Source organism: Paraburkholderia sp. BCC1885 (genome assembly GCF_900996235.1).
In the GTDB taxonomy this organism is placed as follows: Bacteria; Pseudomonadota; Gammaproteobacteria; order Burkholderiales; family Burkholderiaceae; genus Paraburkholderia.
In genome coordinates, this window is record NZ_CAAJGM010000209.1 from 1 (window position 1) to 55868 (window position 55868).

At 61.9% G+C, this 55868-nt stretch carries 53 protein-coding genes and 3 pseudogenes (1 of these 56 running past the window's edge); 28 read left to right on the forward strand and 28 right to left on the reverse strand.

Annotation, left to right across the window (positions count from 1 at the left end; genetic code table 11):
- Window positions 1-467 precede the first annotated feature (467 nt).
- Complete coding sequence (locus tag FQ755_RS22225) at window positions 468-797, reverse strand: helix-turn-helix domain-containing protein (protein ID WP_144157128.1); 330 nt, start codon at window positions 795-797, stop codon at window positions 468-470.
- A gap of 41 nt (window positions 798-838) precedes the next feature.
- Between FQ755_RS22225 and FQ755_RS22230 the strand changes: the two genes are divergently transcribed.
- From FQ755_RS22230 to FQ755_RS22240, 3 genes are read left to right on the forward strand one after another with little or no spacing between them, the layout of a single operon-like run.
- The gene (locus tag FQ755_RS22230; protein ID WP_144157130.1) at window positions 839-1120 is read left to right on the forward strand and encodes a DUF4031 domain-containing protein; all 282 of its coding nucleotides are present in this window, start codon (window positions 839-841) and stop codon (window positions 1118-1120) included.
- Between the two features lie 31 nt (window positions 1121-1151).
- The gene (locus FQ755_RS22235; RefSeq protein WP_222105768.1) at window positions 1152-2456 is read left to right on the forward strand and encodes a nucleoside triphosphate pyrophosphohydrolase family protein; all 1305 of its coding nucleotides are present in this window, start codon (window positions 1152-1154) and stop codon (window positions 2454-2456) included.
- Window positions 2453-3124 (forward strand): uracil-DNA glycosylase, encoded by a 672-nt coding sequence (locus tag FQ755_RS22240; protein WP_144157132.1) that lies wholly within the window; start codon window positions 2453-2455, stop codon window positions 3122-3124. Before FQ755_RS22235 ends, FQ755_RS22240 begins: the two co-directional genes overlap by 4 nt.
- A 15-nt stretch (window positions 3125-3139) precedes the next feature.
- Here FQ755_RS22240 and FQ755_RS22245 read toward each other — a convergent pair whose 3' ends face one another.
- From FQ755_RS22245 to FQ755_RS22275, 8 genes and pseudogenes are all read right to left on the reverse strand, one after another.
- Window positions 3140-3961 (reverse strand): hypothetical protein, encoded by an 822-nt coding sequence (locus FQ755_RS22245; protein WP_144157134.1) that lies wholly within the window; start codon window positions 3959-3961, stop codon window positions 3140-3142.
- Between the two features lie 2 nt (window positions 3962-3963).
- Window positions 3964-4599 (reverse strand): C1 family peptidase, encoded by a 636-nt coding sequence (locus FQ755_RS22250; protein WP_144157136.1) that lies wholly within the window; start codon window positions 4597-4599, stop codon window positions 3964-3966.
- Window positions 4599-5675, reverse strand: coding sequence for an ImmA/IrrE family metallo-endopeptidase (locus tag FQ755_RS22255; RefSeq protein WP_144157138.1), 1077 nt, complete (start codon window positions 5673-5675; stop codon window positions 4599-4601). Before FQ755_RS22255 ends, FQ755_RS22250 begins: the two co-directional genes overlap by 1 nt.
- Window positions 5672-6040, reverse strand: a complete 369-nt coding sequence (locus tag FQ755_RS22260) for a helix-turn-helix domain-containing protein (protein WP_144157140.1) — start codon at window positions 6038-6040, stop codon at window positions 5672-5674. Before FQ755_RS22260 ends, FQ755_RS22255 begins: the two co-directional genes overlap by 4 nt.
- Window positions 6037-6360 (reverse strand): hypothetical protein, encoded by a 324-nt coding sequence (locus FQ755_RS22265; protein WP_144157142.1) that lies wholly within the window; start codon window positions 6358-6360, stop codon window positions 6037-6039. Before FQ755_RS22265 ends, FQ755_RS22260 begins: the two co-directional genes overlap by 4 nt.
- 103 nt (window positions 6361-6463) lie before the next feature.
- Window positions 6464-6565 (reverse strand): annotated as a pseudogene (locus FQ755_RS38760) (hypothetical protein); the annotation flags it as partial.
- A gap of 97 nt (window positions 6566-6662) precedes the next feature.
- Window positions 6663-7562: a LysR family transcriptional regulator gene (locus FQ755_RS22270; RefSeq protein WP_144157144.1), complete on the reverse strand. Its 900-nt coding sequence runs from the start codon at window positions 7560-7562 to the stop codon at window positions 6663-6665.
- Window positions 7563-7649: 87 nt separating this feature from the next.
- The gene (locus FQ755_RS22275) at window positions 7650-8348 is read right to left on the reverse strand and encodes a gamma-glutamylcyclotransferase (protein ID WP_260858789.1); all 699 of its coding nucleotides are present in this window, start codon (window positions 8346-8348) and stop codon (window positions 7650-7652) included.
- A gap of 279 nt (window positions 8349-8627) precedes the next feature.
- Between FQ755_RS22275 and FQ755_RS38765 the strand changes: the two genes are divergently transcribed.
- Together FQ755_RS38765 and FQ755_RS22285 are read left to right on the forward strand one after the other, a co-directional pair.
- Entirely contained in the window at window positions 8628-9056 is a 429-nt protein-coding gene (locus FQ755_RS38765) for an ArsR/SmtB family transcription factor (protein WP_409937535.1), read from the forward strand.
- An 83-nt stretch (window positions 9057-9139) separates the two neighbouring features.
- The gene (locus FQ755_RS22285) at window positions 9140-9625 is read left to right on the forward strand and encodes a chlorite dismutase family protein (protein ID WP_260858790.1); all 486 of its coding nucleotides are present in this window, start codon (window positions 9140-9142) and stop codon (window positions 9623-9625) included.
- A gap of 49 nt (window positions 9626-9674) precedes the next feature.
- Here FQ755_RS22285 and FQ755_RS22290 read toward each other — a convergent pair whose 3' ends face one another.
- On the reverse strand, window positions 9675-10238 hold the full coding sequence (locus FQ755_RS22290; RefSeq protein WP_144157146.1) for a carboxymuconolactone decarboxylase family protein: 564 nt from the start codon (window positions 10236-10238) through the stop codon (window positions 9675-9677).
- Window positions 10239-10351: 113 nt separating this feature from the next.
- Between FQ755_RS22290 and FQ755_RS22295 the strand changes: the two genes are divergently transcribed.
- Both FQ755_RS22295 and FQ755_RS22300 read left to right on the forward strand, forming a co-directional pair.
- The gene (locus FQ755_RS22295) at window positions 10352-11263 is read left to right on the forward strand and encodes an SDR family NAD(P)-dependent oxidoreductase (RefSeq protein WP_260858791.1); all 912 of its coding nucleotides are present in this window, start codon (window positions 10352-10354) and stop codon (window positions 11261-11263) included.
- Between the two features lie 91 nt (window positions 11264-11354).
- Window positions 11355-12548, forward strand: coding sequence for an MFS transporter (locus FQ755_RS22300; RefSeq protein WP_260858792.1), 1194 nt, complete (start codon window positions 11355-11357; stop codon window positions 12546-12548).
- Between the two features lie 588 nt (window positions 12549-13136).
- Here FQ755_RS22300 and FQ755_RS22310 read toward each other — a convergent pair.
- A pseudogene (locus FQ755_RS22310) lies at window positions 13137-14080 on the reverse strand (LysR family transcriptional regulator).
- Between the two features lie 167 nt (window positions 14081-14247).
- On the opposite strand from FQ755_RS22310, the gene FQ755_RS22315 reads away from it, so the two are divergent.
- From FQ755_RS22315 to FQ755_RS22325, 3 genes and pseudogenes are all read left to right on the forward strand, one after another.
- Entirely contained in the window at window positions 14248-15831 is a 1584-nt protein-coding gene (locus tag FQ755_RS22315; protein ID WP_144157148.1) for an MFS transporter, read from the forward strand.
- A 91-nt stretch (window positions 15832-15922) separates the two neighbouring features.
- Window positions 15923-16227: pseudogene (locus FQ755_RS22320) on the forward strand (tyrosine-type recombinase/integrase); the annotation flags it as partial.
- A gap of 152 nt (window positions 16228-16379) precedes the next feature.
- Window positions 16380-16646: a hypothetical protein gene (locus FQ755_RS22325; RefSeq protein WP_144157150.1), complete on the forward strand. Its 267-nt coding sequence runs from the start codon at window positions 16380-16382 to the stop codon at window positions 16644-16646.
- 134 nt (window positions 16647-16780) lie between these two features.
- Here FQ755_RS22325 and FQ755_RS22330 read toward each other — a convergent pair whose 3' ends face one another.
- A complete protein-coding gene (locus FQ755_RS22330) occupies window positions 16781-17632 on the reverse strand; it encodes a helix-turn-helix transcriptional regulator (protein WP_144157152.1) in 852 nt (283 codons plus the stop codon).
- Window positions 17633-18055: 423 nt separating this feature from the next.
- Here FQ755_RS22330 and FQ755_RS22335 point away from each other — a divergent pair, with 423 nt between their 5' ends.
- The 4 genes from FQ755_RS22335 to lpdA are packed head-to-tail and all read left to right on the forward strand — an operon-like array spanning window position 18056 to window position 23199.
- Window positions 18056-19288, forward strand: a complete 1233-nt coding sequence (locus tag FQ755_RS22335; RefSeq protein ID WP_144157154.1) for a 3-methyl-2-oxobutanoate dehydrogenase (2-methylpropanoyl-transferring) subunit alpha — start codon at window positions 18056-18058, stop codon at window positions 19286-19288.
- Between the two features lie 2 nt (window positions 19289-19290).
- Window positions 19291-20343: an alpha-ketoacid dehydrogenase subunit beta gene (locus FQ755_RS22340; RefSeq protein ID WP_144157156.1), complete on the forward strand. Its 1053-nt coding sequence runs from the start codon at window positions 19291-19293 to the stop codon at window positions 20341-20343.
- Between the two features lies 1 nt (window position 20344).
- Window positions 20345-21769 (forward strand): dihydrolipoamide acetyltransferase family protein, encoded by a 1425-nt coding sequence (locus FQ755_RS22345; RefSeq protein ID WP_144157158.1) that lies wholly within the window; start codon window positions 20345-20347, stop codon window positions 21767-21769.
- A gap of 2 nt (window positions 21770-21771) precedes the next feature.
- Window positions 21772-23199, forward strand: coding sequence for a dihydrolipoyl dehydrogenase (gene lpdA, locus FQ755_RS22350; RefSeq protein WP_144157160.1), 1428 nt, complete (start codon window positions 21772-21774; stop codon window positions 23197-23199).
- Between the two features lie 44 nt (window positions 23200-23243).
- On the opposite strand, the gene FQ755_RS22355 is transcribed toward lpdA, so the two are convergent.
- Window positions 23244-24191 (reverse strand): HAD family hydrolase, encoded by a 948-nt coding sequence (locus FQ755_RS22355; protein ID WP_260858793.1) that lies wholly within the window; start codon window positions 24189-24191, stop codon window positions 23244-23246.
- Between FQ755_RS22355 and FQ755_RS38250 the strand changes: the two genes are divergently transcribed.
- From FQ755_RS38250 to FQ755_RS22380, 6 genes are all read left to right on the forward strand, one after another.
- Window positions 24172-24417, forward strand: a complete 246-nt coding sequence (locus FQ755_RS38250) for a hypothetical protein (RefSeq protein WP_260858794.1) — start codon at window positions 24172-24174, stop codon at window positions 24415-24417. The two genes, FQ755_RS22355 and FQ755_RS38250, sit on opposite strands and share 20 nt — an antisense overlap.
- 532 nt (window positions 24418-24949) lie before the next feature.
- Complete coding sequence (locus FQ755_RS22360) at window positions 24950-25738, forward strand: hypothetical protein (protein ID WP_144157164.1); 789 nt, start codon at window positions 24950-24952, stop codon at window positions 25736-25738.
- 25 nt (window positions 25739-25763) lie between these two features.
- A complete protein-coding gene (locus tag FQ755_RS22365; RefSeq protein ID WP_260858795.1) occupies window positions 25764-27179 on the forward strand; it encodes a DUF1254 domain-containing protein in 1416 nt (471 codons plus the stop codon).
- Window positions 27180-27207: 28 nt separating this feature from the next.
- The gene (locus FQ755_RS22370) at window positions 27208-28680 is read left to right on the forward strand and encodes a DUF1254 domain-containing protein (protein WP_144157166.1); all 1473 of its coding nucleotides are present in this window, start codon (window positions 27208-27210) and stop codon (window positions 28678-28680) included.
- A 63-nt stretch (window positions 28681-28743) separates the two neighbouring features.
- Window positions 28744-29715 carry a transporter gene (locus FQ755_RS22375; protein WP_144157167.1) on the forward strand — a complete coding sequence of 324 codons (972 nt, stop codon included), beginning with the start codon at window positions 28744-28746 and terminating at the stop codon, window positions 29713-29715.
- 86 nt (window positions 29716-29801) lie between these two features.
- Complete coding sequence (locus FQ755_RS22380; RefSeq protein ID WP_222105770.1) at window positions 29802-30473, forward strand: acetyltransferase; 672 nt, start codon at window positions 29802-29804, stop codon at window positions 30471-30473.
- On the opposite strand, the gene FQ755_RS22385 is transcribed toward FQ755_RS22380, so the two are convergent.
- The gene (locus FQ755_RS22385; RefSeq protein ID WP_144157168.1) at window positions 30413-31603 is read right to left on the reverse strand and encodes a DegT/DnrJ/EryC1/StrS family aminotransferase; all 1191 of its coding nucleotides are present in this window, start codon (window positions 31601-31603) and stop codon (window positions 30413-30415) included. The genes FQ755_RS22380 and FQ755_RS22385 overlap by 61 nt on opposite strands.
- Before the next feature lie 166 nt (window positions 31604-31769).
- Here FQ755_RS22385 and FQ755_RS22390 point away from each other — a divergent pair, with 166 nt between their 5' ends.
- Both FQ755_RS22390 and FQ755_RS22395 read left to right on the forward strand, forming a co-directional pair.
- Window positions 31770-33434, forward strand: coding sequence for a hypothetical protein (locus tag FQ755_RS22390; protein WP_144157169.1), 1665 nt, complete (start codon window positions 31770-31772; stop codon window positions 33432-33434).
- A gap of 61 nt (window positions 33435-33495) precedes the next feature.
- Complete coding sequence (locus FQ755_RS22395) at window positions 33496-34053, forward strand: dTDP-4-dehydrorhamnose 3,5-epimerase family protein (RefSeq protein ID WP_144157170.1); 558 nt, start codon at window positions 33496-33498, stop codon at window positions 34051-34053.
- Between the two features lie 22 nt (window positions 34054-34075).
- On the opposite strand, the gene FQ755_RS22400 is transcribed toward FQ755_RS22395, so the two are convergent.
- From FQ755_RS22400 to FQ755_RS22440, 9 genes are all read right to left on the reverse strand, one after another.
- The gene (locus FQ755_RS22400) at window positions 34076-35299 is read right to left on the reverse strand and encodes a class I SAM-dependent methyltransferase (RefSeq protein ID WP_144157172.1); all 1224 of its coding nucleotides are present in this window, start codon (window positions 35297-35299) and stop codon (window positions 34076-34078) included.
- A gap of 17 nt (window positions 35300-35316) precedes the next feature.
- Window positions 35317-36435, reverse strand: a complete 1119-nt coding sequence (rfbG, locus tag FQ755_RS22405; RefSeq protein WP_313957468.1) for a CDP-glucose 4,6-dehydratase — start codon at window positions 36433-36435, stop codon at window positions 35317-35319.
- A complete protein-coding gene (rfbF, locus tag FQ755_RS22410) occupies window positions 36420-37196 on the reverse strand; it encodes a glucose-1-phosphate cytidylyltransferase (RefSeq protein ID WP_144157174.1) in 777 nt (258 codons plus the stop codon). The genes rfbG and rfbF overlap by 16 nt, the downstream gene beginning before the upstream one ends.
- Window positions 37197-37270: 74 nt before the next feature.
- Entirely contained in the window at window positions 37271-38041 is a 771-nt protein-coding gene (locus FQ755_RS22415; RefSeq protein ID WP_144157176.1) for a cephalosporin hydroxylase family protein, read from the reverse strand.
- A gap of 143 nt (window positions 38042-38184) precedes the next feature.
- The gene (locus FQ755_RS22420; RefSeq protein ID WP_144157178.1) at window positions 38185-38871 is read right to left on the reverse strand and encodes a glycosyltransferase family 2 protein; all 687 of its coding nucleotides are present in this window, start codon (window positions 38869-38871) and stop codon (window positions 38185-38187) included.
- A 20-nt stretch (window positions 38872-38891) separates the two neighbouring features.
- Window positions 38892-42056 (reverse strand): tetratricopeptide repeat protein, encoded by a 3165-nt coding sequence (locus FQ755_RS22425; RefSeq protein WP_144157180.1) that lies wholly within the window; start codon window positions 42054-42056, stop codon window positions 38892-38894.
- A gap of 355 nt (window positions 42057-42411) precedes the next feature.
- A complete protein-coding gene (locus tag FQ755_RS22430; RefSeq protein WP_144157182.1) occupies window positions 42412-42732 on the reverse strand; it encodes a flagellar protein FliT in 321 nt (106 codons plus the stop codon).
- Window positions 42733-42745: 13 nt separating this feature from the next.
- Window positions 42746-44359 (reverse strand): flagellar filament capping protein FliD, encoded by a 1614-nt coding sequence (gene fliD, locus FQ755_RS22435; protein ID WP_144157184.1) that lies wholly within the window; start codon window positions 44357-44359, stop codon window positions 42746-42748.
- Between the two features lie 188 nt (window positions 44360-44547).
- Window positions 44548-45999, reverse strand: coding sequence for a flagellin (locus tag FQ755_RS22440; protein WP_144157186.1), 1452 nt, complete (start codon window positions 45997-45999; stop codon window positions 44548-44550).
- 280 nt (window positions 46000-46279) lie between these two features.
- On the opposite strand from FQ755_RS22440, the gene FQ755_RS22445 reads away from it, so the two are divergent.
- Entirely contained in the window at window positions 46280-47236 is a 957-nt protein-coding gene (locus FQ755_RS22445; RefSeq protein WP_144157187.1) for an aldo/keto reductase, read from the forward strand.
- A 302-nt stretch (window positions 47237-47538) separates the two neighbouring features.
- A complete protein-coding gene (gene rpsU / locus FQ755_RS22450; protein WP_074262890.1) occupies window positions 47539-47751 on the forward strand; it encodes a 30S ribosomal protein S21 in 213 nt (70 codons plus the stop codon).
- Window positions 47752-47995: 244 nt separating this feature from the next.
- Here the strand turns inward: rpsU and FQ755_RS22455 are convergent, their stop codons facing one another.
- Together FQ755_RS22455 and FQ755_RS22460 are read right to left on the reverse strand one after the other, a co-directional pair.
- Window positions 47996-48421, reverse strand: coding sequence for a hypothetical protein (locus FQ755_RS22455; RefSeq protein WP_144157248.1), 426 nt, complete (start codon window positions 48419-48421; stop codon window positions 47996-47998).
- Window positions 48422-48720: 299 nt separating this feature from the next.
- The gene (locus FQ755_RS22460) at window positions 48721-49317 is read right to left on the reverse strand and encodes a DNA-3-methyladenine glycosylase I (protein ID WP_144157189.1); all 597 of its coding nucleotides are present in this window, start codon (window positions 49315-49317) and stop codon (window positions 48721-48723) included.
- 158 nt (window positions 49318-49475) lie between these two features.
- Here FQ755_RS22460 and FQ755_RS22465 point away from each other — a divergent pair, with 158 nt between their 5' ends.
- Together FQ755_RS22465 and FQ755_RS22470 are read left to right on the forward strand one after the other, a co-directional pair.
- The gene (locus FQ755_RS22465; protein ID WP_144157191.1) at window positions 49476-50369 is read left to right on the forward strand and encodes a BadF/BadG/BcrA/BcrD ATPase family protein; all 894 of its coding nucleotides are present in this window, start codon (window positions 49476-49478) and stop codon (window positions 50367-50369) included.
- A 178-nt stretch (window positions 50370-50547) separates the two neighbouring features.
- Window positions 50548-51369 (forward strand): Cof-type HAD-IIB family hydrolase, encoded by an 822-nt coding sequence (locus tag FQ755_RS22470; RefSeq protein ID WP_144157193.1) that lies wholly within the window; start codon window positions 50548-50550, stop codon window positions 51367-51369.
- A gap of 87 nt (window positions 51370-51456) precedes the next feature.
- Here FQ755_RS22470 and FQ755_RS22475 read toward each other — a convergent pair whose 3' ends face one another.
- Window positions 51457-52200: a histidine phosphatase family protein gene (locus FQ755_RS22475; RefSeq protein ID WP_144157195.1), complete on the reverse strand. Its 744-nt coding sequence runs from the start codon at window positions 52198-52200 to the stop codon at window positions 51457-51459.
- Between the two features lie 136 nt (window positions 52201-52336).
- Window positions 52337-53080, reverse strand: coding sequence for an aquaporin Z (gene aqpZ / locus FQ755_RS22480; protein ID WP_144157197.1), 744 nt, complete (start codon window positions 53078-53080; stop codon window positions 52337-52339).
- 305 nt (window positions 53081-53385) lie between these two features.
- Here aqpZ and FQ755_RS22485 point away from each other — a divergent pair, with 305 nt between their 5' ends.
- Window positions 53386-53688, forward strand: coding sequence for an H-NS family nucleoid-associated regulatory protein (locus FQ755_RS22485; RefSeq protein ID WP_144157199.1), 303 nt, complete (start codon window positions 53386-53388; stop codon window positions 53686-53688).
- A 235-nt stretch (window positions 53689-53923) separates the two neighbouring features.
- On the opposite strand, the gene FQ755_RS22490 is transcribed toward FQ755_RS22485, so the two are convergent.
- Window positions 53924-54988, reverse strand: a complete 1065-nt coding sequence (locus FQ755_RS22490) for a glycosyltransferase family 4 protein (RefSeq protein WP_144157201.1) — start codon at window positions 54986-54988, stop codon at window positions 53924-53926.
- Window positions 54989-55695: 707 nt separating this feature from the next.
- On the opposite strand from FQ755_RS22490, the gene flhD reads away from it, so the two are divergent.
- Window positions 55696-55868 carry the 5' portion of a flagellar transcriptional regulator FlhD gene (gene flhD, locus FQ755_RS22495; RefSeq protein WP_144157249.1) on the forward strand. 148 nt of this gene lie beyond the right edge of the window, so only the first 173 of its 321 coding nucleotides appear in the window; the start codon lies at window positions 55696-55698; its stop codon lies beyond the right edge, outside the window.

Here is a 55868-nt window from a genome sequence, read left to right on the forward strand (position 1 = left end):
GCACGCCGGTCATGAAGACCAGGCCGAATGCGAGCAGATATTCAAAAGGGGAAGGATAGGTAGGCATCACGGCTCCCGGGGAGGATTCGCCAGCACGGCATTGCGCGGGCGGAGTGGGCAGGCTGTTGCCGTGCTCGGGGCAGTGATATAGGTCTATCTTTCGTTTGAATCGGGATCGTTTGCATGCCTCCTATAGCTTCCGTCTCAGTCGACCTGAAGCGGCCCTTCGCAAACCCGAACAGCTTGCCCGAAACCAGACGTTCGGGCGCGCCCGAGTGAGTCGATTCCGCTGCGTAGCCGGCGACGTGAACGAACTAGTCTAGCTACATGCTGCGGACGACTCACACTGTGAGCCGGGGCGCTGAAACGACTGCTCCTTGGGAAGCGAGCAGCCGATTTCTCCCATTGCTCGAATCTCTCAGGAAGTGGATCGCGCGTGGGCGAAATCTTGCCGTGCTTGCACGGCGTCACATTAGCCGCTCGAGCGCGTCGACGAACGCGGTAGCTGCCTCGGCATGACGATTGGAGCGCTTGATGATCGCCGCGAACCGCTCGACAACCCCTTGGGGCTCCGAGGGCGAACTAACGGCCTCAAGCTTTTGCAAAGCTGCAAGCAACTTTTGCAAATTGCCGCTATCCCTTTTCATCTGGCCGTTTTCGAAGCGCGATAGTTGGCCGACGTTCACGGAAGTGATCTCGGCGATTTCCGTAAGCGTCTTTCCGAGGGATTTTCGCCGCTCACGAAGCTCTGCGCCAAGCGCCTTCGGATCGGCGACAGGCTTGCGTCGCTGTTTCATTTTGCATATAATTATGCAAATAAGTTTGCGAGAAAGCAAGTATGGCCATCTACGTTGACGACGAGCTGATTCCCTGGCGCGGTAAGCTCTGGTGCCACTTGGTAGCCGACACCCTTCCGGAACTGCATGCCTTCGCGCACCGATTGGGACTTCGCCAAGCCTGGTTCCAGGCGAAGTCTGCTTATCCACACTACGACGTGACGGTCAGCGTACGTGACCGCGCATTGGCCATGGGCGCTAGCATGGGCGATCGTCAGACCATCATCACGTGTGCAAAGCTCCTCAAACACGAGCTAAGATCAGAAGAACAGGCTGCGTCTTAGTCCTGACACCGATGTGGGGCGGGGACAACGTATGAAGAATTCTGGAAGCGCAGGCAACAGCCAGCCGCCGATGTCATTGCAGGCGTATCAGGCTCGAGCGGACGAGGCCAATCAGTTCAAAGGTAAGCCTGATGCGCTCAGCCAGCTGAGGTTTGGTCTCTTCGGCGAGGTGGGCGGCCTGCTCGCTGCAGTGAAGAAGTCGTATCGCGACTTCGGCATGGCCCAGCAGGCGGTCGTCAAGGAAGAACTCGGTGACTGCTTTTGGTACTTGACCGAGGTCTCTGTCGAGTATGGGCACGCGCTGCCCGAGGTCGGAGCGGCGGGACTGATCGAATTGCAACGCCGGTTCAGCGTCTCCAGTCCGCCGTCAATGAGGCAACTCACGTTCTTGCCGTTCGATGGCGTCCACGCAATGTGCCATGAGCAGCTCCCCGCGCTCGACCGCACCAAACAGTTGTCCGACCTCGGCAGCCACGTCGGACAACTCATGAGCATCACCGGCACGCCGGATCTCGTGAGTTCGACGCCCTTGGCGTTGCTCGCCGAACTCTTGGCCGACCTAGTGACCGTAGCGTGGATGTTCGACCTACGATTCGCCGATGTGGTCAGTGCCAATCTTGCGAAATTCGAATCCCGTTGGCCACAGGGGCGCGCACAGTACACCGCCCCGTTTGACAGTACGTCGCCCCCCCATGAGCGATTCGAGCGCAAATTTGATGTGAATTTCATTGAGCGCTTCTATCACGAGGGCCAAGAAAATGAGCGGCCGTACGTCATTCAGCAAATACGAGGGGTCAACATTGGCGACCGCCTGACGGACAACCGCACAGAGCCCGACGGCTACCGATTTCACGATGTATTCCACCTTGCCTACATCGCGCATCTGGGGTGGTCGCCGGTCATCCGGGCCTTGTTAAAACTTAAGCGCAAGAGCGATCCGAAGCTTGATGAGAATGAGGACGGCGCCAGGGCCGCAATCATCGAAGAAGGTATCGCGACATGGATCTTCAATCACGCCGACCATCGTGATTTCTATGAGAACACCGAGGTCGGCAAGCTCGAATACGGCTTGCTCAAGCAGGTGCAAGACATGGTCGAAGGCTACGAAGTCGCGGCCTGCCCGCTTTGGCAATGGGAGCAGGCCATCCTCGAGGGTTTCAAGGTTTTCCGACAATTGCGCGACGCCGGCAGTGGCATCGTCACCGTCGACATGGACGCGCATTCCATCACCTTCACCCCTCTCGAATTGCCGCCTGAGGCCGTCCTGCCGCCGAAGCCGCGTCGACCAAGGGAGATCGGTGCTACTTTGCCTCTCAAACCAGAGACGAGATCATGACTCCACGAGCATTCGTCGCCGCACTCGCGGACGTCCAATTACACGATGTCTTTAATCCCTATCGCGACCATTGTGACGTACACGATCTAGCCAATGCGCCTGCGATGCGACGCAAGAATCTGCGCGACTATCTCGCTGCCGTCGAGAGTCTGGGCACGGACACGATCTGGATGGGCCGCGACCTCGGGTACCGGGGCGGCCGGCGCACCGGTTTAGCACTCACAGATGAAGCGCGACTGCCAATGTTTGCGGCGTACTATCCAGGGGTCGTGCCGAGCAAGGCCACGAAAGGTCCATCGGTTGCCGAACGTACCGCAGCCGAGATCTGGGCGGTGCTTGCACGCCTGGAGCGACCGCCGCTGCTTTGGAACGTATTCCCGTTCCATCCGCACGATCCGGACGATCCGATGACTAACAGGCGGTTTGCTGCACGCGAACTATCGGAGGTCACCGATCTCAACCGAACGCTCATCACTTGGCTGGGCATTCGACGCATTGTGTGCATCGGGCAAGATGCCACGGCGTATGCGGCGACCTTCGGTGTCGAAGTGGAGTGTGTCCGCCATCCCAGCTACGGAGGCGTCACCGAGTTCCGGCAAGGCATGCAACGCATCTATGGCAACGAAATGAAGCCGGTTGAGGCTTCACCGCAAGTCGCGCTGTTTTGAGGGCTTGCCGAAACGTCACGCGTTTATGACGGCGTTCGTCGCCTCTACGCCGCCCCATTCGATCACATCGAGTTCCGCGTGCGTCGACAGGCAGCTGAGCGTTCCCACCTCGAGACCGCTCTCCTTCGCGACGAAGGACAGGAGTTGCCCCAAGCCGATTAGGTTGCCGAGCGCTCGTGCGCAGTAGTGATGCGCACGGTAAATCGCAGTCAGGTCGACAGCGTGGCCCTCGCCGCGGGGCACGCGTTTGAAGCTCAGATGCGAGAGGCAAGGAAGGCCTAGCCACTCCCGCATGTCGAAGGCCGGGTCGTATGTCGGTACATCCCCGCCAGCGTCAGTCTGAAGCTGCAGGTCTTCCTCGGGGTCAGCCACGCTCAACTCATACGTTGCAACGAACGAGACCTTCTTTCCATCCTTCCGCTGAGGCTGGCCTTCGGCGGCCAGCTTGTTCACCAGGTAATCGAGGGGATTAATCGTCGTGCCGGGCTCTCTGCCCGGCCGTTCGATCATCCGATGCGCGTAAGTACCCCAGGTGTTGGCCTTCTGTCCCCGCTTGAGCATCTCCTTGTACTTCTCGTAGTACCCCGGGCGTCCATACTGCTGGTACATCGCGACCGGAAAGATGGTCCCCGCGACGGTCCGCAGGGTTAGATTCTTATGGGCTAGCGCCTGATCGACCCTGACCATCACTGCGTGGTCGTCCTCGGTCAGATCCAGAGGATGGGTGATCTCTAGCAGCAGGTTTTTCGCATGCCGTCCTCGCTGCGCGTTCAGATGACGTGCAGCGGCCAGCCAGGTGGGAACAATGCGTTCGTGGGTGTGGAACAGCGTAGCCATGGTTAGATCAGGAAGCCTTCAACGAGGAGGATGTCAAGGAGCGCCATGGGCATCCAGGCGTGACCCGCGAGGCCCCACGATGCTCCCCAGGAATTGCGCAAGAGCACGTGGCCTTCACCGGTGTCGGAGCTGATGCCCACTCCAACACCAACGACGGCATGGTACTGATCTGGAAGGACAAAAGGATCGAAATCAATGACGCCGTCCTTAGGGGCCGTGAGCGCTTGGCAAACTTGGACGACCAGGCCGACGGGTTTTCCACCGGTCAAGTGCGTTACCACTTCTGCTGCCGTCATGTCTTGCCGACGCGCTGACGGGGAAGCGTACAGCTCGAACTCACCCGTCGGCTCGGCGAGAGGTGTGTCGTGACTGTCCTGCTGGTAAGGATAGAGCGTCTCGAGCGGCTGGCCCGGAGCGCAAATCGCGCCGAGGACATGGTCCATCTGGAAGCCGCGGCCCGGCTGCCAGTCACCAGACAGCTTTGCGGCGTAATGGCAGAGGAACTCAGCGCTCAGATGCGCGATGCCCTTGGCTGCGGCATTAAGGTCAGATCCAGCGAAGACCAGGCAGGTGGGTCGCTGCCCCTGGTCCCGAGCGATGCCTATGCTGGCTGAGAGATCGATTTGAGTCGTGATCATCAGGCGCGCTGCGTCCTCGCCAATCGCCGATCACGCTCGGGCTGGGGCAAGCCGTCCTCGAGCCGTTCGAACTCCGCGAACAAGCTGAGTTGATGGATGGCGGCCTGCTCCGGATGCCACGGTGCACGTTCGCTGAGCGAAATCGTTCTCTTCCTCGACTCCAACGTCGGTACAACCTCACTGTCATTGCCGTCGCCAGGAGATAGCAACTCGAGAGAGGTCGTCAGCTCGTAGCGCAGCGTCGAACCGTCACCGCCAACGGTGATTTCTGCCCCACGGCGCGGAGGCACGTGGCGCGCGTCGCGCACAAATGGTTTGAGCAAGAAACCCTCGCTTTGGGCTTCGTCGACTGACCAGAGGCGCCCCGCGCCGGCGTGGTTGGGCAGGTCGAAAACCATTTGGTCGCCCAGACCCGGCTCAAGGACGCGGTCCCGGTCCGCGTCCGTCAGCATCCAGACGTCGCTTCGAGAGTTGTTGGGAGCAGTGCCTCCGAGGATGTCGCGCTTGAGCGTGATCGGCTGGACCTCGACGATCCCGAGCGCCTCCGAGACGGTCAAGTGGCCTAGACGATTGAGCGACCACACCATGGCCTTGTAGCTCATGCCCAGTCGCAACGACATCTGATAGACGACGGACGGATTGCGCAAGCTGTCGCGGCCCCAGCGTTGGCGGCGCATCGTCTGCGCAACCAGCCAAGAAGGTGCCAGCAGGGCGTACGCGAATTGATTCGCGGTGCGCTCAACAAGTGCTGCATTCTTTGAGACGTCAACCGTCGTATCGGCGGTGCTTTCGTGCCCGAGCGCGAAATGGCCGAGTTCGTGGGCGCAAGTCATGTGCACTAGGCCGCGCGGACGGTCCCAATTGACGATGATTCCAGGTGTTCCGTCCTCCAGCAGAAATCCGCCGAGCAGGAGTTCGAATTTCCGATACATGACAACGACGTCCGAGGCTGACGCAATGTGCTCGGCGTCGATCCGGGTGTAGCCCGCTTCGATGCGTTTTTTGGCTTCGAATTCCTCGAGAACTTCGGCCGCTCGGCGCGCCGCGGCCATCAGGGCGTCGTCGTCGGCCTTCATGGCGCGCGCCTCTTGGATTTCGGCGAGTTCTTCAGAAATGCCGCAAAGCGGGCAAGCTCGTCCATGTCGCTGTCAGACATGCCCTTTGTTGCGCGCGCAAGGAAAGCAACGCGTGTATCGTCGGCGGGAGCGTTTCCCGTCAACAAGTAGTCCACGGTTCTGCCGTACAGCTCGCTCAGCTTGTTTAACTCGAACGCCTCGACTTTTCGGGTGCCGGATTCAATATGACCTACAGCTGGCCGGGAAACCGAGAGCGCGAACGCCACCTCTTCCTGCGAGAGGCCGACGTACTCCCGAGCTTCCCTCAGACGCCGGCCCAGCTGCATTCGGTCTGGCTCCTCGGGGCCGCCAGTTACGCGGCTCATGACTTCGACTTCTTGGCTACATAGGCCAGTGCAGTCGCGCCAAGCTTGTTGACGAATTCATCCTTCGTCTTGTAGCCGCCAGCCTGAATGATGGAATTTGGTAGCTTCATCCCGGTGATCTTGTCCAAGGTCACTAATACCTCGACCGCGATCATGGATTCGACTGGGCCGACGAGCTCATCTACTGTGGTCGCCGCTCCGTCTTCCGCGGGAATCGCGTGCTCCTCCCAAAAATCTTCCAATGCGGCCTTGATCTTATCTGCCAGTTCACTCATCTCGGCCTCCAATAAATCGACATTCAATGTACGAAAATCGTACATCAAGAATCCAGCGGGCGCAAGCGATCGACGACGTGCAGTTACACTGCGGACGTTCGGTGCCCAGAACCACATGCGTTGGAAACAACTTTCAGCGCATCGAACGACGCGGCCCCTGGTCGGTCGCCAGCCAGAAATCGACTTCCGTGCTGGCGCTGGTATCGCGCCATTGGCGCGTGAGGAGGAAGCCTTGTTGAAGCTCGGTCAAACCGAAATCCAGATGTATACGTTCCGGGGGTTATTGTGCATCGAATAGACCATCCGACCTCGTCGCCGTTTTTCTTGGCGGTGAGAATGTCGTGCGGTTATAGGCTTGACCCAAGCCCTTTGATAATCGCCTCCGTAAAAGCGACGAATGCACGCGCCTTGGCGCTTACCATCTTTCCTGAGGGATAGACGGCCCACATTGACATCGAGGGCAGGTTCCAGTCGGTGAGGGCAGCGGTGAGCTGTCCGTTGGCCAGTTCATGGGCAAACATCCACTCGGATGAAATGGATAGACCCAAACCGGAGAGCACGGCTGCGCGGACGCCTTCACCCGAGGAAATGCGCAGGCGTCCAGCGACCGTCGCAGTGACTTCGGACGCGCCGCGCTGAAACAGCCAGGTATGGGTACTGCCACGATGGTCGAAAACGATGGCCTGATGATTGGCGAGGTCGGCGGGAGTCAGGGGTTCAGGGTTTCGCGAGAAATATTCCGGGGTGCCGACAACGAGGCGCTTGCATTCACCGAGTTTCCTCGCCGTCATGCTGGAATCGCTCAAATCGCCGGTGCGCAGCGCGACATCTACCCCCTCTTCCTGAAGATCGACACGACGGTCGTCCAGGATCATGTCGAGTTCGATGTTCGGATGCACATCCAGGAACGAGTCGATTACTGGCACGAGATGCAGGCGTGCGAACGTCACGGGCGCACAAATACGCAGGCGACCGGAGAGATCCGAGCTATTGGCGCTTACGGATAGTTCCGCGGCATCCGCGTCCTGAATGACCTGTTTGATACGTTCATAGAACTGCAGACCGGCGTCCGTCGGCGTCAGTCCACGGCTGGAGCGTAGTAACAGGCGCGTGCCGAGTCGCTGTTCCAGCACGGCGACAGTCTTGGATACGGCGGGTTGGCCGATGCCGAGTTTTCTTGCCGCCGCGGAGAACGATCCTGTCTCCACCACGCTGGCAAAGGTTTCCATGGCCGTCAGACGATCCATTTTGCTCCTCGATGTCGGTCAGTACACATTTGCCGGGTGTTCCGGGTACGCCACGACGGATAAAGGCGGCGAATCAGTCCGGAGAGTCTAAGGTAGCGATCGTGCGCTGTCAGCATGGCTCGAATTCCTGTCAGGTTGCAGTACCTGGGCAAGTGCGGTGACGTATGCATCCTGAAGCGCATGCAGACGCAACGCGGTATCGAGCTTTAGTACGTATTCCGAGTTTGAACCGAGCGGTCCGCTTGCGCCGAGAATAGCGCTGGCAACCGTGGCAACGGACGTGTCGATACGGTGCTGCGGGTGATCCGGATTCGCGATGAAGACGAGCGCCATGATGGATTGATCATTATCGAGCCGGACCGGCTGCCACATCGGGATGTACGCGCCAGTCGGCATTTCCCGATACCAGACGAGTCGCAACTCATGCTCATGCATGGCATCCGCAAGCCGAAACACGATGCCTTGCGTCGTGCCTCCAGGTTCCAGTGCAAGCATTCTTCCCGGAGCCGCAGGGGTCGCGCGTCCCGCAACGGTCTCAATACAGAAACTGCGGCTGAATCCCGGCAATGTAGCGCGCGAAGTCTGCGTGTAGTTGATCAGGGGGTTCCAGATCAGGGAGCCATATCCAAACAACCAGATATCCGAACCGACTGGGCGGACACGCAAAGTTTGCTGCAGGGACCGCTCGATCTGTTCCGAACTCCAGCGGAGATTGGCCGGAAGCGATTCGAACAGGTCGAGGTATCGTCCGGAGGCGAGCGAGCTTCTGTTCAGTATGGTGGTCATCGGGAAGTTGCACCGCACTGATCGCTGAACGTTTTGCGCATACGGGATTCGGTAAGTAATGTGACTTGAGCCACGACTCTACGTGTTCATCCACAGGTCAGCTACGTCGCAGAATACATACGCTGTATTCCGCTTGGGCATGACGGTGCAACCGAATGAATTCCGGGCGCTGCGACCGGATATTCCGGCGGGGAATGTGGAGTATTCCTGACGAGGTAATGCCGTCCGGTTCTACCCGCGTATACAGTGGCGGAGCGTGACTGGATACGCACGTCATTCATGCTGAAAATCTCGGGAGACAACTGGACGATGCCTGCGGACACGATCAATATCGACGCGATTCTGAAGGCACTGACTCATCCATTCAGACGGCAGGTACTGATATGGCTTGCCGATCCCGAAGCCTATTTTCCCGTGCGGGATCACTTGTCCTCGGCCGGTGTTCCGGCTGGGATCATCGGCATGCGTAGCGGCTTGTCGCAATCGACGGTCTCAGTGCATCTGGCTCAGCTCGAACAAGCGAGATTGGTCGTTACGAAACGACTCGGGCAGTGGGTGCTGCTGTCCCGAAACGAGTCAGTGATCCATGATTTTGCCGACTGGGTCGACGCCACAGTCGCAGATGGAATCGAACGGCATCGCTTGCGGTCACGATCGATCACGCAGCGTCGACAGTCTCGTGCCGCCAAGCGTAATCTGGGTACATGATGGAGACGATAGTGGAGCAACGTTTATCGATATTCGTTGAGGACCCGGCGGGTCCCTGGCATGTTGTGGCACAGCACGCGATCGTGGGGGATCCATTGCCCGCGATCGAAGGGCTGGGCGTTTACGCACAACCGAATCCGCACGTGCAGGACGCGGGTCGCTGGATGCTGCGTGGCATCGCGAGCAACGAACGCTACGCTACGCGTGACGAGAAGACGCGCCTTGTAGCAGCACAGGAAGGGTTGGGGCGACCGGAATCGACCCGCGCGGTGCTGATTCCAATCCGGAAGAATGCCCAATGGTGGGCGCTCACACAAGACGAACGCCGGGCGATTTTTGAGGCGCGTTCGAGCCATATCTCGACTGGACTTCGCTATCTGCCCGCGGTTGCGAGAAAGCTCTATCACTGTCGCGACCTGTCGGATACCGAGCCATTCGACTTTCTTACATGGTTCGAATTCGCACCCGAAGACGAACCGCATTTCGACAATCTGCTTGCAGAGTTGCGAGCGTCAGCCGAATGGGACTACGTTGGACGTGAGGTAGAAATCCGGCTAACGCGGCGCTAGGGGTGCTCTGACAGATTCCGCCCTTGCAGGGCGGAATGCCGTTCGACGATCAGGCCTTGGCGACGGGCTTTTTCCACTCGTTGCCGGCCATGAAGCCGTCGTTCTGCGTATGAGCGATGTGGTTGGTGTAGTTGCTGATCGTCTTGGTCGCGACGCCAAGCACGACTTCAAGCGCGTTGCGGCGCGTGTAGCCGGCGGCCAGGAACGCATCCGTGTCTTGATCCGAGACCCAGCCACGATTGCGCACGATCTTGGTCGTGAAGCTGTGAAGCGCTTCGAGCTTGGCGTCGGGGATTGCCTGGCCGGCACGAACGGCGTTGATGACGGCCTCGTCGATTTTGAACATCTTCGAAAGCGTCGTATGACCAGCCATGCAGTACCGGCATTCGTTTTCGAAGCTGACCGTCAGATAGACCAGTTGTTGTTCCGTGGCCGAGAACGTGGTTTTTGCGAACAGATCCCAGAGCGCGCCGTATGCTGCCAGCAGCTCCGGCGATTCAGCCATGTTGCCGGACAGGTTCGGAATAAAGCCGAAGTTCTTCTTTACGTCTTCGAGTGCTGCCTTCGATGCTTCCGGTGCGTTTTCAGCGGTGTATGTCGTGAAGTGAGTCATGTGTAGCTCCTTGAGTTTCCCGTGCCGGATGACGTCGGGTTGGAGCGCATGATCCATTGCCAAAGCGCCGCGCGGTAGCGGGTAGGTCGGCATACAGACTATTCTCTGGCGGAATGCTCGAACAGGTTCTTCCTCCTATTCTTGGCGGGAATGCGGACTATTCCTTTCTCACGGCTACTGGCCTGGTCTCGACTTCGGTAGCGTACCGGTCTATGCCGATAAGGCGCCACCGAAAGTCAACGAAGGAAGATTCTGCAATGGAAAAAGCTCTGGAAAACAAATTGGCGCTCGTAACTGGGGCATCGCGCGGAATGGGGGCGGCGATGGCCATCCGTCTGGCCAGCCTGGGCGCTTCGGTCATCGTCAACTATGCCGCGAGTCCGGCGCGTGCTGAAGCGGTTGTCGACGAGATTCGTCGTGCAGGTGGAAAGGCGGAAGCGGTCAAGGCTGATCTCAGTACGCTGGAAGGCGTGACTGATCTCGCCAATGCTGTCGATTCTGTTTTCGGCGGCGCGTTTGCCGGCCGGCTCGATATCCTGATCAACAATGCCGGTACGGTCGAATTCGGCCCGTTCCTGGAGTCGTCGGATGCATCCTACGACAAGCATTTCAATCTCAATGTCCGCGGTCCGATCGAGCTGACGAAGAAGCTCGCTCCGCGCATGGTCAAGGCGGGTTGGGGGCGCATCATCAACATCAGCTCTGCATTCGGTGAGGCTGCGCCAATGGCCGGCGTCACGATGTATGTCGCAACCAAGTTTGCTTTGCACGGCTTCACGCGCGGTCTGTCGAGAGAGCTTGGGCCGCACGGCGTGACGGTCAACGGTATCCAGCCCGGACCGATTGCAACTGAGCTTGCGCCTCAACCCGGCACGCCAGGATACGACGCGAACAAGGCGCTCACCAGTGTCGGCCGTTACGGCAAGGTCGAGGAAATTGCGGCTGCCGCAGCGTTCCTGTGCAGTCCGGAGGCCTCCTTCGTCAACGGCGAGAATCTGACGGTCGACGGCGGCTGGAACGCCTGATCCGCAAGCGTACGGAGGCTCGGGAGCGGGTATTCCGTACGCCGCTACATTGAGCCATCCGCACGACAAAAAAGATCAACAAGGCCTTGCCATGATGGAACGGGTATCAGGTATTTGCGCAGACGCGCTGGATCGCAGCGATCGCATGCCCTGGTCGGCATTGCTTGCCCTTGCGACGGCTGCGTTCGTCACCATTCTGACCGAAGCGCTGCCGGCGGGTGTATTGTCGCAGATTGCCGCCAGCCTGCGGGTTTCCGAATCGCTGGCCGGACAGTTCGTGACGTTCTATGCACTGGGTTGCGTGGTTGCCACCATTCCGCTGGCCCAGGCTGTCCGCCGCTACCGGCAGCGGAGCGTGATACTCGTCGCTATCGCGGGTTTTGCCATCGTGAACGCGGCCACCGCCTTGTCCGACTCTTATCCCTTGACGCTGATTGCCCGTTTTCTCGCCGGTGCCATATCCGGTCTGCTCTGGGCCCAAGTCGCCGGTCAGGCCAGCCGTATCTCTCCCGCGCATCTGCGGGGGCGTGCGATCTCGATTGCCATGCTGGGTATCCCGGCAGCCTTGTCGTTCGGCATTCCGGCGGGGACATTGATCAGTCTGTCGATCGGCTGGCGCGCGACGTTCGGCATCATGAGCGGCGTCTCCTTGCTGCTCATCGGATGGGTGGTGTTCGCCGTTCCGGATCTGCCGCGCGACGAGAGCGTCAAGCATTCGCCGATCTGCAAGGTCATCGGTATAGCCGGGTTTCGTTCGGTTCTTGGCGCGATGGTGTGCTTTGTGCTGGCACATAACGTCCTTTATACCTACATCGCGCCGTTTGTCGCGCCTTCGGGGCTTGCCTCGAATGTCGACGTGGTATTGCTACTATTCGGCGCGGCTGCGCTGGTTGGCATGTTCGCGACCGGCGCGCTGATCGATCGATTTCTCCGGGGACTGACGCTCGCGAGCATTACGCTGTTTTTTGTCGCCACCGTTGCGCTGACAATCTGGAGTACACACCCGACGGTCGTCTATTTCGCGACGGTCGTCTGGGGACTGGCATTTGGCGGTGCTCCGGCGCTCTATCAGACCGCATCGGCGCATGTCAGCGGAGATGACGCGGACGTGGCGCAGTCGATCGTAGTGACGACGTGGAACGCGGCTATTGCAGCTGCAGGAATTCTCGGCGGGCTGATGCTCGATTACCTTGGTGTCGCCGCATTTGCGTGGCCGCTCGCTGGATTGCTGTTTCTGGCATTTGTCGCTGTATTCAGGGCAAGGAAGCGTGGCTTCCCGGGCTAGGGTCATCCTGACTGTCTATGGCGGGCTTCCATTTTCAGGCGCAATCACATGTCGATGCCGCTGAATTGTGTAGCCAATATGCGAATTTGGCGAGGAGGGTCTTGCTTCGCATCGTAAGGTCTAACGTGTCTGAGGGTAGCGGCGCTTCTGATGGGATCCGATGGCGCCTTCATCGGCAGCGACTTTCCAATGGACGGGGGTGTTATCGCTTCGCCCCTGGTTTGGATCGCTGGCACCGCAGTAGAAATCAGTGGGCGGGTCTTACGTCGAAAGTGGCTACAGGCCCGCGATCCCAGACGGCCGAGTTGGGTCCGTTCGGGCCGATCATCGTCGACCGGGTTCGGCCAGAAAGGGGTCATTCGAGATCTAGCCGGCAACCTCCGTTCGCGCGTAGGCTACCGTAGATCGCATTAAAAGCGTCACGATTGCGTCATTAAATGTGTCACCACGCATCTGGCCGCCGACCCGGAGCCAGGGACAATAACTGCCTGGCAACGGCGTGGCTGTGAAGAAGGCCCCGTGGAGGAAAATCATGCCCGCGCGAAGCACAGGAACGGTCGATTGAAGATGGGTCGGCGTTAGTTTGGGCTACCGAGAGGCCCACCGGCGTGGGATGCCGGCCAAGCCCACCGATGCCGACGTGGCATCCAGGCGTTCGGCGAGGTAATCGACGAATACCCGCAGCTTGGGCAGCATATGCCGATTCGTCGGCAAAGCGCGCGGAATACACCCTCCACGGTCGCTGACGATTCCAACACCATGCGCAACTGCCCCCCTAGCAAGGCATCTCGCGCCACGAAGTCCGGCACATAAGCGATCCCTAGTCCTTGGATCGCCGCCGACAGAACAGCTTCAGCATTGTTCAGGACGAGTGGGGTCGCAGAGCCTCCCCCCTGAAGAGGCGAGACGCCGTCGATCAGCCATTCCTGCAACTTGCCGCTCGACTGGTACTTGAATCGCAGGCAAACATGATTTGGGTTGGCGATATCATCGGCGCACAACGGCACGCCATGCCGCGCGAAGTATTCGGGCGATGCGCATACGACGAACCGATAAGGCCCGAGGAGCTTGGTTTTGAGCCGCGAATCGGCCAGATATCCCCCGCGAATGACGACATCGAAGCCTTCTTCGATGACATCGACAAGTCGATCGTTGAAATCCAAATCGAGCTCGACTTCAGGATAGAGCGTGCGAAATTGCGGAATGATCGGTAGCAGTAAGCGATAGCCGATCGCTGGCATGCTCACTCGTAAGCGGCCGCGCGGCGCAATAGTCGCTTTCGATAATTGCGCCTCGGCGTCTTGAATTTCCTGGAGCGCATAGCGACATCGCTCAAAAAAAACCGTCCCTTCTTCGGTCAGGTTGATTTGGCGCGTGCTTCGATAAAAGAGCCGCACACCGAGAGTTTCTTCAAGTCTCGCAACGCTTTTTCCGACGGCCGACGCGGAAATCCCGAGCGCACGCGCAGCGGTGACGAAACTGCGGGCTTCCGCGGCACGGACGAAGGCGACGAGTCCACTGAGCGATTCCATAAAGATGGCCGATTAAGGAATATTTTTCCGGATAGACCGGAATGCGGACTCATTTAAACACAATCGCTTGCCATTTAATATGCCCTCCAACTTGGAGGTCGCTGCGGACAATCGTGCCGACCGCTGCAAACAATGGCAAAACGCAAACTTCGTTCGAGGATTTGGGAATGCGCAACCCAGTTGTAGAAATAAATACTGCAGCCGAGAGGATGTTGATCTTGGCTGCCGTCTGTCTTGCCGGACTATCAATGCCCGTCAGCTTCACCGGGCCGGCCGTCGCGCTGCCAGAGATTGCGCGCGCCTTGGGCGGGTCACCACTCGCGTTGAACTGGGTGACCAATGCCTTCATGCTGGCCTTTGGCAGTTGCCTACTCGTTGCCGGAACCTGTGCTGACCGCTTCGGGAGAAGGCGAGTCTTTCTCTGCGGTACCGTCGGCTTCGCGCTCTCATCGATCATTGCAACACGTGCTTCGAGCATGCTCGCCCTTGACCTGCTGCGCGCGCTGCAAGGCATAGCGAGCGCGACGGCGCTATCGGCCGGCGCCGCCGCTCTCGCGCAAGAGTTCGAAGGTGACGCTCGCACGCGAGCCTTCAGCGTGCTCGGCACGATCTTCGGTGTTGGCCTCGCGTTCGGTCCGATCATCGCGGGTACGCTGATCGCGCACTTCGGCTGGGGCTCGGTGTTCTGGAGCGTCACCGTCATCACACTGATCGCGTTTTCCTTCGGGGCAAAGTGCATTCGCGAGACGCGTGATCCTGGTGCCACGAGCCTCGATCTGCCGGGCGCCGCCACCTTCACGTGCGGCTTGACTCTGTTTACCTACGCGGTGCTGCGCGTACCCGACAGCGGCTGGACCGGCCCGCTCGTGCTGGGCCTGCTCGCTGCATCGGCTGTCATGACGGCGGCGTTCGTTTTTGTCGAAAGTCGAGCGCGCCGCCCAATGCTCGATTTATCACTGTTCCGCTACCCGCGCTTTATCGGAGTGCAGTTTCTCGCAGCCGCTCCGGCCTATTCGTACGTCGTGCTGCTCGTGCTGCTACCGGTTCGCTTCATTGGCATCGAAGGATATGGTCCCGTTGCCGCGGGACAAATGATGTTCGCGCTTTCGGCACCGATGCTCATAATTCCGGTGTTCGCCGGCTATCTCACACGTTGGCTCACAGCTGGCGTAATTTCGGGCGCTGGTCTGCTGTTGTGCGCGTGCGGCCAGCTCTGGCTCGCGCAATGTGCGCCCGGACAGCCGATCGCGCATATGTTGATGGCGATGTTGTTGATCGGCATAGGTGTGAGCTTCCCGTGGGGTTTGATGGACGGCCTCGCTGTCAGCGTCGTTCCCAAAGAGCGCGCCGGTATGGCGACGGGCATCTTCAATACGACACGTGTGGCTGGCGAGGGCATCGCACTTGCCATCGTTTCGGCGCTGCTCGCAAGTTTCATCGAGACGAACCTGCGTGGGGCCGCGTTTGCGGGTGTGGACGCGCAGACTTTAGTCGGGGCGGCCAACCGACTTGTGATGGGCGACCAGCTGACGGCATCGACAATGCTGGCGCATGCTACGACTGCCGAGCTTGTCACGCTTTACGGCGCCGCGTTCCGTTCATTGCTTTACGTCTTGGCGGGCATCACCGTTCTGTCAGCCTTGATGGTATTTGGCTTCCTTAGTCATTCGAAGCTGCCCCATCTGGAGGAGCAAGCGCCGCGCATTGAGCCGGAATTACCGCCTGTTCGATCGGGCACCTTGGTTCAGTGAATATATCCTCTGCCATTTCGGAAACCGCCTGCGCGCAGCGTATTGGCGAATTCGAGCGGAGAATTTACCCCTATGGAGTTGATCCTGTATGCCGCTGATCGGCCACCTTCACGCGTCCGATGGGATCACCGCGCCGCGCCTGAGGGAAATTGTGCGCCGGTTCTTCAATACAGCCGCCGATACCATCGATGCCGACCATGCATCGCTCGCGCGTAAGCTACGTCGCGCGCCGCCGCACTGGATGCGTCATACGCATGCCACGCATGCGCTCGCCGATGGCGCCACGCTGACAACCGTGCGCGACAACCTGCGGCACGCGTCGATCACCACTACTTCGATCTACCAGGATCACGACGAAGTCAGCGTACACGGCAGATCGAGCGCGTCTCCGTGTGACGATCATCGGCATGACCTCACACAAACGGTCGCCATCGTGGTGAACGCGTCTTCAGTATTGCTCATCTAATGCCGCCGGAAATAACCCCGTATCGAGACTCGTCAGTGGGACCGCCGCGCCTACGGCGGGCGCCTGGTTCCGGGGCGACGAAGTGCACAACAAGTTTCCATTCCAGGGCGGCGCTCTGGGCTGGAAATGCATTACCTCGGGCACACCGGGAGTATGGAAAGTGGCCGGCCAGGCCGGCGTGTGGCGTGGCCTGAGCAGCTCACGGCCGAACGCCGCGACGATGGGTGTAGCAAACGACATCGACTGGGCCGGGACGATGTACTTCGATACCACTCTGCTGGCCGCCGGCAAGCCGATCTGGTGGAGCGGGGCGTCGTGGGTCGATGCAAACGGTACCGCCGTCCAGTGACACTTCCCGACGGCGCCACGGCGCGACAGCGCGGCGACCGGGATCAGGCAAGCCATTTATAAAACCGCGCGTGTCACCGCCCCGCCGCTTATCCAGAGTTGAAAATGCCTGAGATCGCTTCGGTCTCAGGCGCCTCACCCCACCGCCGCCGCGCTAGCCACCAACCGCTCAATCGCTCTCTCATCCCCGTCCGTGACCGGCGAAAACACCACCATACTCAACCCCTCCGCGCCACTAACCGCAAACGCCGAATACTCCAAGGTAATCACCCCGGCATCCGGGTGCCGAAAATGTTTCACCCCGCCCCAAAAACTGCTGACTTCGTTCTCGGCATAAAGCCGTCGAAACTCCGCGCTGCTCTCGAGCAATTCAGCCGCAAGCGCATCCGCCTCCGGATCCCCACCCGCCCGCGCGACGTCAATCCGAAACACGCCCACCGCCAGCCGGGCACTCTCCTCCCAATTCTCCTGCGACCCGCGCGCGCCCTTATTGCCGAACAAAAGCCGCAGCACATTCCGCTCGCGCACCGGCAACGCCGCGTAATCAGTCAGCACAGCCGCCGCCGCCGCGTTCCACGCCACCACATCCCAGCTCGGCGTTTTCACAATCGCAGGACTCGTCCGCAGCCCATCCAGCACGCGCTGCAAAGCCGGCGTCACCTGCGCGGCCGCCGCAGGGTGAAGCGGCGGCGGCCGCTGCTGCGCGAGCAAAAACAGCATCTCGCGGCCGGCGGCATCGAGTTCCAGCGCAGGAACCAGCCGCTCCAGCACCTCGTCAGAAGGCGGTCCGCCGCGTCCCTGTTCCAGCCACGTGTACCAGGCGACGCTGACGTTCGCGCGCATCGCCACTTCCTCGCGTCTGAGACCGGGTGTGCGCCGCCGTCCCTGAACATCCGCACCTGGCTGCAGACGCGAGCGGCGATCGCGCAAAAAGCTGCCTAGCGAAGCAACGGGATCGGGACGATCGGTGAGGGTATGGGTTGTCATGATGGCGTATGCCTCCAGCGAGGACGGCCCGAAGGTTGGCGGAAAAATGTGTTCGAAATGAGCTTATCACGCGCGGTGGAGGCGCCTGTCTGCAGCCTGATGCGCCGCACCAGCCGCACCGCTTCGCGACCCAGCTAGACGCATGCACCGCATCCCGTCGCATCGCACAAAAAGCCGCCTGGCGCAAAGCGCGTAAGGGAGGGAGCCCATATGCGCATACGTAAGCGCTAACAAAACCCCAAGTGGCAAACCCGCTCACCCCATTTGAGCGCATCGAACATCGAACCGCACCGGCAGATTGCCTAAACTCTAAAGAGAAAGAAACCGGCGCGCGCTACAACGTGCGCCGGCTTTGGCGCCCACCCGGCTACCCCGGTGAGCGACCTATCAGCGTGAGACACAATCAAGCGTGGAGACAACACAATGAGCTTGCATGAGCCACTGCGTCTGCATGTGCCGGAGCCCACCGGGCGCCCAGGCTGCAGAACCGACTTTTCCTATCTTCGACTTTCCCCCGCCGGCTCGGTGCGCAAACCGCCCATCGACGTCAGCGCCATCGACACCAGCGATCTCGCCCACACGCTCATCAGCGTCCTCGACGATCAAGGCCGCGCTGTCGGTCCCTGGGCTCCCGATCTCACCGACGAGCAACTGCTGGCCGGCATGCGTGCCATGCTCAAGACGCGCATCTTCGATGCCCGCATGCTGATCGCCCAGCGCCAGAAAAAGATCTCCTTTTACATGCAAAGCCTCGGCGAAGAGGCGATCGGCGCGGCCCAGGCCATGGCCTTGCGGCGCGACGACATGTGTTTTCCGACCTATCGTCAGCAGAGCATCCTGATGGCGCGCGAGGTGCCGCTCGTCGGCATGATGTGTCAGTTGATGTCCAACGAGGCCGATCCGCTCAAAGGCCGTCAATTGCCGGTGATGTATTCCGATCGCGAGGCCGGCTTCTTCTCGATCTCCGGCAACCTCGCCACGCAGTTCATCCAGGCGGTGGGCTGGGCGATGGCCTCGGCGATCAAGGGCGACACGAAGATCGCTTCCGCATGGATCGGCGACGGCGCGACGGCCGAGTCCGATTTCCACACGGCGCTCACCTTCGCGCACGTCTACCGCGCGCCGGTGATCCTCAACGTGGTCAACAACCAGTGGGCGATCTCGACCTTCCAGGCCATCGCAGGCGGCGAGGGCGCGACCTTCGCCGGACGCGGCGTCGGCTGCGGCATTGCCTCGCTGCGCGTCGACGGTAACGATTATCTCGCCGTGTACGCGGCTTCGTGCTGGGCGGCGCAACGTGCGCGCCGCAACCTGGGGCCGACGCTGATCGAATGGGTCACCTATCGCGCCGGCGCGCATTCGACCTCGGACGATCCATCGAAATACCGCCCGGGCGACGACTGGACCGACTTCCCGCTCGGCGATCCGATTGCACGCTTCAGGAAGCATCTCAACGCGAAGGGCATCTGGTCGGATCGTCAGCATGACGAAATGATTGCCGAACTCGAAGCCGAAATCGTCGCGGCGCAGAAAGCGGCCGAGCAATTCGGCACGCTGAACGACGAACGTATTCCGAGCGCGGCCAGCATGTTTGACGATGTCTACAAGGACATGCCGGAACACCTGCGTCGTCAGCGTCAAGAACTGGGAGTGTGAGCATGGCGGAATTCGATCCTATCCACGAAACGGACACGGCCACGCGGCCGATGACGATGATCCAGGCGCTGCGCTCGGCCATGGACGTGATGCTCGGGCGCGACGACAACGTCGTCGTGTTCGGTCAGGACGTGGGCTATTTCGGCGGCGTGTTTCGCTGCACCGAAGGCCTGCAGGCGAAATACGGCACTTCGCGCGTGTTCGATGCGCCGATCTCCGAAGGCGGCATCGTCGGCGCGGCGGTCGGCATGGGGGCTTACGGCCTGCGTCCCGTCTGCGAGATCCAGTTTGCCGACTACTTCTATCCGGCGTCGGATCAGATCGTCTCGGAAGGGGCGCGTCTGCGTTATCGATCGGCAGGTCAATTCATCGCACCCCTAACGATTCGCATGCCCTGCGGCGGCGGTATCTACGGCGGCCAGACTCACAGCCAAAGTCCTGAGGCGATGTTCACGCAAGTCTGCGGCCTGCGCACGGTGATGCCGTCGAATCCCTACGACGCCAAAGGGCTCTTGATCGCCTCCATCGAGAACGACGATCCGGTGATTTTTCTTGAGCCCAAGCGTCTCTACAACGGACCGTTCGACGGTCATCACGAACGGCCGGTCACGTCGTGGGCGAAGCATGCGTCGAATGCGGTGCCGGAGGGCTATTACACGGTGCCGCTCGATTCGGCTGCGGTTGTGCGTCCTGGCAATGCGGTGACGGTGCTCACCTACGGCACGACGGTTCACGTGTCGCTCGCGGCGGCGGAAGAAACCGGCGTCGATGCCGAAGTGATCGATCTGCGCACGCTCTGGCCGCTCGATCTCGACACCATCGTGAAGTCGGTACGCAAGACGCGCCGCTGCGTGGTCGTCCACGAGGCGACGCGCACGTGCGGCTACGGCGCGGAGTTGATAGCGCTCGTGCAGGAGCACTGTTTTTATCACCTGGAAGCGCCGGTCGAACGCGTCACCGGCTGGGACACGCCGTATCCGCATGCGCAGGAATGGGCCTATTTCCCCGGCCCGCGCCGGGTTGGGGAAGCACTACGTCGTGTGATGGAGGCCTGAAATGGGTGTGCATGTGATCAAGATGCCGGATATCGGCGAAGGCATTGCAGAGGTGGAGTTGGGCGCCTGGCATGTGGAGGTGGGCCAACTCGTCAAGGAAGACGGGCCGCTCGCGGATGTCATGACGGACAAGGCGGCGGTCGAGATTCCGTCGCCGGTCGCGGGCAAGGTGATTGCTCTCGGCGGCAAGGTGGGAGAGGTGTTGGCGGTGGGCAGCGAGCTGATCCGGCTGGAGGTGGAGGGAGAGGGGAATGTCAGGACAGGTGCGTCGGCGCAGGCCGCTGCCGGCGCGGTGAACGGCAAGCACGGCGCTAGCGAGGCCACCCATGGCACGCATGCGGCCAATGGCGCGAACGCAACGCGCGGCGCTGCGGCGGCGAGCGGCTCCGTCGTCGCTCTGCACTCGCGCGAAGCGGACCCTGAGTCTGCTGCCGAAGTTGCTTCGCGTAACTCGCACACGACGTCTGCATCCGCTAAAACCGCCGCGTCTTCGCCGCCGCATGCTGTAGCCGCTCATCCCGCTGCGCTCATCCGCCAACCGGACGAGCGCCCGCTCGCCTCGCCCGCAGTCCGCCAACGCGCCTGGGACATGGGTGTCGAACTGCGCTTCGTCCATGGTACGGGCGAAGCAGGCCGCGTCACCCACGCTGATCTGGATGCCTATGCGCAGACGCGCGGCGCCGTCTCTGCCACGACGACGCAAGCCCGCTCCGGCTACGTCGAACTGCACGACGAAACCGCGGTCCCGGTGATCGGCGTGCGCCGCGCGATCGCCCGCAAGATGCAGGAGGCGAAGCGGCGCATTCCGCATTTCAGCTATGTCGAAGAGATCGACGTCACCGAACTCGAAGATCTGCGCGCGCAACTTAATAAGCGCTGGGCCGATGCGCGTGGCCGTCTGACGATGCTGCCGCTGCTGATCCGCGCCATGGTGATCGCGCTGCGCGATTTCCCGCAGATCAATGCGCGTTTCGACGATGAAGCCGGCGTGGTCACGCGTTACGGCGCGGTGCACGTCGGCGTCGCCACCCAGACGGACGCGGGGCTCACCGTGCCGGTGCTGCGTCACGCCGAAGCGCGCGATGTCTGGTCGATCGCCGCCGAAATCGCGCGCCTCGCCGAAGCGGTGCGCGGCGGTAAAGCCAGTCGCGACGAACTGACGGGCTCGACCATCACGATCTCGAGCCTCGGCGCGCTGGGTGGGATCGTCTCGACGCCGGTCATCAATCATCCGGAGGTGGGCATTGTGGGCGTCAACCGGATGGTGGAGCGTCCCATGATCCGCCAGGGCGCCGTGGTGGCGCGCAAGATGATGAACCTGTCGTCGTCGTTCGATCATCGGGTGGTCGACGGTATGGATGCCGCCGAATTCATCCAGTCGGTTCGAGTGCTGCTGGAGCAGCCCGCGCTGCTTTTCGTGGAGTGAGCATGAGCCAGATCGAACATACCCGTCTGCTGGTGATCGGCGGCGGGCCGGGCGGTTATGTCGCCGCCATTCGTGCCGGGCAACTCGGCATTCCGACCGTGCTGGTCGAGCGCGAGCAGTTGGGTGGCACCTGTCTGAACATCGGCTGCATTCCGTCGAAGGCGTTGATTCACGCCGCCGAGGAGTTCGACAAAACTATTCAGTATGCCGAAGCATCGCCACTGGGCATTCGCGTGCATGCGCCGGCCATCGATATCGAACGCACGGTGGCCTGGAAAGACGGCATCGTGCAAAAGCTCACGCGCGGTGTGGGGGCGCTTCTGAAGAAGCATGGTGTCAAGGTGGTGAGGGGCGAGGCCAGGGTGATCGACGGCAAGACCGTGGAAGTCAGCGCGACCACCGGCGGTGAAGGCCCAGGCGAAGGCCAAGGCGAGCGCGTGCGCATCCAGTGCGAGCACCTGCTGCTGGCGGCCGGTTCCGAACCTACCGCGTTGCCGTCGATGCCGTTCGGCGGCAAGGTGGTGTCGTCGACGGAAGCCTTGTCGCCGAAGAGCCTGCCGAAGCGTCTCGTGGTGGTCGGCGCGGGCTATATCGGTCTGGAGTTGGGCACGGTGTATCGCAAGCTGGGCGTCGAGGTCACCGTCGTCGAAGCACAGGAGCGCATCCTGCCGGCTTACGACGCCGAACTGGCCAAACCGGTGGCGGATGCGCTGGCGAAGAGAGGCGTATCGATGCTGCTGGGACACAAGGTGCTGGGGCTCAGCGCGGACGGCGAGGCGGTGCGCGTGCAAGGCCGCGACGGCAGCGAGACGGCTTTGCCGGCCGATCAGGTGCTGGTAGCGGTCGGCCGGCGTCCGCGTACCCAGGGCTGGGGCCTCGAAACTCTGCAACTGGATCGCAACGGCGCCGCATTGCGTATCGACGATCAATGCCGCACGTCGATGCGCGACGTGTGGGCAATCGGCGATCTGGCGGGCGAACCGATGCTCGCGCACCGGGCGATGGCGCAAGGCGAGATGGTCGCGGAGTTGATCGCCGGCAAAACGCGCCGCTTCGTGCCGGCGGCGATTCCCGCTGTGTGCTTCACCGATCCCGAAATCGTCACCGCGGGGCTGTCGCCGGCGGACGCCGAAGCCGCGGACCTCGATTGCATCAGCGCCTCATTCCCTTTCGCCGCGAACGGCCGCGCGATGACGCTCGAAGCGACCGATGGCTTCGTGCGCGTCGTGGCGCGGCGCGACAACCATCTGATCGTCGGCTGGCAGGCGGTGGGGCGCGGCGTATCGGAACTGGCTGCGGCGTTTGCGCAATCGATGGAGATGGGCGCGCGTCTGGAGGACATCGCCGGCACCATTCATGCGCATCCGACGCTGTGCGAGGCGGTGCAGGAAGCGGCGCTGCGTGCCTTGGGACACGCGTTGCATATCTGACGGTGTCGGTCACCGCTGCGTTGAACGCCTCTCCACCAGGCCAGTTATTTTGCAGCCGACGCCGCAGTCGCCGCCGTTCCGTCCGCGTCGCCCTTAAATACGGTGTGCCAATCGTCCTTCACGTCGACGATCAGCCAGCCCTTCACGTTGGCCTCTTCCAGGCCCTTGTCCAGTTTGCCGCTGCGCGCCGTGCGGTCGTAGGCGTATTCGCGCTGCGCGTCCGTGTGATGCACGAGGGCCGCGAAGCGCGGGCCGTCGCCGGAGGTGGTCCATTCGAGCATCGGCAGGTCGCTGTCCGCGCTGCCGAACGCCATCAACGGCCGCTTGCCGATCACCGCCTGGATGGTCTGCGGCTTGGTGGCGCCGTCGTTGAGCGTGTCGATCTGCGCGGTGCGCGTGAGCGACGCCGTACCGTTCACGAGCCCATACTGATAGCGGATCGTGCTGCCGATTACCTCGTCGGGCGGCACGCCGTACATACGCTGCGAAATCTCGCGCATGAACTCGACGCTCTCCGGCGCCACGATGTAGGTCCTGAAGCCATTCGCGCGCAGATAGGCGAGCAACTCGACCATCGGCTGATACGCGAGACTCGTGTACGGCCGGTTGAAACGCGGATCGCTCGCGGTCTCGAACCAGTCGTGCACGGCTGAGGCGAAGCTGTCCGTCGTCATGCCCGCGTGGCTCACGGCTAGCAGTTTCAGCGCGCCGGCGTCGCCGCTATTGGCGACGCTTTTGAGATTACCGCGCAGAATCGAGCGGAACGGTTCCTGCCGTTTCCATTCCGGATGATGCGGCGCGAGCGTCTTCACCCGCTGCAGCGTGAAGACGAGCTGCACGGGCGCGGGTTGCTCGACCCATAGCGTGCCATCCAGATTGAACACTGCAATGCGCTCGGCGCGCGGCACGAAGTCTTTCGATTCGGGTGTGGTGACGCGCGTGACGAAATCGACAATCGAGCGCTCGGCGGGCGTGTCGTTCCACGACGCCATGGTCGAATTGCCGGACGGCGCGCGAGCCGGACGTGCGGCCTGCGACGTGCCGCTCGCGTGGGGTGTGCTGGTGCAGGCGCAGAGAGCGATAACGGTCAAGCCGATCCAGCATCTGCGCATCGAGCAAATCATGAAAGCCTCATTGGTGTGTGATGTCGTGCGGCATTGGCTTCTCCAGCGTGCCAATTCGCGCTTACTAGATATCACATTTGGGGCGTTCGCTTAATGGTTTATGACGCATGCCGTGGCAGGCGGACGAGGTGCGAACAAAACGAGGATGACCCATACAGAGGCCGCTCCATGAGAAAAACCTGCCGCGCCCGACGTGCCTGGTTATTGAAGGCGATTTTGTTTACTTATTTGCATCAATTGCCTCAAATCGCCGCCGCCATTTCATAATCAGATTTATTTCAGAGGATTTGCGCGCAATAAACCTTGAGATTGTCTCAACTCTACTGCGTTACAAATTTATCTCTGTGATGATTGAAAACGTTTGCTAGTATTTTTCGACGAGGACAGTGATTTTATGCGGCGCATCCGGCCCTCGCCCGACGAGGTTTGACGCGCGTAGCGCCTTTCCGGGCGGCAGTTTGATCCCTGTTGCGGATTTCCCAGCGATTTATTAGTGGCAGCGGCCTGTCCAGAGTCGGGCGAGCGTTAAACGGTCAATCGAGGTACTGAAAATTTCTATTTGCGTTATGCAAAGGCGTGCGCTTGCCGATTAATAACCGGAACCTGAGCCAGGAAAATGAATCATCATGAAACGATGCCTTGGAGCAGGGGCGGTGCTCTGTGCGGCGGTGTTTTCGTCGCCGGCCAATGCGCAGGCTTCCGCGGAGGACGCCAACAAAAGCAATAACCCGTTGAATCTGGCGCCGTCGTTCAACCTCCAGGATTACTACACGCCGAGCCTGTTCGGCGTGAGCGGCCAAACCAACGATCTGCTGCTCCGGCCGACCATTCCGGTGGGGCCGGTAGGCCCAATCGGCGTGCCGCAGATTTTCCGCGCCACGGTGCCGATCAGCACGCGCCCCGACCCGAGCGGCGGCTACAACACGGGTCTCGGCGACATCAACCTGTTCGACATATTCCTGCTCTCGCAATCGGACGTGCAGCTCGGCGTCGGCCCGTTGATCACCTTGCCCACCGCCACCGATCCCAGCCTCGGCACGGGTAAATGGCAGGGCGGCCTGGCGGCGGTGGCCGTCAGCGCGACGCCGGCGCATCTGCTCGGCGCGCTGGTGCAGTGGCAGCACTCGTTCGCCGGTCAAAGCGGCCGGCCGACCACGCAGTCCCTCACGGCCCAGCCGTTCGGCATCTTCAATTTGCCTGGCGGCTGGTACATCCGTTCGACCGCGATCTGGACTTTCGACCTGCAGCACGGCGCTTACTACATCCCCGTTGGGCTCGGTGCGGGCAAGGCGTGGAAGAGCGGCTCGACCATCTACAACGCGTTTATCGAGCCGCAGTATTCGGTGGCTCACTCCGGCGTCGGCGTGCCGCAAGTGACGATTTTTGCCGGGCTGAACCTGACGTTCGGCAAGTGACCACCCTCAGCCGAGAGACCCGCTCATGAAATTTTTCACACTCCTGCGCATGGCCACCGTCGTGCTTGGACTTTCGCTGATAACCCTGACGCAGCCGGGCGCGCGCGCCCAGGCGAGCGATGCAACCGCGACGCTCAGCGCCTCGCCCGATGAAGCACGCGCCATCGCCAAAGACGCCTTCATCTACGCCTATCCGATGCTGTTCAACTACAAGACGCTCTACGAACAGGCGCTCGATCCGGCTTCAAAGTCCTACGTGGGCGGCTTCGGCAAGTTCCGCAACTACTCTCAGCCGTATGGTCCCGAGAACAAGGAAATCGTCACGCCCAACAACGACACGCCGTACTCGTGGGCCTGGCTCGATCTGCGCCGCGAGCCGTGGGTGCTGACGGTACCGGCGGTGAAGAACGATCGTTATTACGTGTTCCAATGGATCGACCTGTTTACTTATAACTTTGCCTACGTGGGCTCGCGGACCACCGGCAACGGCGCGGGACATTACCTGTTCGCCGGTCCGAACTGGCACGGCGACACCCCGAAGGGCATCGACAAGGTCTTCCGCTCCGAGACCGACATCATCCTGACCCTGGGCCGCACGGCCCTCAGCGGGCCGGCGGACGTGAAGAACGTCGAGGCCATCCAGAAGCAATACCGCCTCACGCCGCTGTCCACGTTCGAACACACCGGCGCGCCGCCGCAGGTCGCGAAACTCACCTTCCCGAAGTGGGACGAAGCGAAAGCCACTTCGATCGGCTTCATCGCGTATCTGAACTTCCTGCTGCAGTTCGCTCAGCCTACGGCGCCATCTGAAGCCGCGTTGATGCAGCGCTTCGCGAAGATCGGCATCGCCCCGGGAGCTGCATTCGATCCCGCCACGCTGCCGCCCGCGACGCGCGACGCCATCGAGCAGGGCGTGGCGGACGGCAAAGCGGCGCTCGCCGACGCCGAGAAGCACACCACCAGTTCCTACGACCTGTTCGGCAGCCGCGAGGATCTGCACGGCGACTACATGAAGCGCGCCGTGGCCGCGGCCATGGGCATCTACGGCAATACGAAGGAAGAGGCGGTGTATGTCGGCACGCGCGTCAATGCGGACCACGAGCAGCTCGTGGGCTCGCAGCCCTACGTCGTCCACTTCGACAAGAAAGACCTGCCGCCCGCGAAGTTCTTCTGGTCGATGACGATGTACGACCTGCCCGGCCGGCATCTGGTGGCGAACCCGCTCAGCCGCTACTCGATCGGCGACCGCACGAGGGGCATCCGCTATGGCGCCGACGGGTCGCTCGATATCTACATCCAGCACACCTCGCCCGGCGCGGACAAGGAATCGAACTGGCTGCCCGCGCCGGATGGGCCTTACAACGTGATCGCGCGGATTTACGGACCGGACGCTTCGGTCTTCGACGGCAGCTGGAAATTCCCGGTCCCGCAAAAGCGCTGAACCGCAAATGGACGAGTCGGAGCCCGACATGAATCCGAAAGCCGCAACGTGGGTAACCGCCGCCGTGCTGGCATCGCTGGCGGGACCGATTCTGGCGAAGGCGCCCAGTGGTGAGACCATTGCGGCGTCGGCGTTATCCGTCCCCGGCCCGGTCGCGGGCTACGCGATCTCGGAGGCTTACGCACGCCTCGTGGCGCGCCAGACCTACTTCTGGGCGTGGCCGATGGTCAACGTCTACAACCGACTGCTGGCGATGCGGCAGGTGCCGCAGCCGGGCCTGAACGGCGGCATCGTGCCGGTTGCGCCGCCTAACCATCTCTCGATGCTGCACGACTATATCGAGCCGCAGGAACGCTTCGTGGCCTGTCCGAATCAGGACGTGGTGTACGGCTCGGCGGTGTTCGATCTGAACCAGACGCCGGTAGTCGTGCAGGTTCCGGATTTCGGCGAGCGCTTCTGGGTCTACCAGGCCGTCGACCTGCGCACCGACGGCTTCGTCCGTCTCGGCAAGCTGTACGGAACGAAGCCGGGCTTTTATCTGTTGGTCGGACCGCACTGGCACGGCCAGGTGCCCAAGGGCATCCGCCAGGTGTTCCGCTCGGCCACGGCGGTGGGCAGCTTTATCCCGCGCGTTTTTATGGACGACACGCCGGAAGACCGTGAGGCCGTGCAGGCGGTGATCGGCAAGATCGGTCTGTATCCGCTTGGCGAGTTCGACGGCAAGGTGAAGGTGACCGACTGGTCGAAGCTGCCCACCTTCGGCTCGGGCGAGGCGAGCGCCGAAGAGATCAAATGGGTGGACCCGGCGAAGTTCTGGGACGAACTCCCTGTGGTGCTGGACCAGGCGCCGCCGCAGCCCGGCGAAGAAGCGCTGTACGCACAAGCGCGCGCGTTGCTGGCGGCCGCGCAGAAAGACCCCGCCATCAAGGCTGCCATCGTGGATGAAGCGACCCAGACCGACGCGAAAGTGATCGTCCCGCTGTTCAACTTCAACACGTTCGGCAAGCCGTTGCCCGCGCACTGGAACACCATCACCAACGGCGCGCAGTTTGGTACGGACTACTACACACGTACAGCGGTGGCGAAGTCCAACATCTTCGTCAACAAGCCCAATGAGACCCAATACTTCTACGCCGACACCGACGCATCCGGCCGGCGGCTCAATGGCGCGCAGCGTTACACCGTGACGTTTCCGAAGGGACAATTGCCGCCCGTGAAGGGCTTCTGGTCCCTGACGCTGTACAACGCGCATCACTTCTTTTCACCGAATGAGCAGAAACGCTACTCGCTCGGCACTAAAAACAGGACGCTGAAATACAACGACGACGGCTCGCTCACGCTGTATGTGCAGAGCACGCCGCCCGGCGCCGACCACGCCGGCAACTGGCTGCCGGCGCCGGTCGGCGAAGACTTCTCGCTGTACGTGCGGGCTTACTGGCCCGAGCAAGCCGCTTTGGACGGCACGTGGACGCCGCCGCCGGTGGTGCAGGACACACGCTAGTTGCAGTCGATGCAAAACGCCTTCCTTGCCTGCGCGGGGCGAGGAATCGATTGGGAGGATGCCATGAATGAATCTCGCGCTTGGTTTAACGGCCGCTCTCTTGCGGCACAGGTGTCGGTCGGTGTGCTTGCCGCTGCCGGGATGGCGTTTTCGTCGCAGGTTGGCGCGACGGAAACCGGCATCGGGCGCCCGATTACCGGCATGCAGATCGCGCCGTATGCGGGCATCGTGCCGCCCACGGACGACTGGATCGTGTCGGTCACCTCGATTTACTACGAGGGCTCGCTCGGCGCGACCAAGACCTTGCCGATTGCCGGCAAAGTCACGGCCGGTCTCGACTACCACATCTCCTACGACATCGTGAACGCCATCAAGACCTGGGGCATTACCGCCGGAGGATGGAATTTCGCGTCGTCGTTCGGTGTGCCGCTGCAGTACACCAGTGTGTCTTCGTTTCACGGCCTGCTGCCGAATGATCACGCCACGCAGTTCGCCGATATCTTCTTTACGCCGGTGGTGGCGGGTTATCACCTCACCAAGACCGACCACATCGCGTTGAGCGTGCAGATCTACGCACCGACCGGCGCCTACAACAGCGACCGCCTCGCGAATGCCGGCCAGAATACGTGGACCTTCACGCCGACCTTCGCCTACACCAAGCTGCTGCCGCAGGAAAACATCGAGCTGTCGCTGAACTACGGCGTCGAGTTTTACACCACCAATAATCAGACGCAGTATCACAACGCACCGGTCAGCGTGCTCGACCTGCTGGCGCTGAAACGGTTCGGCGCGGGCTGGGGCGCGGGTGTGGTGGGCGGCTATATCCAGCAACTCGGCCATGACACGGGCGGCCTGGCGGACCTCGTGGGGGGAGCGCAAGGGCATTCGGTGGGCATTGGGCCGATGGTCACGTGGAACGGCAAGATCAGCAAGACGCCGGTGGGCGCGACCTTGCGCTGGGTGAATGAATTCGACGTCAGCAACCGGCCGAAGGGCAATGCGGTCGAACTGTCGGTGAATGCGACCTTCCAATGACTGTCCCGGCGCGGCAGGCAACGCGCAATTGCGCGTGTGCCGCATAATCTGCGTTCGTGTCACGAAAACGGTAAGGGAGGCCGGAAATGTCCAGGCCAGGCATGATTTTTTGGGGAGGAACCGGGCAAGCCAAGGTGCTGCGGGAATTGATCCGCGATGACTTCGAGCTGCAAGCCGTGTTCGACAACAGTCCGACGGTGCCGGCGCCGTTTGCCGATATCCCATTGTTTCGCGGCTGGGATGGCTTTCTCGAATGGCGCGCTGCGCGGCCCCCTACGCCCTGCTATTTCCTCGTGGCCATCGGCGGTGACCGAGGCAAGGTTCGGGTGGAAATTCACCGGCAGCTCGCAACGGCCGGACTGCTGGCGGCGGTAGCCGTGCACCGCACGGCATTCGTTGCCGACAACGCGACGATCGGACCCGGCAGTCAGATTCTTGCGAATGCTGCCGTGTGTGTGGAAGCCGAGCTCGGCATGGCATGCATCGTCAACACCGGCGCCAGCGTCGATCATGAATGCCGGCTCGGCGACGGCGTCCATGTGGCGCCCGGCGCTCATCTCGCAGGCGAGGTCCAGGTCGGTGATTTCAGCACGATCGGTGTGGGCGCGACGGTGTTGCCGCGGATCAGAATTGGACGCCATTGCGTGGTGGGCGCCGGCGCTGTGGTGACCCGGGACCTGCCTGATGCGACGGTGGCCTACGGTAATCCGGCACGCGTCGTCCGCAATACGGACGAGCCCCCCGTTACGCGCGGCTGAAGCCCGTCATTCACGCTGCGGCAGCAGACCTGCCGTATAACCGCGGCGACGCGCTCCACCTCTGCGTGCCCCATGTCGTGATAGCTGGGCAGATTCACCGCGCGGCGGTAAATGCCGTGTGCAACCGGTGTATCCACGGGGCCTTGCAACCCCTCCAGATCGAGCATGCTGAGCGGCCAGAAAAACACCCGGCCGTCGATTTCATGCTGTTTGAAGGCGGCCAGCAATGCGTCGCGATCGAAGTTCACGTGTTCATGGAACACTGCGGTGGGCATCCAGTAGCCGTTGACGGTCTCCGGATGCTCGACGTTCAGGCTCAGATGCGACGAGAGCGGCGCAAGCGCCTTGGCATACATCTGGAAGATCGCGCGCTTTTGCGCAATCAGCTCGTCGATGCGCTCGAGTTGGGCGCATCCGATCGCCGCCTGCAGGTTCGACATCTTGTACTTGAAGCCGATGGACGCCGGCCAGAACTGGCGCGTCTCGCCTCGCGCGCGACCATGGTTGCTGAGCGTCAATACCCGTTCGTAGAGCGCGCGGTCGCTCGTGACGAACATGCCGCCTTCGCCGGTCGTCAGCGTTTTGGTGCCATGGAACGAGAAGACGCCGAACGTGCCCAGCGCGCCGGCGCGCTTGCCGCGGTATGAGGAGCCGATAGCTTCTGCCGAGTCTTCGATCACCGGAATGCCGTGCCGCTTGCCGATGTCGAGCAGGGCGTCCATTGCGCAGACGCTGCCATACAGGTGGGTGGCAACAATAGCCTTGGTGCGAGGCGTGATCGCGGCCTCGACTTTCACTGGATCGAGGCACCAGGTATCGGCCAGGATGTCGACCAGCACCGGCGTGGCGCCGACATGGACAATCGGTGCGGCGGTCGCGATCCAGTTGATGTCGGCCAGAATCACCTCGTCGCCCGAGCCGATGCCGAGTGCGGCGAGACCCATATGCATCGCACCCGTGCAACTCGAGGTCGAAATGGCATACGGCACGTCGAGGAACGCCGCGAAGCCCTTCTCGAAGCGGTCGATGTACTCGTAGCATCGTTCGCCCCAGCCGTTGGCTGCGGCGTCCGTCGCATAGCGGACTTCCAGTTCGCCGATCGAAGGTTTGGTGTAGTAAATACGGGACACGCGGCTTCTCCAGTGTGGTGTGTATTTTTAACACCCGCGAAGCTCGCCTCATGGGCCAAACTGGGCCCTAATCTGGCGTCAATTTACCGGCTTGCTGCAAGAACATCTCAGCCATACTCGGGCACGACCCAGATCCCGAAACACTTTGCCGAACCGGCGGGCAGCGATGAGCGCGAATATTTTCCAGATTTCCCGAGAAGGGCCAGCCGGCCGGCCGAGCGATGATGGCTTTGTCGCGCTGGACAATGTCCCAAGCCTGAAGCCGGGGTGGGGCGACTACGGCGCAATCCGCGAGTTTTTCCTGAGCCGCTCGCTCAACGCAGACGAACTGTACGGCTTTCTGTCGTCCGATTTCCACGAGCGGACCGGCCTCCGCGCAGGGCAAGTGCGCGCGTTCATCGGCGACAATCCGGGTCACGAGGTCTACACGTTTTCGCCGTCCATCGAGGACAGCGCGTGCTTTCTGAACGTCTTCGAGCAGGCCAACCGGCACTATCCGGGGTTTATCGAGGCCGCTGAACTGTTTCTGCGGACCATTGGACTCGATGCGAACCTGCGCACGCTGCCGATGGACTTCCGCTCGACTGTCTACGGCAATTACATGGTTGCGAAGCCGTCGTTCTGGGAAACATGGTTTGCGCTGACTGAAAAGCTGTTCGATCTGTTCGAAGGCGAGAGCCCGGCGTTTCGCCAGCAACTCGCGGCGAGCGTGGCATGCAATCCACTGGTTGGCTTGCGGGTGCTGCTGGTCGAACGGATCGCCTCGCTGATCCTTGCGCTGTGTCCGGAGATCACGGTTTGCGCGTTCTCTACCAGTTCGACGCCCTTGCCGCAGACTGCAGGTGCCGCCGACGAACCGCCGCTGGCTTTACTGGACGATCTCAAGACCCGTTACGCGCAGACCGATGACAGCGAGGCGCTGCACAATTTCTACACCTTGCGTGGCGCGGTACTGCAGACGCGCGAAGACCGGAGTGCGGCGCGCGCGAAAGAGGGCTTTCTGTCGACGCAACTCCCGGCTTCGCGCGACATGCTGTATGTCTGCTTCACGCACGTGCCGCTGCCGTTCGATTTCCCGTCGTTCGTCTCGCCGTTCTACATGGGCGATGCACAGGGTCCCGGCAAGGCCAATCTGCGCGACATCGCACCCGAGTGGTTACCGTATCACCCGCAACTGGGTGCGGTCGCCGGCAGCTTCGCGCTCAAGAATTACATCGTCCAGAATCACTTGCAGGTCAAACAGATCGGCATTTGCCAGTACCGCAAATTCGTGGCGACGCGCCGGCTGAGCGCGACGGCTGCGGCGAACTATCCCGTCATGGACATGGTGGGCCGGCAGGCACTCGAGAGCACCGATCTGGCCCAGGTCATGGCGCCCGCCGGCCGCGATTTCCTGTTCGGGCAGCTATGCCGCCTGCAAGGCGGATACTTCAACCAGTATCGGGATGTACATGTGGCGGAAGACTTCCTCCTCTTTACTGCGGTGACGATCGAACTTGGCGTGTTGGGGCGTCACGAGGTGATGCCGTTTTTCAGTGAAGAGATTTTCGTGCCCGGCGGCATCGAGTTGGGCGTATTTCCGGCCGATTTCTGGGTGAACGCCATTTCCCAGGTCGAGGCTGTCGTGCGAACCTGCTTCGAGCGGCATCCCATCAAGCGCGAAGGATACCAGGCACGTGTCTGGGCCTTCTGTGCGGAACGCCTCGGCAGCTACCTGCTGCTGCGCCATCTGGTCAGCAAATATGCCGGAGTCAACTGGCAGCAGCAGTTCATCGGTCAACTGAACCTCTACACCGAAGACCCGCAGGCAGCCTATGTCGGCGGCAGGTGATCTGCCGGACGGCCTGGCCCGGTTGAGGCTTTGCGACATTGTCTGAATCCCGCTCGACACCATGACCCAGAATCTCTTGTACGCGTTGCCGATCGCAGGTGCCTTCGTGGCCGAAAGCACGCCACGAGGTGACGCCCGCGGCAGCTTCATGCGGCTCTTCTGTGCCGAGGATTTCGCGCAGGCACACGGCGAGCGGAAGATCGTACAGATCAACTGGTCACATACGGCGTTGCCCGGCACCGTGCGAGGGCTGCATTTTCAGCGCGGCGCGGCTGCCGATGCCAAGTGGGTGCGTTGCCTGGAAGGCGGCGTGTGGGATGTGATCGTGGATTTGCGGCCCACGTCGACCACGTTCATGCAGTGGCAGGCGGTGGAGCTGACGGCGCATAACGGCAAGGCGGTGTTCATTCCGGAAGGCTGCGCGCACGGCTTCCAGTGCATCGAACCGGACAGCCGCCTGCTGTATCTGCACACTGCGTTTTACAACCCGGCGGCCGAGCGTGGCGTTGCCTTCGACGATCCGCAACTGGCGATCGCGTGGCCGCGCGAGGTGTCGCTTCTATCGGAGCGGGATCGCGCATTGCCGACGGTGCAGGCATGGCTCAGTGAGGACGCATAGTACGGCGCCTCACTGCCGGCGCTCACAGATACCTGACGTTCGGCATCGCCACGGCGAAACGCACATCCGGACCGAGTACGGGACGTTGCTGCGCCACCACTTCCTCTGAAATATTCCACGGCAGGATCAGCACGACGTCGGGTCGTGCCGCGGCCAGTTGAGCCGGCGAAATGATAGGAATATGGCTGCCCGGCATGAACTTGCCCTGCTTCGACGGGGCCGCGTCGCACACATACGGCAGTAGATCCGGCTTGACGCCCGCGTAGTTGAGCAGCGTGTTGCCCTTCGCTGCCGCACCATACGCGCCGACCTTTACACCCTTGTCCTTGCAGTCCAGCAGGAAGCGCAGCAAACCGTTTTTCGCGTTATCGGCGCGTTGCTGGAAGTCGCGGTAGGTTTCGAGCGATGTGATGCCGTGCGTCTGTTCGAGTGTGCGGATGCGTTCGACTGAAGCGTCGTCCGTGCGGAGATCTGCCGCGTGGCAGCCGTACACACGCAGACTGCCGCCATGGGTCTTCAACTCTTCGACACGCCACACGCGCAACCCGGCCGCTCCGAAGATATGTTCGACCGCCTGCAGCGAAAAATAGGAGAAGTGCTCGTGATAGACCGTATCGAACTGTACTTCTTCGAGCAGCCTGACCAGATGCGGAAACTCCAGGGTGATGGTGCCGCCGGGTTTGAGTGCGGTCTTCAGGCCGGCCGTGAAGTCGTTCACGTCCGGCACATGCGCGAACACGTTATTGCCGACGATCAGGTCGGCTTGCGAGCCGGTGTCGGCGAGCGAACGCGCCAGCGCTTCACCGAAGAACTCCTGCCGCACGGGGATGCCGAGCGCTTCGGCGCACGCCGCAGTGCTGGCGGTCGGCTCGATGCCAAGACAGGGGACGCCTGCCGCCACGAAGTTGCGCAGCAGATAGCCGTCGTTGGACGCCACCTCGATCACAAAAGATTCGCGGCCGAGCGATAGCTCGTCGATGATCGACGACGCATAGTGCCGCGCGTGCGCGAGCCAGCTTTCCGAGGTGGACGAGAAGTACGCGTAGTCCGCGTCGAACAGTGTCTCGCGCGCCGCGTAGTCTTCGGTCTGCACCAGCCAGCAGGCGTCGCAGACGAACAGTTTGAGCGGGTAGTACTGTTCCGGCTGTACGAGAGCGCCTTGCGTCAGATACGCATTCGAAGGCGGTGCGAAGCCGAGGTCCAGAAGCGGGACCGTCAGCGGATGATTGCAGTGTCGGCAGTTCAAAACTTCATTCCTCGCATCTATTCGGCGATAGCGGTTCTGCCGAGTCGGGCTTCATAGCGGCCGATCTGTTCGAGCGTGGTCTCACGCACGTTCCGGCCGGCCCGGCGCGCCTGATGCCATTCGGCGATCCAGCGCAACGCTTCTTCCAACTCCAGCACCGAATCCCATTCGAGTTCGCGACGCGCCTTGGCGGCATCGAGTAACAGCAAGCCGGCTTCGTGCGGCGCGTCGGCTTCGACCCGCACCACGAACGAAGCATGTGCGCCGAGCGCCGACGTCAGCGCCTCGGCGATGGCATCGACCGGACGCATATCCTCGGCTCGAGGTCCAAAATTCCAGGCTCCCGAATAGCGTTGTGGCTGCGCGAAGAGACGTTCGGCCAGCGACAGATATCCGGCGAGCGGTTCCAGCACGTGCTGCCATGGGCGCACCGCATGCGGTCGGCGCACGATCGCGGGCACGCCCCGATCGAACGCGCGCAGCAGATCAGGCACCAGACGGTCGACGGCCCAGTCGCCGCCGCCGATGACGTTGCCGGCCCGCGCGCTGGCGAGTCCCGTGCGCATGCCGCCGGAGCCGGACGCGAAGAACGACTGGCGGTAAGCCTGCGTCACAAGTTCCGAGCAGGCCTTGCTGCTGCTATAAGGATCGCGGCCGCCAAGCTCATCGCTTTCGCGATAGGCGCGTTCGGTTTCGAGATTCTCGTAACACTTGTCGGTGGTCACGTTGATAACGGCGCGCACGCTCTCGATCCGGCGCGCGGCATCGAGTACGTGGACCGTACCCATCACATTGGTCGCGTAAGTCTCGACGGGCTCGGCATACGAATGCCGTACCAGCGACTGCGCGGCAAGGTGAAACACGACTTCGGGCTGGGCGCGCTGCATGGCGGCGAGGACGCTGCCCGCGTCCCGAACATCGCCGAGCCGATGTTCGAGACCGCGAGCGACTTCCGCTTCCTCGAACAGCGACGGCTGGGTCGGCGCGGCGAGCGCATAGCCGGTCACCTCGGCGCCGAGGCGCTGCAACCAGAGCGCCAGCCAGCTCCCCTTGAACCCTGTATGGCCGGTGAGAAACACCCGGCGGCCCGACCAGAAACCCGTGTCCGTCATCGCCGGGATCACCAGGTCTTCCACGGCGCGTTACCGCTGGCCCAGATCGCGTCCAGTTGCTGCTTGTCGCGCAGCGTGTCCATCGGTTGCCAGAAGCCGTCGTGACGGAAGGTCTGCAGTTCACCGGAGACCGCGAGCTTTTCCATCGGCGCGGCCTCCCAGGGCGTCGCGTCGTCGGCGATGAAATCGAGCACGCGCGGCGATACGACGAAGTAACCACCGTTGATCCACGAATTGCCGTCCTGTGGCTTTTCCGTGAAGCCGACCACCGCGTTTTCGTTCTCCGCGAACTGTAGGACACCATAACGTCCGGGCGGCTGCACGCCGGTGACGGTTGCGAGGCGTCCGTGGCTCTTGTGAAACCGCACCAGTTCCGTGATGTTGACGTTGCCGACGCCGTCGCCATAGGTGAAGCAGAAGGCTTCTTCGTCGCGCAGCAGATGGCCGGCGCGCTTCAGACGGCCGCCTGTCATCGAAAACTCGCCGGTATCGATCAGCGTGACACGCCAGGGTTCGGCGTAGCGTTGATGGACCTCCATCGAATTGTTCGCGAGGTCGAAGGTGACATCGGAAGAATGCAGGAAGTAGTTGGCGAAGTATTCCTTGATGACGTAACCCTTATATCCGCAGCAGATCACGAAGTCCGTCATCCCATGGGATGCGTAGATCTTCATGATGTGCCACAAGATCGGCCGGTCGCCGACGGTCACCATCGGCTTGGGCCGCGACTGGGTCTCTTCGGACAACCGCGAGCCGAGCCCGCCTGCAAGAATGACGACTTTCATTTCGATTTTGCTTCGTGCAGTTGAAACCGCGGTGAACGAGGCCCGGGAGGGCCGGCGTTATCAGGCGGATATGCTTAACGAACGCGCTTCAGGTAGCCTTGCGGCGCCACCGAGATCAGCAGCTTGTGATCCATCTGGACGTCGATCTCGAACTCAGGGTGTGTCTTGACGAACTCGCGTACCGCGGTCTTCGGGCTATTGCCGATGTCCCACGGACGGTCCGGGAAGCTGCCCGCCGGCATATCGTCGATCACGGTATCGAATGCCACGCAGTAGCTGCCGGGTGTGGTGAGCGGCGCATATGCTTCGAGTTCCGCGAGCACATGATCGTGGGTGTGATTCGAGTCGAGGCATACCAGCACGGTCTGCTTGCCCTCGGCGTGGCGGCGGACCTGTTCGACGATTGCCGGATCGATTGACGAGCCCTGGATCATGTCGATGCGGTTAGCCATGGGGTGTGCTTCGATCGCCGCACGGTTGTGCGCGCGAATGTCGATATCCACGCCCACCACGCGGCGCTTGGGCTTGGCGGGATCGAGCAGTTGCCGGTTTTCCAGCGCGTCGCAGTAGTCGAGCAGCGCGAGCATCGAAGCGCTCAGGATCAGCGAGCCGCCATGTGCGATGCCTGTTTCGATAATCAGGTCGGGGCGCACACTCCAGATCAACTCCTGCATCGCGACCATATCCTGAGGATATTGAATGATCGGGCGGCCGAGCCACGCAAAGTTGTAGGAATAGCGGTGCTCCGCGCTCGTGCACAGGAACGACAGCCCCGCCTCGAGCAGACCCGGTTCGCGTCCGTTTGCTGCAATGCGCTCGCGCACTTCCTGTTGAAAGTCACTCATGATGGATATGGACTGGGTTGAACTTGAAGGTGGAATCGGTCGGTGCAGCGGACCTTCGAAAGATTGATATCAGGTAGTGTAAGAGTCCGCCGCGCCGACATTCGGGGGAACAGAGACCAAAATCCGTCCCAATTCGCGGCTGATCATTCGCCGTATTTGCGCAGATACCGCTCGTAGCCGTCGCGCCAACCCTGTGAGCCAAACGCACCGCCGCTTTCGTGGACCACCGACAGCGGCCAGGTACCCATGCTAAGACCCTTTAGTTCTGCCTGGCGACAGAAATCCATGTCGTAGAAGTGGAATGCGAACTGTTCGTCGAAGCGCAGGCCGCTTTCGAGCAGTCTGGCGCTGTCGGCAATCAGCATCAGGCCGTCCAGCAGCTTGCAGGCCTGTCCGGCCGGCCCGAAGTGCGAAACGATCTCGCAGGGAAAGCCCTTGCCGTGACCGACCGTGCCGCTCAGATACTGCCGCTCGTCCCATTTGCAATCCGGAGTAACGAATGCCCACGACGGTTGCCGCGGCACGCGCCGCGTGTTGCCGGCGAGACCCACCACGTCGAACCGCGCGAGGGCCTCGGTGATCCGCTCGGTCCAGAAGAAGTCCTGCAGCCAGACGTCGTCGTGGACGAAGACGAGCGTCGCCGGGTTCTGTTCGGCGTACTGGATCGCCTCGTTATAAATGGTCGAAAGGCCGCGCGCGTTGTTGTCGAACAGATGCAGCTGCGCGTGCGGAAAGTGGTTGTACAGCTTCAGCGACCGGCCGAGCGCGGTCTCGTTGGAGAACTGCTCGGGGGTGCGCCGCGTGCCGCAGACGAATCGAATGGGTTTCATGGATGAGCGGAAAGCGGTCGTTAGCTGCGCACGAGGCGCAGATCGACGGGAGCGGCAGCGGCCCTGACGGGTGCCTGCGGCGCGTGCGATGTCTGCGGCGTGTGCGTTGCGGCGGCCACGTCGACCGTCTCGCTGGCGTCCGACACTTCGAACGACTCGGCCGGCAAGCCCGCGCACCAGCGCTGCCACATGACGCGCAGCGCGCGCGTCACGCTGCGTGCCACCACCTCCGGCTGGAACACCGGCGACTGTCCGCAGCGCTCGCGCATACCGGCGCGCAGTTCGGCGAGCGCCGGAAGATCCGCGGCCAGCGCGACACCCTTGCGCACGAAATCGTCCTTGTTCTCGGCGACAAAAGACTGCAAGCCGACGTGCGACATCGCCGTCAGGCCGCTGCGGCCGGGGACCGTTTGACCGGGCAGCGTCAGCGTCGGTACGCCCATCCACAGCGAATGCAGGGCCGTGGTGAGACCGGAGAACGGGAAGCTGTCGAGACAGAAATCGATGCGGTGATGCTGTTGCAGATAGACCGGCACGCTCGAGCGCGCCATGAAGTCGAGCCGCTCGCGGGCGATGCCCTCTTCGGCGAACCAGTCGGCCAGCTTGCCGACCGTGCCGTCGCGCGGCATCGCGCCCAGCGCCATGCGTGAATTCGGCACTTCGTGCATCAGACGCGCCCACAGCGCGATCACGTCGCGGCGCAGCTTGTCCATCCGGTTGAAGCTGCCGAAGGTGATGTAGCCATTGTGCAGCGCGGGCAAGCCATTGACCGGCGGGCACAGCGCGTCGGCGACGAACGGCGCGACCGCCGGCAGGTAGGCGATTTTCTCGCTGAAGAGGTTGCGGAACTGCTCGGACGGTACCCACAGCTTGTCGGCAATGAAGTAGTCCACGGCGTCGAGACCAGTGGTGCCCGGATAGCCGATCCACGTGGCCTGCACCGGCGCCGGTTTGCGGGCGAGCGTGCTGAGCCGGTTGTGGGCGGTGTGTCCCGCCAGATCGATAAGGATGTCGATGCCGTCGGCGCGCACCATCTCGGCGGCCTGGTCGTCGGACATGCCCACCACATTGCGCCAGTGACCGAACAGTCCGCGCAGCTGCTCGGTCATCGTGTCGTTCATGTAGGTGTTGGAATACGCATACACCTCGAGATTTGGGTCGCGCACCAGTTGCGCCAGAACGGGTTCGAAAAAGCTGGCCACCGCGTGACGGCAGAAGTCGCCGGATATGAAACCGATCTTCAGCTTGCGCTGCGGCTCGCGGCTGTTGGTGTGCTGCGGCCAGCGCGGCTTGAGCGGCGCTTCGAAACGCTCGGCAAAGCGGCGCGACTCGGCCAACACGTCGGCGGGCGAGCTTTCCTCGCTGTGCGTCATGCAGAACACGAGGTTGTTGTAGGCCATCTCGAACTTCGGATCCAGCGTGAGGGCGTGGCGGAACATTTCGATGCCGTCGAGCAGGCGGCCTTGCTGCATCAGCGTCACGCCCAGCGTGCAGGGCACGTAGGACGAGTTGGGATCGAGCTCCATGGCGCGGCGGGTCACCTGCTCGGCCTCGTCCAGACGGCCGGTCGATTGCAGGATGATGCCGAGAATCCGGTGGCCTTCCGCGTGGTTCGGCTTCACTTCGATCAGAAGGCGGCAGGCGGTTTCGGCTTCGGCGTGGCGTCCCTTCGATTCCAGCACGCTCGCCGAGATCTGCAGGATTTCGGGATCGTTCGGCCAGATGCGGTAGGCACTCGGCAGATATTCGAGCGTTTCGTCGTAGCGGGCGAGCCGGTGCAGCGCGACCACCAGCACCTTCCAGCCGAAGCCTTCTTCCGGATAGCGCTGGATCATCTGACGCGCGCCGGCAATCGCTTCTTCGACGCGGCCGGTGTTGAAGAGGGCGCCGAGCGCGTTGATCTGCGCCTGGTCCAGCTTGGGGACAGCGGCCGGTTTCGCGGCCTTTTCAGACTTGCCCGCCTTGCCGGATTTGCCCGCCTTGCCGCCCTTTGCGGCTTTGCCAGCCTTTGCGGCTTTGCCAGCCTTTGCGGGTTGCGCGGCGTTTGCCTGCTGAGCCGGCTCTTGTGCCGGCGCCGCTGCCTGCGCCTGTGCGGATTCCGGCGGCGTCGCCGCAGCGGCCGCGGATGCCACGGAGATCGTCGGTATTGCAGGCGCGGCTGCTGCGGCGGCCAGTTGCTCGCGCGGGACCGCGGTGGTCGGCTGGGTCGAGATCACGGTCATGATGCCGATCAGCTTATCGACCTGCGGGCCGGCGAGGCCGCGCTTTTGCGCCATTTCCAGCGCGATCCACGCCGCCTTCATCTGGTTGGACTGCAACAGGCCGTCGATGTAGTTGGCCCAGTATTGCAGATCGTTCGGCGCGCCGCCGATCGCACGTTCGAGGTACGGAAGCCCCGCCGCGGGCTGCAGCAGACGGATGGCGATCACGCCGAGTTTGTGGTTAGCGCTGGGATGCTCCGGGTAGACGTCGAGCACCGCCTGATAGTGCTTGCTGGCCTGCTGATACTCGCCGCGCGCGTCCAGTTCGAGCGCTTCGCGCATGGCGCGGGCGGCGCCCAGATGACGTCCGAGTTCGCCGTCCTGCGGATTCCACGCAATGGCGCGTTCGAGCGGCTCCAGCGCGCCGCCCAGATCGCCGCGACGCAGACAGGCATGGGCGATGGTCTTCCATGCGAAGCCGTTTTGCGGGAAGGTCACGAGCATCTGACGGGCGAGCGCCTCGGCGCTGTCGTGCATCTCCTTGGCGGTCAGCAAATCGAGCGTGAGGGCGAATTCCTTGGCGAGATTGCTCAGTTCGTCGGAGCCGGGCGCGGCTTGCGCCTCAGCCTTGGCCGCTGCGGCCGGCGCCGCACTGCCTGCCACCAGCGGCGCGAGCCTGAAGCCCTTCTGGTCCGCTTCTGCGTGCACGCGCAGCGCTTCCTCCTGCTGTCCGTTCATGGCCAGAGCCTCGGCGTAGACCGCCCAGTACTGCGCCCGCTCCGGCGCCGCGGCGAGCGCCGTCTTCAGGAACGGCAGGCCGGTTGCGGGCTGCTGCCGCTGCAAGGCCAGAATCCCGAGGTTGTGATTGGCGTCGGGATGATCCGGGTCGGCCAGCAGGATGTGGCGATAGAGCTGTTCGGCTTCCGGAAAACGCTGCGCCTGGTGATGGCTGACAGCCTGTTGCAGGTCGGCGTCGGTAGTCATGAATTCCCTTGTGTGCTTGGACGAAGAGGCGCGCGGTCAGGCCGTGCGGATCGGCGGACCGCGGACGCATTGCGCTTCAAATAGTCTAGCGAGTTGCGTTTGGGGCGATTCGGGGAGTAAAGGGCGGATTCCCTTGCTGTTCGTCCGTCAAAGGGGCCGGCCGAGCCGTGGCGGCGGGGACGGCAAAGGGCTCAAAGGGGCCGGAAGGCGGGCGCGGCAGGCGGGCGGCAAGCCGGCGCGGACGAAAAAATGCCCGCACGAGGCGGGCACGAGTCGAACGAGCACGCCTGAACTTCGGCGCGTTGTTGTTATACAGGGCGGTCAGCCACGGCCTGCCGGGGCAGGCCGGGTTGGCCTAAAAGAAGGCGACGCGGTGGTACTGGCTGACGGATTGGGTGCGGTCCATTGCCGCGCGGTATTCCGTTGCCAGTTCCATTTGCGATTGCCGGGCGTCGGCGAGGGTCGTGTGATCGACCGTCTGGATCCGACGGATCAGCTCAAGCGCGGCGGGTTCCTGCTCCGCCGTAATCGACATCAGGAGCGGCGAGCGCTCCTCTGCGATGGCTGCGGCGCGACGCCAGTCGGCGAGGCTGGCGGCGTGCTCGATAGCCTTGGTCAGCTCGTACACCTGGGTGACGAGCTGGGTCTGCTGGGTTGCGCCGTGTTCTTGAGTCATGTCCGTCTTCCCGTCAGGACGTCGAGCCGCCGCTGGCCAGCGCACCTGCGCTATTGGCGCCGCCAAACAGTTGCGTCAGATATTGCGAATTGCTGTTGGTGGTGGCCATCAGCGTATTCAGCGCGGTGAACTCGTCGTTGTACTGCGAGGTCAACTGCGCCGTATAAGCCGTCAGCGCATTCGCCTGGGTCTGCACATTCGTCAGATCCGCCGTCAACTGGTTGTTGCGGATGTCGATGATGCCGCCGCTCTGCGTGAACGCGTTGATCGCCGTGTTCATCTGCTGGCCGAGGCCGTTGGTCGAATTGAACAACGCGCCCACTGCCTGCGGATTGCTCTGCACGGCAGTCGTCAGCGTGGTCGTGTCGACCGACATCGTGCCGTCCGCATTCAGCGTGATGCCGAGCGAGGAAAGCGTGGCGGTGGTGCCGCCGCTGGTGACGCTGCTGCTTGCCAGGTCGCCGAGCGTGCTCTGGATCTGGTTGAGCATCGAGTCGCCCAGCAACGGGCCGCCTTGCGAGCCGGCTGTCCCGCTCGAATTGAACGACGCCAGGCTGCTCATCGTGCTCACGACGGCGTTGTAGTCCGATACGAAGGTCTCGACGTCGGTGACCTGGGCCGAGGTGTCGGTGGCGATCGTCAGCGTTTGCGTCGACGAGGTGGCGCCGGATCCGGAACCCGAGCCCGAACCGGAGCCGGAAGTGCCGAGCGCCGCGGAGGTCAGGTTCAAGGTCACGCCAGGCAGAACGGTGGTGACCGTATTGGTGCCGCTGTCCGCGGGCGTGCCGTTCACCGTGAACTGGGCATCCTGGGCCGCCGTGCTCTGGGTCCACGGACTCGCGCTATTTGCCGACGTAAAACTCGAGGGGCTGCCCGCCGGGCTGCCTGCCGTCGAGGTGACGCCGAGGCTCGAAAGCCCGTTGTCGGCCGTGACGTTGGTGACGTTCACGCTGATGGTATTGGCCGCGCCCGTGCTGGTCGAGCTGAGTACCAGATGCTGCCCGTCCGAGCCGCTGACCACGGTAGCGGAGACGCCGGGGTTGCTGGACGAGCTGTTGATGGCCGAAGCGATATCGCTCAGCGAATTGTTTGTCGAGTTGACGGACAACTGCATCGATTTGCCGCCGACCGAGATGGTCAGGTTGCCGGTGCCGAGACCCGCTGCCTGGGTCGTGCTGAAGGCGCTCGAGGAGAGGCTCTGCGCCTGCGCGATCTGGGTTACGTTGATCTGATACGTGCCGGCCACCGCGCCGGTGCCGGCGGAGGCGGTAATACCCGAGCCGCTCAGGGTCGCGCTGAAGGAGGACTGCAGCTGGCCGTTAAAAAGCGGCGCGAGTCCAACCTGCAGGGATGACAGAGCGGCCGACAGCTGGCCGATCGCGGTGAGCTGGGTGTGGTCGTTTTCTGCTTCATTGGTCAATGCCGCGGTTTGACCGGCGGTCTTCGCGTTGACGAGTGCGGTCACGATGGACTGCACGTCGAGCGACGAGTTGCCTGTCGAGCCGGCAATCAGCGACTGTCCCGCCTCCTGCAACGCGGATTGTGCTGCGGCTTCGGCGGCTGCTGCTGCGGCGGCCGACGAGGCGACGGAACCTCCACCGGACGTTGCACTGGAAATCGTTGACATGAAAAAGCTCCATACGTGGTCGCGACCACGCGACGGGTGTCTTCTGAAGGGATGGTCTTGCAATGCACTACGGGAGGACGAGCCTCCCGGTCATTCTTTAACGCGCGGATGAGCTGTTCGCGCTGCTTAAGGGCTCATCCGCGCCTACTGCTTACGGCCCTGCTGACTGCTCAGGGCCGAACTCTACCTTATTGCAGCAGCTTCAGAACTTGCTGCGGTTGCGAGTTAGCTTGAGCCAGCACCGAGATACCAGCTTGTTGCAGCACTTGCGCCTTGCTCAGGTTAGCGGTTTCTTGTGCAAAGTCCGCGTCGGTGATCTGCGATTGTGCGCTCGACAGGTCGGTCGACTCATCTTGCTGCGACGTCGCGATACCCGTCAGACGGTTTTGCGCTGCGCCCAGGGTTGCCTGAATGTTGCTGATCGTGTTCAGTGCGTTGGTGATCGTTTCGATCGCCAGGTTCGCGCCGTTCGTCGTGCTGACGTTGATGTTCGCCACCGACGTCGGAACGTTGTCGGTGTTGACCGTTGCCAGAACCGAACCAGCCGGCTGCGTTGCCGTCGTCGAGCCGATCGTCGTTTGTGCGCCGTTGAATGCGGTCACGCCCGTCGAGTTGCTCGTGAACAGGTTCGATGCCGCTGCCGTCGACAACTGGTTGCCGTTCTGGTCGACGTACTCGAGGCCGCCGCTGCCGTTCGATTCAACCGTGATCGACGTGATCGTGTTCGGCGTACCAGCTGCTGCTGCCGAACCGTTCGTCGAGTTCAGGTCGAGACCCGAATACGTGCCGAGCACCGTGCCGGCTGCTGCTGCCGAACCGCCACCCGTCGTGAACGCTGCGTTGATCGAAGCCGTTTCGTTGGCTTGCGACAGGCCGTTGGTTCCGCTGGTCGACAGCGAGATCGTCGAGATGCCGCTTGCCGAGCCCGTCACCGTGAACAGGTTGTTGACAGCCGTCGACGACAGAGCCTGGTTGTTCTGGTCGGTGAACACGAAGCCGCCCGTGCCGTTCGACTCGATGTTGATCTGGGTGATCGCGCCCGTGCCGCCAGCCGAGTTGGCCGTGCCGGTCGAGGTCAGGTCCAGACCCGTGATCGTGCCGATCGTCGCGCCTGCTGCAACCGGGCCGCTGCCCAGGTTTGCTGCCGACACGCCTTGGCTCAGGTTGATGTTGATCGTTTGACCGACGTTCGCGCCAACTTGCACCGTGACGTTGCCAGCCGAGCCGTCCAGCAGGTTGATACCGTTGTAGCTGGTTTGCGAAGCAAGGCGGTTAACTTCGGCCACTTGCTGCGCAACTTCTTGCTGCAGTGCTGCCTGGTTGCTTGCGGACAGCGTACCGCCAGCGGCTTCGTCAGCCAGCGAACGGATGGTTTGCAGCGATTGCGTGATTTGCGACAGACCCGTGCTGGCCGTCTGGACCATCGACACGCCGTCGTTTGCGTTCGACACGCCCTGGTTCAGGCCGTTGATGGCCGTTTGCAGCGTCGTCGAAATTGCCAGGCCAGCTGCGTCGTCTGCTGCGCTGTTGATGCGCTTGCCCGAAGACAGGCGGGTAATAGCTTGCGACAGTGCGCTACCCGAGGCGTTCAGGTTTTCCTGCGCGGTCAGCGACGAGATATTACTGTTAATGCTGAGCATGAAAATCTCCCAAGAGGCTGTTGCCCTAAAGTTACTGCCACGTTGACATGGGCGGAGCACTCGTTCTTTGCTGGCCGCCTCTGAGCAGGATGTCGGCGCAGGAAAAAAAAACTTGAGGGACTTTGTTCAATTCGGACCCAATTGTTTTACGAGGAATTACCGCGCCGACTGGCGGGAGGGCACGCCGGGACGCCGGTTGGCGGAGCGCCGGGGCTCGACGCAGAGCGCTGAAAGTCGGCGTATTCTTTTTCTCTCCGGAGTCGTCAACCTTGGAGAAATCATGCAAAAGAAAGGGATCGGTAAATCGGAATTGCAGGTCGCGCCGCTCATGTTCGGCGGCAATGTGTTCGGCTGGTCGGCCGACGAAGCGACCTCGTTCGCCATACTCGACGCGTTTGTCGACGCCGGCCTGAACTTCATCGATACCGCCGATGTGTATTCCGCCTGGGTGCCGGGCAACCAGGGCGGCGAGTCGGAAACCATCCTCGGCAAATGGTTTCGCCGCAGCGGCAAGCGCGAGCAGATCGTGCTGGCGACCAAGGTGGCCAAGCATCCGCAACGCAAGGGCTTGTCCGCCGCCAACATCCAGGCGGCCGTCGAGGATTCGCTGCGCCGCCTGCAAACCGATTACATCGACGTCTATTTTTCCCACGAAGATGCGAGCGATACGCCGCTCGCCGAGACGCTGGGTGCGTATCAGCGGCTGATCGAGGCAGGCAAGGTGAGGGTGATCGGTGCGTCGAACTACAGCGGCGCGCGGATTCGCGAGGCGCTGGCGGTGTCGCGCCAGCACGGCTTGCCGGAGTACCAGATCATCCAGCCCGAATATAATCTCTACGACCGCGAGGCTTATGAGACCGACCTCGAACCGGTTGTGCTGGACGAGCACCTGAGTTCGGTCGTGTACTACAGCCTTGCAAGCGGCTTTCTATCGGGCAAATATCGTTCGTCAGCCGATCTGGGCAAGAGCAGCGTGCGCGGCAGCCGGGTGGAAAAGTACCTGAACGAGCGCGGCACGCGCATCCTGAACGCGCTCGACACCGTGGCCGACCAGCACGGCAGCACCCCCGCCACCGTGGCGCTGGCCTGGCTGATCGCCCGGCCCAGCGTGACCGCGCCGATCGCCAGCGCGACCTCGGTGCAGCAGCTGGAAAGCCTCGCCGCCGCCGTCCACCTGATGCTGACCGGCTCGGACATGCGTCTGCTGGATGACGCAAGTGCCTGGCGGAATGGCTAAAATGGTGGTAGGCATGTTATTTTCCTGATATCATCGGGAGTGAATTGAGATCTTTGCCTGTTTCGTCCGCTTTCGGGCGGGCGGGGCGGCAACAGACGCGGCGCTTACGATGTGCGTCTGCCCGCGTTAAGCGGTGAACTCCCCACCTCTCTTTTCCGGCCTCCGTGGCCGCTTGCCTCTCGCTTCGTGCATGGTTTCGTTTTCCTGTTATTGGCCATGAAATCGAAGCGACCGGAGGACCGGCGCGTGAGCGGTATGCCGCCACGCAACTACCCGTACATAGCGATTTAGTTAGGAATTACATGACGACGATTCTTCTGAAGGAAAACGAGCCGTTCGAAGTGGCGATCCGCCGCTTTCGTCGCGCTATCGAAAAGAACGGCCTGATCGCGGAACTGCGTGAACGCCAATCGTACGAAAAGCCGACAACGGCCCGTAAGCGCAAGAAGGCAGCTGCTGTGAAGCGCCTGCACAAGCGCCTGCGCAGCCAACAGCTGCCGAAAAAGCTGCACTAAGCACGCTTTTCAGGCACGGCCGAACGGCGGTGTGAGCTTCGTAAGAAGCCACACCGCCGTTTTGTTTTGGCGTGATGGTTTTTAGCGCGGCCTTTTTGTGCGGCGCTTTGCGGATGCGAGTTTTCGATAAAGCGTGTTCACAGGGTACGGCCGCGCGCTTTCCGGGTGATTTGTGCCCCGAAATTTGCGTCTGCGAAATTGCTCTTTGACTACGGCCACCAGTCAGGGTGTGCCGCAGCGGATATCAGGCGGCGTTTTTCACCAAAGCCGCGGATACGCCGAACTGACGGGAAATCGACATGAGCCGCTCCTGCCATTCCCACGGGCCGAAGACGTCATGCACGTTCTGCAGGCAACTGAGCAGATCGACGGTAGCCGGATCGTAAATATTGATGCGTGCGCGAAGCAACGCCTTTTTCAGCGCGGCGACGCCGACGTCCATGTAGGCCGGCACGTCCGCCGGCGGCTTGCCGACAAAGCGGACCGGAATGCCTTCCATAGCCGTCATGTAGTCGCGCGGCTTGATGAAGCTGCCGACTGGGCAGCCGCCGCAGTAACCGCGATAAGCGCCGCCGCCGCGGGGAAGAAGGGCGGTGCGCCCTTGCCCGTTGAGGTGGCCGACCGCCTGGTCGAATATCTCCTGATGGGTCAGGAAGTTTAGCGTTTTCATGGTGGTTCTCCCCTGCGCTTTGACGCAGCGGTCATTCGTTCGTTGTTCGATTACCTTTGTCTTTAGCGAGCGATGCGTCGCAACCCCGTGCGGCGACATCCACTCCTCCAATCGTTATAACGACCGAAAACGGTAAAAACGTAGTGATATCGCACACGAGGGAGCAATTTTGACACAAACGGGCGTGCGCCGCAGCCGGGCTCGGCCCGCCAGGCCCCATGGCATAAGGACTTCAGGCGAGCCGATGAGGCGTCTCGGGATTTTCCCCGAGAGGCTGCGTTTTAAACGATGGCAGGCCTTCATTGGACGTTTTTGTTGCGTCCCTTTTTGCCTAACGCCGCGCAGCGCGCGTGGCAGTCGCAATCGGTCTGATGATCGTTGACCATGCCGACCGCCTGCATGAACGCGTAGCAGATGGTCGAGCCGACAAACTTGCAGCCGTAGCGTTTGAGGGCCTTGCTGAGTGCGTCGGAAACCTCGGTCGATGCCGGCGCGTGCTGATATGACGCCCATGCATTCTGAATCGGTGTCTGCTCGACGAAGGACCAGACGAAATTTGCCAGCGAGCCGTGTTCCGCCTGAATCTGCTGCACCGCGCGCGCATTGGTGATTGCCGCTTCAATTTTGCCGCGATGACGCACAATGGATTCGTCGAGCACCAGTTTGTCGACGTGCTTCGGCGTGAAGCGGGCCACCTTGTCGATCTCGAAATCGGCGAAGCCACGGCGGTAACCGGCGCGCTTGTTCAGAATCGTCGACCAGGACAGGCCGGCCTGGGCGCCCTCGAGCACGAGCATTTCGAAGAGATGCTGATCGTCGCGCGACGGCACGCCCCATTCCGTGTCGTGGTAGTGTGCGAGCGCTTCGCTCGATGCCCAGTTGCATCGCTGTATCACGTTCCGGCTCCTGTTTGGTCATGTGTTGAAACCCGGTCTGTCCGGGCTCTGCCAGCATAGCGGAACGCCCGTTCGCTGCAACTCGGCCGAATGGCCAGGTTGCCGGATCCGAACGGACCTGCCACGCTATGCGGCAATTCTTCTCAGATATCCATTCGATGAATACAGACCTCTTTCTGATCGGCGTCGACGGCGGCGGCAGCGGCACGCGCGTGGTGCTCGGCGACGCGCACGGCCGCGAACTGGCCCAGGCCGCGAGTGGGCCGTCTGGCCTTGGTCTCGGTGTCGAACGTGCCTGGCAGTCCATCCAGGCGGGTTGCGCCGAAGCCTTCAGCCGCGCCGGCGTTGCGCCGCAATGGGAGCGTTGTGTGCTCGGCTGCGGCCTCGCTGGGGTCAACAATCGCGACTGGCTGGCGGCCTTCCGGGCGCAGGCTCCGAAGCTGGCCGGGCTCGCCGTGGAGAGCGACGCCTATACGACGCTGCTCGGCGCGCACGGCAGCGCGCATGGGGTGATCGTGGCGCTCGGCACCGGCAGCGTGGCCGCGGCGGCAGACGACGAGGGCGAATGCCGTATCGCCAGCGGTTTCGGCTTTCCGTCGGGTGACGAGGCCAGCGGCGCATGGCTCGGCCTGCGCGCGATCGTCCATGCGCAGCAGGCGATCGATGGTCGCGTGGCGCTCGACGAATTCGCGCAGGCCTTGCTCGAACGGGTCGGTGCGCGGGACCGCGATAGTCTGATCGTCTGGCTGTGCGCCACCAACCAGACTGGATACGCGAGCCTCGCGCCGGTCGTGCTGGCCCATGCCGCTCATCCGTTTGCCGCGCAATTGTTGGCGGAGGCGGGCACGGAGATAGGCAAGATGATTGCCGCGCTGGATCCGTCTGGTGAGTTGCCGGTCGCGCTATGCGGTGGACTCGGCGTGCCGCTGCGCGATTACGTGCCGCAGCGTTGTCAGTCGCGCTTGACGACGCCGCGGTCCGATTCCGCGCACGGTGCATTGCAATTGGCGCAGCAGACAGCGGCCAGGATCGGAGCGAATGCGGCGGGGTGATCCGACGCACGCGCCATGACCGGCAGGCGTGGGCGTCGGATCAATGGATCAATGGGCGAATGGGCGAATGGGCGAATGGGCGAATGGGCGCAATCTCGCGCAAGCGCCTGCCTGAGCAGGCGAAAGGCTCGCAAGGAACGCTAAAATAGCCCCTTTGACGCGCCCGGCTGCCCACACCATGTACAAAGTCATCGCCACGGATCTCGACGGCACCCTGCTCAACGGCGATCACCAGCTCGATCCGTTCACCGTCGCCACGGTGCGCCGGCTGGAAGCGCAGGGGTTGCACTTCATCATCGCGACCGGCCGGCACTACCGCGATGCGGCGGGCATTCGCGACCTGCTGGGCATCCGTCCATATCTGATTACGTCGAATGGCGCGCGCGTGCACGCGCCGGACGGGAGCATGATCTACGCGGACGATCTGCCGCCTTCGGCCGTTCATCGGCTCGTGCGACCGGAAATTGCCGGCGCGCACGGACGGGTGATCGTCAACCTGTTCGCCGATCAGGAATGGCTCATCGATCGCGACGCGCCGGAGTTGCTACGCCTGCACCAGGATTCGGGCTTCACCTACGCCGTGACCGATTTGACGCGGCACGACGGTAATGGCATCGCCAAGGCGCTGTATATCGGTGAACCCGCCGATCTCGCGCCGGTAGCGGCGAACCTGCAGCGTGAGTTCGGTGACGCGTTGTACGTCACGTATTCGCTGCCGGATTGCCTGGAGGTGATGACCTCGAACGTGTCGAAGGGGCGTGCGCTGACGTTCGTGCTCGAGCGTCTGGGTGTGGATGCCGCGCGCTGTGTCGCATTCGGCGACAACATGAATGACATCGACCTGCTTGAAACCGCTGGCCATCCGTTCATGATGAACAACGCCAATCCGGACCTCATCACGCGACTGCCGAATGTGCCGCGCATTGGCAACAACTTCGAAGCGGGCGTCGCGCGTCATTTGCGCAAGCTGTTCGCGATGGACGACGAACTGGCGTCGTAACAGGCTTACTCAGAGCTTTAACTGAGAGCCTTAATTGAGAGGCCTAACTGAGAGGCCTAACTGAGAGGCCTAACTGAGAGGCCCAACTCAAGGCGCCTTGGGTGAAACGCCCGGCGCCGCGCCCGAAGCGCCATCCGCCGGCAATGCCGCACACGGACAATCCGTGGACCGATTATTCAGCCCCTCCGCGCTATGCTGGAAAGTCGCGACCGGCTTCCCGCTTTGCCAGTCGAGCTTGACGATATAGATGCTGTCGAAATCGTCGCTGTGCCATTTCGGCACATCGCCGGCGCTGCCGCCGTGGGTGCTCACGATCTGCCGCACCAGTTTTTCGATCAGCTTATGTTCCCAGGCCACCACGACCAGCTTGTTGCGATAGGCCGGATCGACTAAGGCTGTTTCGAGTTTGTCGATCTGCGCAAAGCCATAAGGCGTTTGCACAGGCATCTGGAACTGGATAGCGGTGGGCTCGATGGTTGCCAGTGGGCGTATGTAGTAATAAGGATGGCCACTGTCGTTCTTCTGCTGCCCCGGATCGGGCGCGAAGATCGCGTCAGGTTTGCCGAACTTGGCGGCAATGACGGCGGGGAGCGCCAGCGAGCGGTTGAGGCCCTGGCAATTGAGTTGACCGTAGCCCTGTGCCGGTTTTTCGCCATGGCGGACGAAGACCAGCGTTTCCACGGAATGGCTCGCGGCGGCTCTCGTGCTGCTTGTGGCGGCGCCGGTCGACGGGTCGCCCGCCGCGTGAGCTGCTGCGGGCAACAGCGCGCCGCTGCACGAAACGGTGAGCCAAAGTGCGACAGCAGGCAGGAATCGGCGGGAACGGTTCATCGGGAGCCTCTTTGCGAGCCGTGTGAAAGTCGGACGATTCTAGCAGCGGCTTCGGCGCGTGCCGCGGATAGCTCGCACCTAAAGCAAAGCGGGCGCCGCAGCGCCCGCTTTAAAAACTCACGTCATGGCTGGGACGTCAATCGGCCAGCGCGGCATTTGTTTTGGCATTTGCGCGGCTTTCCGCGACCAGCGGATAGACGATACCGGCGATGACCGCGCCGAGAATCGGCGCTACCCAGAACAGCCAGAGCTGATCGACTGCGGCGCCGCCGACGAACAATGCCGGGCCGGTCGAGCGTGCCGGATTCACCGAGGTGTTGGTGACCGGAATCGAAATCAGGTGGATCAGCGTCAGGCACAGGCCAATGGCGATCGGCGCGAAACCGGCCGGCGCGCGCTTGTCGGTCGAGCCCAGAATCACGAACAGGAAGAAGGCGGTCATCACCACTTCGCAGATGAACGCGGACATCATCGAGAATTGGCCCGGCGAACGGTCGCCATAGCCATTGCTGGCGAAGCCGCTTGCCACCAGGTCGAAGCCCGGCTTGCCGCTGGCGATGAGAGACAGCACGAACGCGCCGAGCACGGCGCCAATCACCTGGGCGACGATGTACGGTACGAGGTCGCGCGCCGGGAAGCGGCCCGCCACGGTCAGCCCGACGCTGACCGCTGGATTCAGATGGCAGCCCGAGACGTGGCCGATGGCATACGCCATGGTCAGCACCGTAAGGCCAAATGCGAAGGAAACGCCCACGAAACCAATTCCCAGCCCGTGTACCGGACCGGCGAAATTAGCGGCGAGGACGGCGCTGCCGCAGCCCCCGAGGACGAGCCAGAAGGTGCCGAAAAGCTCGGCAGCGAGGCGCTTTGACAACTGCATGATATGGAGTCCTAAAAAAGTTTGACTTGCTGCACGCGGCACGGCGGTAACAAGGTATTCATGTGCACACGTCTGAGCGCGAGATTTTAGGCAAATATTCCTGAATCAGGTGTCAAGAATTGTCAATGTTGCGGGATTGGGGGCGAGATTATTTCGCGATAAAGCACGGCACTCATTTAACAATTCATCCACCATTAATAAATTATCAGATGATATGGCGAATTATGGGTATTAGTGGCCATTGCGAAATTCGCTAATTACAGATAGTCTCCGAGACAATGCGTTCTACAAAAAGGGAGAACCGAATGTCGCAATATGCTGAACTAAAGGCGCAGATCGCCCGATTGCAGGCTCAGGCGGACGAAGCGCGGCGTACCGAACTGGGCAATGTAATCGAGGAGATCCGCGGCAAGATTGCCGAATACGGCTTGACCGCCCAGGACCTGGGCTTTGCCGTGGCGGCCCGGCGCGGGCGGCCGCCCAAGAAGACGCCGCTGCCACCGCGCTATCAGGATCCGAAGTCGGGAAATACCTGGAGCGGGCGCGGCAAGCCGCCCAAGTGGATTGCCGGCAAGAACCGCGAGCGGTTTCTGATCGAGCAGGTTTAGTCTCTACAACTCAATGTTTGTCGTGAAAGCTTCCTGAAGGTTGATCGCATTCGGGAGGCTTAATCGTTGGCAATGTGTAACCCATTTGTGGCGGAATTCGCCAGTAAAAAAGCCGCCTTGAGAGGCGGCTTTTCTTTGAAAGTTATGCGCTTATCGATACGCTTATCGGCCCGATTGAGCACGCGCAAACGATTCACACGTAATTTCGGCGCGGAATCTCACCAATTGAAACGGTTCAACCTACCGCCACCTGGCGCAGCATCGGCCGACGCTCGGCTTCGATAAGCGCGGTATAGCCGTCCAGATAGTTCTGCGCCATCGTCTTTGCGCTAAAGCGGCGTTCGAATTGCGCGCGAATCTCCGTGCGGGACAGTTCATCGAGCCGTTGCAACGCCGCCACGGCGCCCTGGATGTCCTCGACGACATAGCCCGTCACGCCGTGGTCGATCACCTCCGGCACCGAACCGCGGTTGAAGGCGATCACCGGCGTGCCGCAGGCCATCGATTCGATCATCACGAGGCCGAACGGCTCCGACCAGTCGATCGGGAACAGCAGCGCCTTCGCGCCCGACAGGAATTCCGGCTTTTGTGCCTCGTTGATCTCGCCGACGAATTCGACGTGGGCCTGCGACAGCAGCGGCTCGATTTCCGTCTTGAAATATTCCTGATCGACTTTGTCCACCTTGGCGGCGATCTTCAGCGGCAGACCGCTTTGGGCAGCGATCTTGATGGCTGTATCGACGCGCTTCTCCGGACAAATACGGCCCAGGAACGCCAGATATTCCGGCTTCTTGTGCGGCTGCGGCGTCAGAAGCTGCTCCGGCAGACCGTGGTAGATCGTGTTGAGCCAATTCGCCTGTTTGAGCGGCAGACGCTGCGAATCGGAAATCGAGACCACCGGCGCCCGAGAGAACGTGTCGAAGATCGGCTGCAATTCGGGCAGGTCGAGGCGGCCGTGCAGGGTCGTCACGAACGGCGTGTCGAGTGTCGAGAACAACGGGAACGGCAGATAGTCGAGGTGAAAGTGCAGCACGTCGAATTCGTGAGCCATTGCGCGCACCCGTTCCATCAGCAGGACGTGCGGCGCCATCGCGTCGCGCACCGTCGGATCGAGCCGCAGGGCGCGCGGCCAGGCCGCTTCGAGCTTGGCGGAGGTCACCGAATCGCCGCTTGCAAACAGCGTCACGTCGTGGCCGAGGTCAACCAGCGCCTCGGTCAGGTAAGACACCACACGCTCGGTGCCGCCATAAAACTTCGGCGGAACTGCTTCGTATAAAGGCGCAATTTGTGCGATTCGCATGCCAACTCTCCTTCCTGATGCGGTTCATGGCGGCTTCGCAGGACGGCGCCCGGATTGGGCGCACCGCGAAAGCCTGACGGGCGGACGGGCGCGGTAGGCCGCCGCCCGATGGCAACCCGAAACTGCATCGGGTTATCCCTTAAGGCCATTATCGGGATCGGCCGACGCAATTCGAGTTGTTTTTCAAACACTTAACGTTGTTACAGCGCGAAACATGATGCGTCACAGGTCGCGGAGCCTTCCTGGCAGCGGTTCCGAAGGAGGGCATGACACTCGCATGACACCCCTTAGCAAGCCGTGTGCCGCAGCTCGCGGCGGCCCGCAACGGGAGTCTCAATATACAGACAAATTACAAACAAATGAACGATGCATACCCGGCGCATGTTGCCGTAGCGTGAAAAACATCTATAATTCGGCCTCACCGATGACGGTGCGCGAAACAAATAGAAATAACGCACCGATCCAGCCCTAAATTCCGCACCAGAACTTTCAATTATCTTTCAGATTGCCATCTTGTAGGAAAAATTCCTACAAGATAAATGGATGAATCCGTCATCCAGATAGGGTGTCTGTCCGATTTCCGTCTGCTTTCCCTTTGGACACAATGCTGGCAAGACCATAAACGGGCCGTTCGGGCGGATGTAGTGCGCGCGATCGAGCAAACGTTTCCGCAACGGCCTGACCAGCCAGATCGACTCGGGGAAATCATGAGCACTACAAGTGACATGCTCAATGAGATAAGAGAAGTGAATCTCTCTTATCTCCTGCTCGCTCAGCGTCTGCTGCGTGAAGACAAGCCTATGGGAATGTTCCGCATGGGCATTTCGGATCAGTTGGCCGACGTCATTGCCAATCTGTCGCTTGCGCAGACCGTCAAACT

Excerpts from the sequence above, each read along its gene's own strand:
- FQ755_RS22485 (WP_144157199.1), top strand. The coding sequence starts at position 53,386 with ATGTCGCAATATGCTGAACTAAAGGCGCAGATCGCCCGATTGCAGGCT.
- FQ755_RS22315 (WP_144157148.1), top strand. The coding sequence starts at position 14,248 with ATGCGCAACCCAGTTGTAGAAATAAATACTGCAGCCGAGAGGATGTTG.
- FQ755_RS22490 (WP_144157201.1), bottom strand. The coding sequence starts at position 54,988 with ATGCGAATCGCACAAATTGCGCCTTTATACGAAGCAGTTCCGCCGAAG.
- FQ755_RS22395 (WP_144157170.1), top strand. The coding sequence starts at position 33,496 with ATGACCCAGAATCTCTTGTACGCGTTGCCGATCGCAGGTGCCTTCGTG.
- FQ755_RS22475 (WP_144157195.1), bottom strand. The coding sequence starts at position 52,200 with ATGAACCGTTCCCGCCGATTCCTGCCTGCTGTCGCACTTTGGCTCACC.
- FQ755_RS22380 (WP_222105770.1), top strand. The coding sequence starts at position 29,802 with ATGTCCAGGCCAGGCATGATTTTTTGGGGAGGAACCGGGCAAGCCAAG.
- FQ755_RS22455 (WP_144157248.1), bottom strand. The coding sequence starts at position 48,421 with ATGAAAACGCTAAACTTCCTGACCCATCAGGAGATATTCGACCAGGCG.
- FQ755_RS22250 (WP_144157136.1), bottom strand. The coding sequence starts at position 4,599 with ATGATCACGACTCAAATCGATCTCTCAGCCAGCATAGGCATCGCTCGG.
- FQ755_RS22270 (WP_144157144.1), bottom strand. The coding sequence starts at position 7,562 with ATGGATCGTCTGACGGCCATGGAAACCTTTGCCAGCGTGGTGGAGACA.
- FQ755_RS22440 (WP_144157186.1), bottom strand. The coding sequence starts at position 45,999 with ATGCTCAGCATTAACAGTAATATCTCGTCGCTGACCGCGCAGGAAAAC.
- FQ755_RS22330 (WP_144157152.1), bottom strand. The coding sequence starts at position 17,632 with ATGACAACCCATACCCTCACCGATCGTCCCGATCCCGTTGCTTCGCTA.
- FQ755_RS22345 (WP_144157158.1), top strand. The coding sequence starts at position 20,345 with ATGGGTGTGCATGTGATCAAGATGCCGGATATCGGCGAAGGCATTGCA.
- FQ755_RS22245 (WP_144157134.1), bottom strand. The coding sequence starts at position 3,961 with ATGGCTACGCTGTTCCACACCCACGAACGCATTGTTCCCACCTGGCTG.
- FQ755_RS22265 (WP_144157142.1), bottom strand. The coding sequence starts at position 6,360 with ATGTACGATTTTCGTACATTGAATGTCGATTTATTGGAGGCCGAGATG.
- rfbF (WP_144157174.1), bottom strand. The coding sequence starts at position 37,196 with ATGAAAGTCGTCATTCTTGCAGGCGGGCTCGGCTCGCGGTTGTCCGAA.
- FQ755_RS22370 (WP_144157166.1), top strand. The coding sequence starts at position 27,208 with ATGAATCCGAAAGCCGCAACGTGGGTAACCGCCGCCGTGCTGGCATCG.
- FQ755_RS22290 (WP_144157146.1), bottom strand. The coding sequence starts at position 10,238 with ATGACTCACTTCACGACATACACCGCTGAAAACGCACCGGAAGCATCG.
- rpsU (WP_074262890.1), top strand. The coding sequence starts at position 47,539 with ATGACGACGATTCTTCTGAAGGAAAACGAGCCGTTCGAAGTGGCGATC.
- FQ755_RS22230 (WP_144157130.1), top strand. The coding sequence starts at position 839 with ATGGCCATCTACGTTGACGACGAGCTGATTCCCTGGCGCGGTAAGCTC.
- FQ755_RS22390 (WP_144157169.1), top strand. The coding sequence starts at position 31,770 with ATGAGCGCGAATATTTTCCAGATTTCCCGAGAAGGGCCAGCCGGCCGG.
- lpdA (WP_144157160.1), top strand. The coding sequence starts at position 21,772 with ATGAGCCAGATCGAACATACCCGTCTGCTGGTGATCGGCGGCGGGCCG.
- FQ755_RS22225 (WP_144157128.1), bottom strand. The coding sequence starts at position 797 with ATGAAACAGCGACGCAAGCCTGTCGCCGATCCGAAGGCGCTTGGCGCA.
- FQ755_RS22375 (WP_144157167.1), top strand. The coding sequence starts at position 28,744 with ATGAATGAATCTCGCGCTTGGTTTAACGGCCGCTCTCTTGCGGCACAG.
- FQ755_RS22355 (WP_260858793.1), bottom strand. The coding sequence starts at position 24,191 with ATGGCGTCGTGGAACGACACGCCCGCCGAGCGCTCGATTGTCGATTTC.
- FQ755_RS22340 (WP_144157156.1), top strand. The coding sequence starts at position 19,291 with ATGGCGGAATTCGATCCTATCCACGAAACGGACACGGCCACGCGGCCG.
- FQ755_RS22300 (WP_260858792.1), top strand. The coding sequence starts at position 11,355 with ATGATGGAACGGGTATCAGGTATTTGCGCAGACGCGCTGGATCGCAGC.
- FQ755_RS38765 (WP_409937535.1), top strand. The coding sequence starts at position 8,628 with ATGCTGAAAATCTCGGGAGACAACTGGACGATGCCTGCGGACACGATC.
- FQ755_RS22360 (WP_144157164.1), top strand. The coding sequence starts at position 24,950 with ATGAAACGATGCCTTGGAGCAGGGGCGGTGCTCTGTGCGGCGGTGTTT.
- aqpZ (WP_144157197.1), bottom strand. The coding sequence starts at position 53,080 with ATGCAGTTGTCAAAGCGCCTCGCTGCCGAGCTTTTCGGCACCTTCTGG.
- FQ755_RS22275 (WP_260858789.1), bottom strand. The coding sequence starts at position 8,348 with ATGACCACCATACTGAACAGAAGCTCGCTCGCCTCCGGACGATACCTC.
- FQ755_RS22430 (WP_144157182.1), bottom strand. The coding sequence starts at position 42,732 with ATGACTCAAGAACACGGCGCAACCCAGCAGACCCAGCTCGTCACCCAG.
- FQ755_RS22465 (WP_144157191.1), top strand. The coding sequence starts at position 49,476 with ATGAATACAGACCTCTTTCTGATCGGCGTCGACGGCGGCGGCAGCGGC.
- FQ755_RS22240 (WP_144157132.1), top strand. The coding sequence starts at position 2,453 with ATGACTCCACGAGCATTCGTCGCCGCACTCGCGGACGTCCAATTACAC.
- FQ755_RS22365 (WP_260858795.1), top strand. The coding sequence starts at position 25,764 with ATGAAATTTTTCACACTCCTGCGCATGGCCACCGTCGTGCTTGGACTT.
- FQ755_RS22235 (WP_222105768.1), top strand. The coding sequence starts at position 1,152 with ATGAAGAATTCTGGAAGCGCAGGCAACAGCCAGCCGCCGATGTCATTG.
- FQ755_RS22415 (WP_144157176.1), bottom strand. The coding sequence starts at position 38,041 with ATGAGTGACTTTCAACAGGAAGTGCGCGAGCGCATTGCAGCAAACGGA.
- FQ755_RS22260 (WP_144157140.1), bottom strand. The coding sequence starts at position 6,040 with ATGAGCCGCGTAACTGGCGGCCCCGAGGAGCCAGACCGAATGCAGCTG.
- FQ755_RS22255 (WP_144157138.1), bottom strand. The coding sequence starts at position 5,675 with ATGAAGGCCGACGACGACGCCCTGATGGCCGCGGCGCGCCGAGCGGCC.
- FQ755_RS22470 (WP_144157193.1), top strand. The coding sequence starts at position 50,548 with ATGTACAAAGTCATCGCCACGGATCTCGACGGCACCCTGCTCAACGGC.
- FQ755_RS22335 (WP_144157154.1), top strand. The coding sequence starts at position 18,056 with ATGAGCTTGCATGAGCCACTGCGTCTGCATGTGCCGGAGCCCACCGGG.
- FQ755_RS22420 (WP_144157178.1), bottom strand. The coding sequence starts at position 38,871 with ATGAAACCCATTCGATTCGTCTGCGGCACGCGGCGCACCCCCGAGCAG.
- FQ755_RS22425 (WP_144157180.1), bottom strand. The coding sequence starts at position 42,056 with ATGACTACCGACGCCGACCTGCAACAGGCTGTCAGCCATCACCAGGCG.
- FQ755_RS22295 (WP_260858791.1), top strand. The coding sequence starts at position 10,352 with ATGCTCGAACAGGTTCTTCCTCCTATTCTTGGCGGGAATGCGGACTAT.
- fliD (WP_144157184.1), bottom strand. The coding sequence starts at position 44,359 with ATGTCAACGATTTCCAGTGCAACGTCCGGTGGAGGTTCCGTCGCCTCG.
- FQ755_RS22445 (WP_144157187.1), top strand. The coding sequence starts at position 46,280 with ATGCAAAAGAAAGGGATCGGTAAATCGGAATTGCAGGTCGCGCCGCTC.